The 56,639-nt window shown below is 64.4% G+C and carries 48 protein-coding genes, 3 tRNA genes and 1 pseudogene (1 of these 52 running past the window's edge); 33 read left to right on the top strand and 19 right to left on the bottom strand.

The window, feature by feature from the left end; translation table 11 throughout:
- From GVL61_RS00005 to GVL61_RS00015, 3 genes are all read left to right on the top strand, one after another.
- On the top strand, positions 1–1,061 hold a 1,061-nt coding region (locus tag GVL61_RS00005; RefSeq protein WP_159975587.1), incomplete at its 5' end, for a penicillin-binding protein activator.
- A 196-nt stretch (positions 1,062–1,257) separates the two neighbouring features.
- Positions 1,258–3,267 carry a DNA topoisomerase IV subunit B gene (parE, locus tag GVL61_RS00010; protein WP_159975589.1) on the top strand — a complete coding sequence of 670 codons (2,010 nt, stop codon included), beginning with the start codon at positions 1,258–1,260 and terminating at the stop codon, positions 3,265–3,267.
- A gap of 242 nt (positions 3,268–3,509) precedes the next feature.
- A complete protein-coding gene (locus tag GVL61_RS00015) occupies positions 3,510–4,781 on the top strand; it encodes a serine hydrolase (protein WP_159975591.1) in 1,272 nt (423 codons plus the stop codon).
- Positions 4,782–4,789: 8 nt separating this feature from the next.
- Here the strand turns inward: GVL61_RS00015 and GVL61_RS00020 are convergent, their stop codons facing one another.
- Positions 4,790–5,974 (bottom strand): glycosyltransferase family 87 protein, encoded by a 1,185-nt coding sequence (locus GVL61_RS00020; protein ID WP_159975593.1) that lies wholly within the window; start codon positions 5,972–5,974, stop codon positions 4,790–4,792.
- A 126-nt stretch (positions 5,975–6,100) separates the two neighbouring features.
- On the opposite strand from GVL61_RS00020, the gene GVL61_RS00025 reads away from it, so the two are divergent.
- From GVL61_RS00025 to GVL61_RS00045, 5 genes are all read left to right on the top strand, one after another.
- On the top strand, positions 6,101–6,946 hold the full coding sequence (locus GVL61_RS00025) for a MoxR family ATPase (RefSeq protein ID WP_159975595.1): 846 nt from the start codon (positions 6,101–6,103) through the stop codon (positions 6,944–6,946).
- A 1-nt stretch (position 6,947) separates the two neighbouring features.
- Positions 6,948–7,391: a GFA family protein gene (locus GVL61_RS00030; RefSeq protein WP_159975597.1), complete on the top strand. Its 444-nt coding sequence runs from the start codon at positions 6,948–6,950 to the stop codon at positions 7,389–7,391.
- A gap of 3 nt (positions 7,392–7,394) precedes the next feature.
- Positions 7,395–8,297, top strand: coding sequence for a DUF817 domain-containing protein (locus tag GVL61_RS00035; RefSeq protein ID WP_235037467.1), 903 nt, complete (start codon positions 7,395–7,397; stop codon positions 8,295–8,297).
- Positions 8,298–8,304: 7 nt separating this feature from the next.
- On the top strand, positions 8,305–9,486 hold the full coding sequence (locus GVL61_RS00040; protein ID WP_159975599.1) for a VWA domain-containing protein: 1,182 nt from the start codon (positions 8,305–8,307) through the stop codon (positions 9,484–9,486).
- Between the two features lie 122 nt (positions 9,487–9,608).
- A complete protein-coding gene (locus GVL61_RS00045; protein ID WP_159975601.1) occupies positions 9,609–9,893 on the top strand; it encodes a hypothetical protein in 285 nt (94 codons plus the stop codon).
- Here GVL61_RS00045 and GVL61_RS00050 read toward each other — a convergent pair.
- Together GVL61_RS00050 and GVL61_RS00055 are read right to left on the bottom strand one after the other, a co-directional pair.
- On the bottom strand, positions 9,887–11,086 hold the full coding sequence (locus GVL61_RS00050; RefSeq protein ID WP_159975603.1) for an exo-beta-N-acetylmuramidase NamZ domain-containing protein: 1,200 nt from the start codon (positions 11,084–11,086) through the stop codon (positions 9,887–9,889). The genes GVL61_RS00045 and GVL61_RS00050 overlap by 7 nt on opposite strands.
- Entirely contained in the window at positions 11,083–11,619 is a 537-nt protein-coding gene (locus GVL61_RS00055) for a DOMON-like domain-containing protein (RefSeq protein ID WP_159975605.1), read from the bottom strand. The genes GVL61_RS00050 and GVL61_RS00055 overlap by 4 nt, the downstream gene beginning before the upstream one ends.
- 139 nt (positions 11,620–11,758) lie before the next feature.
- Here GVL61_RS00055 and tyrS point away from each other — a divergent pair, with 139 nt between their 5' ends.
- From tyrS to cysK, 5 genes are all read left to right on the top strand, one after another.
- Positions 11,759–12,988 carry a tyrosine--tRNA ligase gene (gene tyrS, locus GVL61_RS00060; RefSeq protein WP_159975607.1) on the top strand — a complete coding sequence of 410 codons (1,230 nt, stop codon included), beginning with the start codon at positions 11,759–11,761 and terminating at the stop codon, positions 12,986–12,988.
- 107 nt (positions 12,989–13,095) lie between these two features.
- On the top strand, positions 13,096–13,434 hold the full coding sequence (locus GVL61_RS00065) for a PilZ domain-containing protein (protein ID WP_159975609.1): 339 nt from the start codon (positions 13,096–13,098) through the stop codon (positions 13,432–13,434).
- A gap of 118 nt (positions 13,435–13,552) precedes the next feature.
- Complete coding sequence (locus GVL61_RS00070) at positions 13,553–15,745, top strand: TonB-dependent receptor (protein WP_159975611.1); 2,193 nt, start codon at positions 13,553–13,555, stop codon at positions 15,743–15,745.
- 43 nt (positions 15,746–15,788) lie between these two features.
- Positions 15,789–17,099: an MFS transporter gene (locus tag GVL61_RS00075; protein WP_200844905.1), complete on the top strand. Its 1,311-nt coding sequence runs from the start codon at positions 15,789–15,791 to the stop codon at positions 17,097–17,099.
- On the top strand, positions 17,096–18,013 hold the full coding sequence (gene cysK / locus GVL61_RS00080; protein ID WP_159975615.1) for a cysteine synthase A: 918 nt from the start codon (positions 17,096–17,098) through the stop codon (positions 18,011–18,013). Before GVL61_RS00075 ends, cysK begins: the two co-directional genes overlap by 4 nt.
- A gap of 48 nt (positions 18,014–18,061) precedes the next feature.
- Here cysK and hisI read toward each other — a convergent pair whose 3' ends face one another.
- The 3 genes and pseudogenes from hisI to GVL61_RS25365 all read right to left on the bottom strand — a co-directional run.
- Entirely contained in the window at positions 18,062–18,439 is a 378-nt protein-coding gene (hisI, locus tag GVL61_RS00085; protein ID WP_159975617.1) for a phosphoribosyl-AMP cyclohydrolase, read from the bottom strand.
- Positions 18,440–18,777: 338 nt separating this feature from the next.
- Complete coding sequence (locus tag GVL61_RS00090) at positions 18,778–19,344, bottom strand: ComF family protein (protein WP_368667096.1); 567 nt, start codon at positions 19,342–19,344, stop codon at positions 18,778–18,780.
- Positions 19,345–19,371: 27 nt separating this feature from the next.
- Positions 19,372–19,518: pseudogene (locus GVL61_RS25365) on the bottom strand (double zinc ribbon domain-containing protein); the annotation flags it as partial.
- Between the two features lie 74 nt (positions 19,519–19,592).
- Between GVL61_RS25365 and GVL61_RS00095 the strand changes: the two are divergent.
- Positions 19,593–20,351 (top strand): methyltransferase domain-containing protein, encoded by a 759-nt coding sequence (locus tag GVL61_RS00095; protein ID WP_159975621.1) that lies wholly within the window; start codon positions 19,593–19,595, stop codon positions 20,349–20,351.
- A gap of 90 nt (positions 20,352–20,441) precedes the next feature.
- Here GVL61_RS00095 and ppdK read toward each other — a convergent pair whose 3' ends face one another.
- The 3 genes from ppdK to GVL61_RS00110 are packed head-to-tail and all read right to left on the bottom strand — an operon-like array spanning position 20,442 to position 26,359.
- Positions 20,442–23,105, bottom strand: coding sequence for a pyruvate, phosphate dikinase (gene ppdK, locus GVL61_RS00100; RefSeq protein WP_159975623.1), 2,664 nt, complete (start codon positions 23,103–23,105; stop codon positions 20,442–20,444).
- Between the two features lie 60 nt (positions 23,106–23,165).
- On the bottom strand, positions 23,166–25,460 hold the full coding sequence (glyS, locus tag GVL61_RS00105; RefSeq protein ID WP_159975625.1) for a glycine--tRNA ligase subunit beta: 2,295 nt from the start codon (positions 25,458–25,460) through the stop codon (positions 23,166–23,168).
- Positions 25,457–26,359: a glycine--tRNA ligase subunit alpha gene (locus GVL61_RS00110; protein ID WP_043973040.1), complete on the bottom strand. Its 903-nt coding sequence runs from the start codon at positions 26,357–26,359 to the stop codon at positions 25,457–25,459. The genes glyS and GVL61_RS00110 overlap by 4 nt, the downstream gene beginning before the upstream one ends.
- A gap of 210 nt (positions 26,360–26,569) precedes the next feature.
- On the opposite strand from GVL61_RS00110, the gene GVL61_RS00115 reads away from it, so the two are divergent.
- From GVL61_RS00115 to GVL61_RS00135, 5 genes are all read left to right on the top strand, one after another.
- Positions 26,570–27,472 carry a TraB/GumN family protein gene (locus tag GVL61_RS00115; protein ID WP_159975627.1) on the top strand — a complete coding sequence of 301 codons (903 nt, stop codon included), beginning with the start codon at positions 26,570–26,572 and terminating at the stop codon, positions 27,470–27,472.
- Positions 27,473–27,477: 5 nt separating this feature from the next.
- Positions 27,478–28,326 carry a TraB/GumN family protein gene (locus GVL61_RS00120; protein ID WP_200844906.1) on the top strand — a complete coding sequence of 283 codons (849 nt, stop codon included), beginning with the start codon at positions 27,478–27,480 and terminating at the stop codon, positions 28,324–28,326.
- A 232-nt stretch (positions 28,327–28,558) separates the two neighbouring features.
- Positions 28,559–29,170 (top strand): 50S ribosomal protein L25/general stress protein Ctc, encoded by a 612-nt coding sequence (locus GVL61_RS00125; RefSeq protein WP_159975631.1) that lies wholly within the window; start codon positions 28,559–28,561, stop codon positions 29,168–29,170.
- A 103-nt stretch (positions 29,171–29,273) separates the two neighbouring features.
- The gene (gene pth, locus GVL61_RS00130; RefSeq protein WP_159975633.1) at positions 29,274–29,849 is read left to right on the top strand and encodes an aminoacyl-tRNA hydrolase; all 576 of its coding nucleotides are present in this window, start codon (positions 29,274–29,276) and stop codon (positions 29,847–29,849) included.
- A gap of 143 nt (positions 29,850–29,992) precedes the next feature.
- Entirely contained in the window at positions 29,993–30,418 is a 426-nt protein-coding gene (locus tag GVL61_RS00135; protein WP_159975635.1) for a PEP-CTERM sorting domain-containing protein, read from the top strand.
- Between the two features lie 96 nt (positions 30,419–30,514).
- Here the strand turns inward: GVL61_RS00135 and GVL61_RS00140 are convergent, their stop codons facing one another.
- Positions 30,515–32,038 carry a tetratricopeptide repeat protein gene (locus GVL61_RS00140; RefSeq protein WP_159975637.1) on the bottom strand — a complete coding sequence of 508 codons (1,524 nt, stop codon included), beginning with the start codon at positions 32,036–32,038 and terminating at the stop codon, positions 30,515–30,517.
- A gap of 157 nt (positions 32,039–32,195) precedes the next feature.
- On the opposite strand from GVL61_RS00140, the gene ychF reads away from it, so the two are divergent.
- Together ychF and GVL61_RS00150 are read left to right on the top strand one after the other, a co-directional pair.
- The gene (gene ychF, locus GVL61_RS00145; protein ID WP_159975639.1) at positions 32,196–33,296 is read left to right on the top strand and encodes a redox-regulated ATPase YchF; all 1,101 of its coding nucleotides are present in this window, start codon (positions 32,196–32,198) and stop codon (positions 33,294–33,296) included.
- 853 nt (positions 33,297–34,149) lie between these two features.
- On the top strand, positions 34,150–34,686 hold the full coding sequence (locus GVL61_RS00150) for a hypothetical protein (RefSeq protein WP_159975641.1): 537 nt from the start codon (positions 34,150–34,152) through the stop codon (positions 34,684–34,686).
- Between the two features lie 230 nt (positions 34,687–34,916).
- On the opposite strand, the gene GVL61_RS00155 is transcribed toward GVL61_RS00150, so the two are convergent.
- Complete coding sequence (locus GVL61_RS00155; RefSeq protein WP_235037468.1) at positions 34,917–35,291, bottom strand: hypothetical protein; 375 nt, start codon at positions 35,289–35,291, stop codon at positions 34,917–34,919.
- Complete coding sequence (locus GVL61_RS00160; protein ID WP_159975643.1) at positions 35,291–35,698, bottom strand: MerR family transcriptional regulator; 408 nt, start codon at positions 35,696–35,698, stop codon at positions 35,291–35,293. The genes GVL61_RS00155 and GVL61_RS00160 overlap by 1 nt, the downstream gene beginning before the upstream one ends.
- Before the next feature lie 41 nt (positions 35,699–35,739).
- Between GVL61_RS00160 and GVL61_RS00165 the strand changes: the two genes are divergently transcribed.
- Positions 35,740–36,507, top strand: coding sequence for a MauE/DoxX family redox-associated membrane protein (locus tag GVL61_RS00165; protein ID WP_159975645.1), 768 nt, complete (start codon positions 35,740–35,742; stop codon positions 36,505–36,507).
- Here the strand turns inward: GVL61_RS00165 and GVL61_RS00170 are convergent.
- Both GVL61_RS00170 and mutL read right to left on the bottom strand, forming a co-directional pair.
- Positions 36,504–37,007: a hypothetical protein gene (locus GVL61_RS00170; RefSeq protein WP_159975647.1), complete on the bottom strand. Its 504-nt coding sequence runs from the start codon at positions 37,005–37,007 to the stop codon at positions 36,504–36,506. The two genes, GVL61_RS00165 and GVL61_RS00170, sit on opposite strands and share 4 nt — an antisense overlap.
- Positions 37,007–38,821: a DNA mismatch repair endonuclease MutL gene (gene mutL, locus GVL61_RS00175; protein WP_159975649.1), complete on the bottom strand. Its 1,815-nt coding sequence runs from the start codon at positions 38,819–38,821 to the stop codon at positions 37,007–37,009. The genes GVL61_RS00170 and mutL overlap by 1 nt, the downstream gene beginning before the upstream one ends.
- A 240-nt stretch (positions 38,822–39,061) precedes the next feature.
- On the opposite strand from mutL, the gene GVL61_RS00180 reads away from it, so the two are divergent.
- The 8 genes from GVL61_RS00180 (at position 39,062) to GVL61_RS00215 (ending at position 45,318) form a co-directional block, all read left to right on the top strand.
- On the top strand, positions 39,062–40,108 hold the full coding sequence (locus tag GVL61_RS00180) for a rod shape-determining protein (protein WP_159975651.1): 1,047 nt from the start codon (positions 39,062–39,064) through the stop codon (positions 40,106–40,108).
- 110 nt (positions 40,109–40,218) lie between these two features.
- Positions 40,219–41,100 (top strand): rod shape-determining protein MreC, encoded by an 882-nt coding sequence (gene mreC / locus GVL61_RS00185; protein ID WP_159975653.1) that lies wholly within the window; start codon positions 40,219–40,221, stop codon positions 41,098–41,100.
- A 98-nt stretch (positions 41,101–41,198) separates the two neighbouring features.
- Positions 41,199–41,651: a rod shape-determining protein MreD gene (mreD, locus tag GVL61_RS00190; RefSeq protein ID WP_235037469.1), complete on the top strand. Its 453-nt coding sequence runs from the start codon at positions 41,199–41,201 to the stop codon at positions 41,649–41,651.
- Positions 41,648–43,774: a penicillin-binding protein 2 gene (gene mrdA, locus GVL61_RS00195; protein ID WP_159975665.1), complete on the top strand. Its 2,127-nt coding sequence runs from the start codon at positions 41,648–41,650 to the stop codon at positions 43,772–43,774. Before mreD ends, mrdA begins: the two co-directional genes overlap by 4 nt.
- A complete protein-coding gene (rodA, locus tag GVL61_RS00200; RefSeq protein ID WP_159975666.1) occupies positions 43,771–44,883 on the top strand; it encodes a rod shape-determining protein RodA in 1,113 nt (370 codons plus the stop codon). Before mrdA ends, rodA begins: the two co-directional genes overlap by 4 nt.
- 101 nt (positions 44,884–44,984) lie before the next feature.
- Positions 44,985–45,060: transfer RNA gene (locus GVL61_RS00205), tRNA-Lys, on the top strand.
- A gap of 55 nt (positions 45,061–45,115) precedes the next feature.
- Positions 45,116–45,191: transfer RNA gene (locus tag GVL61_RS00210), tRNA-Lys, on the top strand.
- 51 nt (positions 45,192–45,242) lie between these two features.
- A tRNA-Lys gene (locus GVL61_RS00215) sits at positions 45,243–45,318 on the top strand.
- 59 nt (positions 45,319–45,377) lie between these two features.
- Here GVL61_RS00215 and GVL61_RS00220 read toward each other — a convergent pair.
- From GVL61_RS00220 to GVL61_RS00235, 4 genes are read right to left on the bottom strand one after another with little or no spacing between them, the layout of a single operon-like run.
- On the bottom strand, positions 45,378–45,713 hold the full coding sequence (locus tag GVL61_RS00220) for a PilZ domain-containing protein (RefSeq protein WP_159975667.1): 336 nt from the start codon (positions 45,711–45,713) through the stop codon (positions 45,378–45,380).
- A gap of 60 nt (positions 45,714–45,773) precedes the next feature.
- Positions 45,774–45,968 (bottom strand): hypothetical protein, encoded by a 195-nt coding sequence (locus tag GVL61_RS00225; RefSeq protein ID WP_159975668.1) that lies wholly within the window; start codon positions 45,966–45,968, stop codon positions 45,774–45,776.
- Positions 45,968–50,233, bottom strand: a complete 4,266-nt coding sequence (locus GVL61_RS00230; protein ID WP_159975669.1) for a translocation/assembly module TamB domain-containing protein — start codon at positions 50,231–50,233, stop codon at positions 45,968–45,970. Before GVL61_RS00230 ends, GVL61_RS00225 begins: the two co-directional genes overlap by 1 nt.
- Positions 50,233–52,506, bottom strand: a complete 2,274-nt coding sequence (locus tag GVL61_RS00235) for an autotransporter assembly complex family protein (protein ID WP_368667095.1) — start codon at positions 52,504–52,506, stop codon at positions 50,233–50,235. The genes GVL61_RS00230 and GVL61_RS00235 overlap by 1 nt, the downstream gene beginning before the upstream one ends.
- 278 nt (positions 52,507–52,784) lie before the next feature.
- On the opposite strand from GVL61_RS00235, the gene GVL61_RS00240 reads away from it, so the two are divergent.
- Positions 52,785–53,777, top strand: a complete 993-nt coding sequence (locus GVL61_RS00240; protein WP_235037470.1) for a YihY/virulence factor BrkB family protein — start codon at positions 52,785–52,787, stop codon at positions 53,775–53,777.
- Here the strand turns inward: GVL61_RS00240 and GVL61_RS00245 are convergent.
- Positions 53,761–54,549, bottom strand: a complete 789-nt coding sequence (locus GVL61_RS00245; protein WP_159976583.1) for a zeta toxin family protein — start codon at positions 54,547–54,549, stop codon at positions 53,761–53,763. The two genes, GVL61_RS00240 and GVL61_RS00245, sit on opposite strands and share 17 nt — an antisense overlap.
- A gap of 250 nt (positions 54,550–54,799) precedes the next feature.
- On the opposite strand from GVL61_RS00245, the gene GVL61_RS00250 reads away from it, so the two are divergent.
- Both GVL61_RS00250 and GVL61_RS00255 read left to right on the top strand, forming a co-directional pair.
- Positions 54,800–55,636: a coniferyl-alcohol dehydrogenase gene (locus GVL61_RS00250; RefSeq protein ID WP_159975672.1), complete on the top strand. Its 837-nt coding sequence runs from the start codon at positions 54,800–54,802 to the stop codon at positions 55,634–55,636.
- A 208-nt stretch (positions 55,637–55,844) separates the two neighbouring features.
- Positions 55,845–56,639: the 5' portion of a crotonase/enoyl-CoA hydratase family protein gene (locus GVL61_RS00255; RefSeq protein ID WP_159976586.1), read on the top strand. Its footprint extends 9 nt past the window's final position; the window shows 795 of its 804 coding nt (coding positions 1–795); its start codon is at positions 55,845–55,847; its stop codon lies beyond the right edge, outside the window.

Genomic DNA, 56,639 nt, shown 5'->3' on the forward strand with positions numbered 1-56,639 from the left:
CGCCCACGCAGAGCGACATCCCGGTAGACAGCGAACGCCACCGCGTCGCACTGCTGGTCCCCGTGACGGGCGCCAATGCCGGTGTCGGCCAGTCGATCGCGAATGCCGCCAACATGGCTTTGCTCGATACCTCTGCCAAAAACCTCCGGGTCACCACTTACGACACCTCGGTCAACGCCGCCGAGGCGGCGCGCAAGGCCATCGCCGACGGCAACCAGCTCATCCTCGGTCCGCTGCTGGCTGACAATATCCCGGCCGTTTCCGCCATCGCAAGGGCCGCGAAGGTGCCGGTGATCTCGTTCTCCAACGATGAAAAGGCGGCCAACAAGGACGTCTTCATCATGGGTAACCTCCCCGGCCAGTCGGTCACCCGCACGGTCGAATATGCCCGCGCCCAGGGTATCTCGACGTTCGCCGCGCTGGTTCCGCGCGGTGATTATGGCGACCGTACCAGCAGCGCGCTGCTCGGCGCGGTGCGCGCAGGAGGCGGCTCGGTGATCGCGCTCGAACCTTATGAGCGCAGCGCCGCCTCGATCGCTTCGGCTGCGCAGCGGGTTAAGGCCAAGGGCGGTTTCGACGCCCTGCTGATCGCCGACAGCGGCAGCCTTTCCGCCCGCGCCGCAACCGCGTTCAAGGGTCCGGTGAAAGCCGGCGGCTCCACCGTCCGCGTGCTCGGCACCGAACTGTGGAGCGGCGAGCGCGAGCTGACGACCACCCCGGCGCTGGCCGGCGCATGGTTCGCAACCGTTTCCGACCAGCGCTTCGGCCAGTTCTCCAAGAGCTACCGTGCCCGCTTCGGCGGCCAGCCCTTCCGCATCGCCACGCTGGGCTATGACGCGGTCCTGCTGACCTTGCGCGTCGCGCGCGACTGGAAGCCCGGCACGCGTTTCCCGGCCGAGGCCCTGCGTGACACCAAGGCTTTCCCCGGCGGTTTCCTAGGCGTGGACGGTGCCTTCCGCTTCACGCGCGGCGGCCTTGTCGAGCGGGCGCTGGAAGTGCGCGAAGTCCAAACCGGCGCCGTCAAGGTCATCAGCCCGGCCCCGGTCAAGTTCGGCGAGTGATTCGGCGCGGGCCCTGACTGCCCCCGCAAAGACCCCGCCACTTACCTCCGTTCGTGTCGATTGCCTCGGCACGAACGGATAAAACCGTTCTCGATTTGATCCATACCGCTTTCAGGCCCCGGAAACGGGTGAGCCTGCGGAAAAACCTCGCTTGCGCGCTTGCTTGCGGAATCGCGCTACCCCTATAGTCGCGCCTATGGCCGACGACCTGTTTGACAAGCTCCCCGCCGCAACCGGCGAATCCTACGATGGCTCCGCGATCGAGGTGCTGGAGGGGCTTGAACCCGTCCGACGCCGCCCCGGCATGTACATTGGCGGCACCGACGAGCGCGCGCTGCACCACCTCGCCGCAGAAGTGCTCGACAACGCGATGGACGAGGCCGTCGCCGGTCACGCCAACCGCATCGAGTTCACGCTGGAGGAGGAACCCGGCACCGCCGGACGCATCACCATCACCGATAACGGTCGCGGCATCCCGGTTGACGAGCATCCCAAATTTCCCGGCAAGTCGGCGCTGGAAGTGATCCTTTCCACGCTCCACTCGGGCGGCAAGTTCTCCGGCAAGGCCTATGCCACTTCGGGCGGCCTGCACGGCGTGGGTATCTCGGTGGTCAACGCGCTTTCGGTGAAGACCCGCGTGGAAGTAGCCCGCAACAAGGAACTCTACGCGCAGGAATTCTCGCGCGGGCAAACACTCGGGCCGATCCAGCGCGTCGGCGCAGCACCCAACCGGCGCGGCACTTCGGTGACTTTCACCCCCGATATCGAGATCTTCGGCGACCAGAAGTTCAAGCCCGCGCGCCTGTTCAAGCTCGTCCGCTCAAAGGCCTACCTTTTCGCAGGCGTCGAGATTCGCTGGAAATGCGCGCCCGCGCTGGCAGTCGACGGCGTTCCGGCCGAGGCGACCTTCCAGTTCCCCGGCGGCCTTGCCGACCATCTTGCCGAGCAGGTCGGCACCCGCGAATGCGTCACCACGCAATTCTTTTCCGGTAGCCAGGACTTTGCCAAGGGCGATGACGGCTCCGAACAGGGCCGCGTCGAATGGGCGATCGCCTGGCCGCTCTACTCCGACGGTGCCTATTCCTGGTACTGCAACACTATCCCGACGCCGGATGGCGGCACCCACGAACAGGGCCTGCGCGGCGCGCTGACCAAGGGCATCCGCGCCTTTGCAGACCTCGTCGGGCAGGCCAAGAAGGCCAAGGACATCATCCCGGACGACGTGGTGACGGGCAGCGAAGTCATGCTCTCGGTCTTCATCCGCGATCCCCAGTTCCAGAGCCAGACCAAGGACCGCCTGACCTCGCCCGAGGCCGCGCGCATGGTGGAAGCTGCGGTGCGCGACCATTTCGACCACTTCCTCACCGACAACCTCGATCGCGGCAAGGCCCTTCTGGGCAGCGTAATGGAGCGCATGGACGACCGCCTGCGCCGCAAGGCGGAGCGCGAGGTCAAGCGCAAGACCGCCACCAACGCCCGCAAGCTGCGCCTCCCCGGCAAGCTGACGGACTGTTCGGGCGAAGGCAGCGGCGAAACCGAACTGTTCATTGTCGAGGGCGATTCGGCAGGCGGCTCGGCCAAGCAGGCGCGTGACCGCAAGACCCAGGCGATCCTGCCGATCCGCGGCAAGATCCTCAACGTCGCCAGCGCCACCGCCGACAAGATTCGCGCGAATTCCGAAATCGCCGACCTCGGCCTCGCGCTCGGCTGCGGCACCCGCAAGGACTGTAACGCCGACAACCTGCGCTACGACCGCGTGATCATCATGACCGACGCAGACGTCGACGGCGCCCACATCGCCACGCTGCTGATGACCTTCTTCTTCCAGGAAATGCCGGATCTGGTGAAGCGCGGGCACCTCTATCTTGCCCAGCCGCCGCTATACCGCCTTACTTCCGGCTCGACCTCAGCCTACGCGCGGGACGATGCTCACCGCGCCGAACTGGAAGCCACGCAGTTCAAGAACAAGAAAGTCGAGGTCGGCCGCTTCAAGGGGCTTGGCGAGATGAACCCCCAGCAGCTGCGCGAAACGACGATGAGCCCGAAAAGTCGCTCGCTGATCCGCATCACCCTGCCGCCGGAATACGAAGACCGCGCGGCAGTGAAGGACCTCGTCGACCGCCTGATGGGGCGCAACCCCGAGCACCGCTTCCAGTTCATCCAGAACCGCGCGGGTGAAATCGACCCGGAACTTATCGATGCGTGACGCCGCCACTGCGGCCGTGCCACTCATGGCTCCTGTCTCTTAGCGAGTTGACCCGGGTGGGTGCCGGGCGCCGCCGAGAAGAGTCAGGCGCCCTCGTGAAGATCGACTGGCCGCATGACGGCGGTAATTGACGCCTCCCCTTGCACGGGCCAGCCTGCGTGCCGAGCCGAAAAGCCGGCAAGGGGCCCCTGCACGATGACCTGCCCGCAATGAACTGGAGCCGTAATCTCCTCCGATTGGCGATGATCGCCATTCTCGGCGCCGGCGCGGCTAGCGCGGCACGCGCTCAGGACGATCCCGCCAAGCTGCTGGAAACCCGAACCGTGGAAGTCATCGCCGTTTTGCAGGGCAAGCGCGATCCGGCCGAAGTGTTCGACGCCAGATTCCTCGCCGCCGTCCCCACCGAACAGCTGCGAGCGCTCACCGCAAAGCTTACCGCGCAGGGCGGCGAACTTCTGGGTTATACCGGGTTCCAGCGAGAACGGCAGGGATCGGCCACTTTCACGCTCCGTTTCGCCCATGCCACCGCCCCGGCACGGATCGAACTCAACCCGGCCGCGCCGGGCAAAGTCTCGGGTTTTCGTATTTTTGGCCTGACGCCCGGCGGTGACAGTTTCGGCAGGATCGACGCCGATTTCGCCAATCTCCGCGGCAAGGCAGGATACGCGGTTTTCCGGTTCGGGGAGGACGGCGGATCGGCCAAACTCACGCATGGCCGCGCTGCGGATACGCGGCTGGCGATCGGCTCGACCTTCAAACTTTACGTTCTGGCCGCCCTCACCCGGCAGGTGCAGGAGGGCAAGCGCCGCTGGAGCGACGTGGTTCCGGTTACGGGTAAGTCCTTTCCCGGAGGCACCATCCACAATCTTCCCGAAGGCGCGCCGGTGACGCTGCATACGCTCGCCAGCCTGATGATCTCGATCAGCGACAATTCCGCGACGGATATCCTCGTGCGGCTCATCGGTCCCGAAGCTCTGGAACGCGAAGTCAGGCTGTCCGGCCACGCCAAACCCGATGCCACCTTGCCGATCCTGACAACGGCCCAGATTTTCGCCTTGAAAAGGCAGGGCAAGGACGCCGCAGACCGCTACGCCCGCGCGGCGCCTGCCCAGCGCGCCGCGCAACTGGCCGTACTCGATGTTTCCGGGGTCTCCGGAGCAGACCCCGGCGAAGTCTTTGGCCACGGCCCTGTCGCGATTGAGCAGGTCGAATGGTTCGCCTCGCCCGCCGATCTCACCCAGATCATGGACGACCTGCTCAGGCTGGACAGCAAGGAAGCCTTCGACATCCTGGCAATCAATCCCGCTATGGACGAGGTCACCGCCAAGGACTGGTCCTACGTCGGTTATAAGGGCGGTTCCGAAGACGGCGTGATCAGCATGACATGGCTGCTGCGTGACAAGACCGGCGCATGGTCAGCAGTAAGCGGCAGTTGGAACGACCCCAAGGCTGCAGTCGACAACGATCACTTCCAGATGCTGATGCTGCGGCTTGCCAAGCTGGCAGGCGGGTAAGGCAGCGATCACGTAGACCCGATAGCCCGTCGCCATACTGCCGCGAACAGCCCGGCAAGCACCAGCGGCATTACGGGAACCCCGGCGTTCATCGCCAACGGCCGGGCGAAGGCGGGAGCGGCGACGGCGAGTGCGATCGCCAGCTTTTCCCAGGGCGCAAAGCCGGCGCGCAGGCCCTGCCCGGTCAGCCACAGCAGCGGGAAGGCGAGAATTACCGTATCATAGTCGAGTACGAACGGGGTCGCCAGCGGCGCCCCGGTGAGGGTCGCGGCGGCCAGGGCGGGCGACCAGCGGCAGCCCCACGCCGCCCATCCCAGCAGGCCTGCAACGGCGAGTGAAACGATCCCCTGCACCGTGTAGGCCAACGTGGTAGAGGCTCCCAGCAGCTTGAGGGCCGCGAAGGGGCTGGTCATCTTGGCATAGCCGACCGCTCCAGCCGCCATGGCATCCTCGGCCCGCGCACTGGCGGCGAGCCAATCGGGCCACGTCTGCCACCCGAAGGCGAGAGCGGCGACGGCGGCCAGCACCAGCGCGGTCAGCGCGGCAGCCGTGATTACTTTCCATTCGCGCGTCAGCAGCAGGACCAGCGGGAGCAACACGCCGAACTGCGGCTTGATCGTCGCCAGCCCGAACAGAATGCCCGCCAGCACCCGGCGCGAAGGCACCAGCCATGCACCCAGCCCCAACAGCCCAGCCACAAGGAACGCGGTCTGTCCGTGCGTCACCACGATCGGCACGGCGGGAAAGGCCAGGAAGAGCAGCCATAGCGGCATCTGTGTGCCCGCCTCGCGCCACCAGCCGCGCAGGGCGGCAAGGTAGAGTGTTGCCGTCACCGCCAGCCAGAGGCCGAGCGCTGGAAAATAGCCAAGCAGACCAAGCGGCCGGCAGAACGGCAGGAACGAGGGCGGGTAGAAGAACGCGGTATAGCCCGTTTCCGACGCGAAAAACATGCGCTGCTCTGCGATGTGCGCTGCGCTGTCATAGGGATTGGCATGCGAGCCGAGCATCTGGCCCACCGTCCAGAAACTGATGAAGTCGCTTCCGAGCAGGAACCCGTTGTGATCCACCCCGCCATGCGAGGTCGCTACCAAGGCGATCAGCATCACCACATTGAGCAGCGCAAGCAGGCGCAGGTATCCGCGTACGCGCACCGCGCCCAGCCAGTCCATCCTGCGCAGAAAATCAGCCCCCATAGCCCGTGCTGTGCAACGCCGTGGCGGGGTTGTCCATGACGCCTTGCGGCCTCATCGAACGATCTTGCCTTGCTGCGGCGCACAACTTAGAACTTAATCGGATAGTTAAAGCGGACAGGACGACCCATGCAGCGTTTCGAAGGCACCAGCAACTACGTCGCCACCGAGGATCTCAAGGTTGCGGTCAATGCCGCCGTGCTGCTGCGCCGCCCGCTGCTGGTGAAGGGTGAGCCAGGCACCGGCAAGACCGTGCTGGCCGAACAGATCGCCGCCGCCCTCAACGCGCCGCTCATCACCTGGAACGTCAAGTCCACAACCAAGGCACACCAGGGCCTCTACGAATACGACGCCGTCGCCCGCCTGCGCGACGGCCAGCTCGGCGACGAGCGGGTGCATGACATCGGCAACTACATCCGCAAGGGCAAGCTGTGGGAGGCTTTCACCGCCCCCGAACTGCCCGTCCTGCTGATCGACGAGATCGACAAGGCCGACATCGAGTTCCCCAACGATCTGCTGGCCGAACTCGATCGCATGGCCTTCGACGTCTACGAAACCGGCGAGCATATCGCCGCCGTGGAACGCCCGGTCGTCGTCATCACGTCGAACAATGAGAAGGACTTGCCCGACGCCTTCCTGCGCCGCTGCTTCTTCCACTACATCAAATTCCCAGACCGCGAGACGATGGAAGCCATTGTCGACGTGCACTTCCCCGGCATCCAGAAGACGCTGGTGCGCAAGGCGATGGAAATCTTCTACGAACTGCGCGACGTACCGGGTCTCAAGAAAAAGCCCTCGACCAGCGAACTGCTCGACTGGCTCAAGCTGCTGCTCAATGAGGACATGCCTCTGGACGTCCTGCAGAGCAAGGACCCCAGCAAGGCGATCCCCCCCCTCCACGGCGCGCTGCTGAAGAACGAGCAGGACGTCATGCTGTTCGAACGGCTGGCGTTCATGACTCGCCGGGGCAACTGACATGGTTGCCCCCTATACCGGACGCTGCAACTGCGGTGCCGTCTCCATCACAATCTCGGCAGAGCCGGTGGCGACGCGCCAGTGCTGGTGCCGCCAGTGCCAGCGCATCGCCGCAGGTGGGCCGACCAACAACGCGATGTTCCTTGCAAAGGCTGTGACGATCACCGGCCCGCGCGCCGACCACGCCTATGTCGCAGCAAGCGGCAATGTCCTGACGCATGAGTTCTGCGCGGCTTGCGGCACGCCTGTACTCGGGCGTTCCAACGCCCGGCCGCAGTTCCGCACGATCCGCCTGGGCCTGCTGGACGAAGGCCATGGCCTGAGCCCGGCAATGGCGATCTGGACCGATGAGGCGCCGGACTGGGCGGTGATCGATCCGGCGCTGGAACGCTTTACCGCGCAGCCTCCGGCCCCTGCACCAACGCCACCTTCATCGACGAGTTGATCCTTGCCCATACCTTCCGGCTCGCCGGAGCCGATCACCCATACGCGCTTTGCCGCGATTCGGGCGCACCTCGAAAGATTCGAGCCGCACCCGGGCTGGCGAGCATGGCTCTACGAATTCCTGCTGTTCGGGTTCAAACAGGGCTGGGCCTGCTTGTTTGGCGGGCTGCTGCTGGGCCTCTTGCTCGGAACGCACCTATTCTATCCGGCGGATGCGCCGCTGGCCCGCTACGATTTCCTGACACTCAGCGCGTTGGGCATCCAGATCGCGATGCTGGCGCTGCGGCTGGAGACGATGGAGGAGGCCAAGGTCATCCTTGCCTTCCACGTCGTAGGCACGATCATGGAACTGTTCAAGACCGCCTTCGGTTCGTGGCAATATCCCGAGCCGAGCCTGCTTCGCGTGGCCGGGGTGCCGCTGTTTTCCGGCTTCATGTACGCAGCGGTGGGCAGCTACATCGCGCGGGTATGGCGCATCTTCGACTTCCGGTTCTCGCGCTATCCCAGCCCCGCGCTGAGTGTCGCGCTGGCGGTGGCGATCTACGTCAACTTCTTCGCCCACCACTGGCTGCCCGACATGCGCCTTGCCCTGTTCGCGGCGCTGGCATTGTTCTTCGCCCGCACCCGCATCTGGTTCCGCGTCTGGCGCGAAGACCGCTGGATGCCGCTGCTGCTGGGCTGGTTGCTGGTGGCGCTGTTCATCTGGTTCGCCGAGAACATCTCCACCTTCTCCCGCGCCTGGATCTACCCGGACCAGCGAAACGGCTGGGCGCTGGTCCATCCGGCCAAGCTGGGCGCGTGGTATCTGCTGATGTATATCTCGTTCGTACTGGTCGCGGCGGTGCACCGGCCGAAGCCTAAGGAAGCGGCGCTCAGCGCCCCGTCCACCCCTGCAGAGGTGAGGTGATGATCCCATGTTCCTGAACTTCATCGACGAACTGCGCTCCGCTGGCATCCCGGCCTCGCTCAAGGAGCACCTCGTGCTGCTCGAGGCGCTCGATAAGGACGTGATCGACCAGACTCCCGAGGCCTTCTACTACCTTGCCCGCGCGACTTTCGTGAAGGACGAGGGCCTGCTCGACCGTTTCGACCAGGTGTTCCAGAGGGTCTTCAAGGGCATTCTCACCGATTACGGCCAGCAGCCGGTCGACATTCCCGAGGACTGGCTGAAGAAGCTCGCCGAACGCTATTTCTCGCCTGAGGAAATGGAGAAGGTGAAGGCGCTCGGCTCGTGGGACGAGATCATGGAGACGCTGAAAAAGCGACTTGAGGAGCAGCAGAAGCGTCACCAGGGCGGCAACAAATGGGTCGGCACCAATGGCACTTCACCGTTCGGACACTCGGGCTACAATCCCGAAGGCGTGCGTATCGGCGGTGAGGGCCAGCACGGGCGCGCGGTGAAGGTCTGGGAAAAGCGCGAATTCGCCAATCTCGACAACACGAAGGAACTGGGAACCCGTAACATCAAGGTGGCGCTGCGCCGCCTGCGCCGTTTCGCCCGCGAAGGCGCGGCCGAGGAACTCGATCTCGACGAAACGATTCGGGGAACCGCCAAGCAGGGCTGGCTCGACGTGGTCATGCGGCCCGAGCGGCACAATGCGGTCAAGGTGCTGCTGTTCCTTGATGTGGGCGGCTCGATGGACCCGTTCATCAGCCTCATAGAGGAGCTGTTCAGCGCCGCCACCGGCGAGTTCAAGAACATGGAGTTCTTCTACTTCCACAACTGCCTCTACGAAGGCGTGTGGAAGGATAATAAGCGCCGCTGGTCGCAGCGCACCTCGACCTGGGACCTGCTCCATAAATATGGGCACGACTACAAGGTGATCTTCGTGGGCGACGCGGCGATGAGCCCCTACGAGATCAGCCATCCCGGCGGCTCGGTGGAGCACATGAACGAGGAAGCCGGCGCAGTGTGGCTTAACCGTGTGGTGCAGACCTATCCGGCTACAGTATGGCTCAACCCGTCGCCTGAACGGCAGTGGGCCTATTCCGGTTCGACCAAGATGATCCGGGAACTGCTGGGCGGCTCCATGTTCCCACTGACGCTGGACGGACTGGATGCGGCGATGCGGGAACTGACGCGCAAGAAGGGTTAGAGCTACTCGCCGTGGGAAGATGGCCGTAGATCAGATGCCGGGTAACTGTGCTTCGACTGTCCCGCTACCTATTGGCGGCGTATTTGCAGTGGCGTAGACTGGTTTGTCAAAGGAGAACGGCTATGATTACGGCTCTGTTCCTGCTTGCTACCGGCACCACCGTGCTTGCCCCCGCGCCGGACGGCGACAAGTCACAGGACCGCCGGAAGTGCGAATACGTCATCGAGCGGGCGGTCGAAAAGTCCGGTCGTCAGCCGCAGGCGATATCGCCCTCCCGGCCCATGCTACTCAGCGCCGTCGAGAAGCGCGTTCAGGGCTGTCCGGTACTGGTCGAGGCCGGCACCGGCAGGATGATCGAGCCGCCCGCCTTCAACGACGGGCCGGCCCGCAAGTCCCCCGCTCAGTAAAGCAACAGGTCGGCGATTTCTGCCCGCCAGGCCGCCTCGTCACGCGCAGCGATGGCGTCGAGGTCGCCCGGCAGCGAGGCCGGGTTGTCCACCCATTCACGCAAGGCCGGGCCGCCGTTGATAACGTCGATGGCAAGGCGGTCGAATTCGTACTCATAAGGGAAGTCGCGCCAGAGAGGGTAATCCGGCTGAAGGCGGCGGATCGCCTTGAACGCAAGCGCCTGCAGCCGCCAGGGACGGAATGCGGCGTGATCGTAGAAGCTGCCTTCGGCGTGGATCATGAGGCCGTTGCACAGGGCCTTGGCGTGCTTGTGAAAGGTCGGCTCGAACCAGCATTCACGCAGGGCGCAGCCTGCCAGCCACTCCGGCGCGAAAGCCTGCATTTCGGCGAGGACAGCCTTGGCATCGATATCGGGCGCGCCGAACAGGACTTCCAGCGGGCGGGTGGTACCGCGTCCCTCGGACAGGGTCGCGCCTTCCAGCATCACGGTGCCGGCATAGGCGCGGGCCATGTTGAGATTGGCGGCATTGGGGCTGGGGTTGATCCATATCCGGTCCTCGGGCCAGCCGAAGCCCGGCGCGGCTTCCGGCTGCCAGCCTTCCATCGCGATCACGCGGTAGTCGACGTTCAGGTTAAAGCGGCGGATGAACCAGTGGCCCATCTCGCCCAGCGTCAGCCCATGGCGCATCGGCATCGGGCCGGCGCCGACGAAGCTCTCCTGCCCGGCGATCAGCGTAGTGCCTTCGACCGGACGGCCTGCGGGGTTCGGGCGGTCCAGCACCCAGACGCTCTTGCCCTCGCACGCGGCCTCTTCCAGCAGGTAGAGCAGCGTGGTGACGAAAGTATAGATGCGGCAGCCGAGGTCCTGCAGGTCGAACAGGAACACGTCGGCGGTGTCCATCATCGCCTGCGTAGGACGGCGCACTTCACCGTAAAGGCTGAACACCGGGATGCCGTAGGCCGGGTCGATCTCGTCCATGGTCTCAACCATGTTGTCTTGCTTGTCGCCTTTCAGCCCATGCTGCGGGCCGAAGGCACTGGTCACGTTCACCCCGGCCGCGATCAGCGCGTCTAGCGAATGAATCAGCCCCTCGGTAACCGAGGCGGGATGGGCGACGAGCGAGACGCGGCTACCTTCGAGAGGGGCACGCAGGCTGGGGTCCGCCAGCAGGCGGTCGATACCGAATTTCATGGCGCGCTCGGTGCCGCAACCTCTGCGATGAAGCAAGCCGGATCGTGGAAGTCCGGTGCATCACCAGTGTGGGCCAGCGACCAGTAGCTCTTGTGACCGCCCGCTTCCTCGATAACAGCGGTGAAGCCGCAGCGCCAAGGCGCGCCCGGCAAGCCAGCAGCGGGAATAGCGGCGTCGAAGATCGCCATGTCGGTGCCGAGGCGCAAGGTGCAGTCAGGCTCGCGCGGCATGGGACGTTCGGTCATGCCTTCGCGCCGGCCAGTGAAGTCGTAGACATTCCAGCGCTCGGACGGGGAGAGGTTGAGTTCAGTGTAGTCCGGCCCCTCCCCCCGCTTCAGGAAAAGCTCGAAGCAGGTGGTCTGCCACAACTCGTCCGCGCGGCCCTTGCCCGCGAAGGAGGGCACCACCAGCTTGCCCGCACCCAGGATTTTCCAGCGGGCGCGCAGCCATGTCGCATCGAAACCGATGATGCGCGCCTCGATGCTGCGCACCGACAGGGGAGGATGCGCGGGGTGAAAGGTAAGTTCAGCCATGCCGCCAAGCCTAGGTGGCCCGGGCGCAAGCTGGCAATGCGCAATTCGCCGAGCGGACGTTTCCGCGCGCCGCAGGTATCGTCATCCGGTGGATCACATGCTACGCGCGCCGCTCCTGCACAACACAAGAAGCACGACGATGACCCACACCTCCTCCCTGCTCCGCCTCCTCGACGAGCGCGGCTACATCCACCAGCTGACCGATGCCGAAGGCCTCGACACGCTTGCGGCCAAGCAGGTTGTGCCGGGGTATATCGGCTTCGACCCGACTGCGCCTTCGCTGCACGTCGGGCATCTGGTTTCGATCATGATGCTGCGCCAGCTCCAGCGCGCCGGCCACAAGCCTATCGTGGTGATGGGCGGCGGCACCGGCAAGATCGGCGACCCCAGCTTCAAGGACGAAGCACGCAAGCTGCTGACCGAGGACGTCATCGCGCAAAACGTCGCCTCGATCCGCCGCGTCTTCGAACGTTTCCTCACCTTCGGCGACGGCCCGACCGACGCGATCATGGTCGACAACGCCGATTGGCTCGACAAGCTGGAATACATCCCGTTCCTGCGCGACATCGGCCAGCACTTCTCGATCAACCGCATGCTCAGCTTCGATTCGGTGAAGACCCGCCTCGACCGCGAGCAGTCGCTCAGCTTCCTCGAATTCAACTACATGATCCTGCAGGCTTACGACTTCCTGGAACTGTCGCGCCGCGCCGGGTGCCGGTTGCAGATGGGCGGCTCCGACCAGTGGGGCAACATCGTCAACGGCATCGAACTGTCGCGCCGGGTCGATGGCACCCAGGTCTTCGGCCTGACCACGCCGCTCCTCACCAATGCCGACGGCTCGAAGATGGGCAAGACGGTCGGCGGCGCGGTCTGGCTGAATGAGGACCAGCTCTCGCACTTCGACTACTGGCAGTTCTGGCGCAACACCGACGACCGCGACGTCGGCAAGCGACTGCGCCTGTTCACCGACCTGCCGCTGGACGAGATCGAGCGCCTCGAAGCGCTTCAGGGCAGCGAGATCAACGCCGCCAAGATCATCCTCGCCAATGAAGCGACCAAGCTGTGCCGCGGTGAAGATGCCTCCAGGACGGCCGAAGCCACCGCGCAGACGACCTTCGCCGGCGGCGGCCTTGGAGAAGACCTGCCGACGATCGAAGTTGGAGCCGAAGGCATTCGCGCCGGCGCCGCCTGCACGGCTCTGGGCTTCGTAGCTTCGAACGGTGAGGCCAAGCGCAAGATCGCAGAGAACGCAGTCCGGCTTGACGATCAGCTCGTCGAAGATGTTGCACTGCTTATCTCAGTTCCTGCCGGAGAGAGCCGCAAGCTCAGCCTCGGCAAGAAAAAGCACGGCGTTATCAAGGGCATCTAACATAGCAACCGCCGGTCCCCGCCCTGCCGGGACCGGCGGAATTTACTGATTGTTTGCCATTTGCGCGTAATCTCCTCGTCACGGCAAAGAACAAAGGCAAACAACTCATGAGCTCAGGAGCGCAGCTCACTGTAACCGACAAAAGGCGCGCCGCGCGCCACCCGGTCGACTACACCGTGATCGCCGAGCATCGCCAGATCGGCGATCTGCCGTTGCACATCATTAACATCTCCGCGCAAGGCTTCATGGCCCAGGGCGAAATCGATATCGAGCGCGGCGAACGCCTGGTCATGCGCCTGCCGGTGATCGGCCGCATCGAGGCTCACATGATCTGGGCGCACGAAGGTCGTTCCGGCTTTCAGTTCGAGCGCATCATCCGCATCGACGACTTCCTGAAGCTGGTCGACACGATCCAGCCCAACCCGCGCCTTCGCCCACGTCGCTGAATACTTTTGGCGGGCTTCGGCCCGCCTAACCTTTCGATTAAATTGCCCATTTACAACATTTTGTTGCCGTGGCGATGGGTGTATTGTGATAGTATAACATCACAATTACCAGAAGCGCATGGACACGCAGACTTCCCGAATCGCCCTGAACGCTTGCGCCAGCTTCCTTTCCACCTGCATCGCGCTGGCCCTGTCGGGAACCGCCCATGCGCAGAACACCGAGCCGTCGACTTCGGCCGCACGGACCGCCCATAATCCCGCGCACCCCGAAGGCGACGACGCTGGCAAAGACATCCTCGTCGTCGGCCATCCGCCGACCGACTACGGCCTGCTCGCCGCCACGGCCAGCCTGGCAGGCGACGCGCTCGTCGCTGAAACGCGCGGCCAGATCGGTGAAATCCTGAAGTCTCTGCCCGGCGTTTCTTCCACCAGCTTTTCGCCGGGCGCGTCGCGCCCCGTGCTGCGCGGTTTCAGCGGTGACCGCGTCAGCGTGCTGACCGACGGCATCGGCTCGCTCGATGCCTCCAACGTCTCGGTCGACCATGCCGTCGTCTTCGATGCATTGACGGTCGACCACATCGACGTCTTCCACGGCCCCTCGGTACTTCTGTTTGGCGGCAATGCCATCGGCGGCGCGGTCAACGCCATCGACAAGCGCATCCCCCGCCAGGTGCCGGAACGGATCACCGCCACCGGCATCGGCAGCTACGCCACCGCCGCCAGCGAGCGCGCGGTCAGCGGCGCCATCGACGCCCCGCTGGGTGAGCGTTTCGTCGCCCACATCGACGCCTCATGGCGCAAAAGCGCCGACCTGCGCATAGGCGGAAAGGTCTACTCCAGGGCTCTGCGCCATGACATGCTCCACGCCGCCGAGCACCTTGCAGAGGACGGCGAGGCCGCGGAAGCCGCAGAACTCACGGCCGAAGCCGGCCGCAAGAACCGCGTGCCGAACTCGGCCGCCCGGTCCTCCACCATCGGCGCGGGCCTTGCCTTCATCGATGCAGGCGGCAGCCTCGGCATTTCCTACCAACGCTACGACAGCCGCTACGGCGTGCCGGATCGCCCGGCGACAGGCCATGGTCACGAAGAAGAGGGCCACGACGACCACAGCCATGAGGAGGAAGGCCACGTCCACGGCGAAGGCCCGGTCACCATCGACCTGCTCCAGAACCGCTTCGACCTGCGCGGCGAACTGAAGCTGGGCGGCTTCCTGGAAAGCGTGCAGGTGCGCGGCGCCCATGCCGACTACAAGCACACCGAATTCGAGGGCGACGAAGTCGGCACCGTCTTCAAGGGCGAAGGCATCGAGACCCGCGCCGACCTCGTCCAGGCCAATCACGGCGGCTGGCGCGGCCGCAGCGGAGTCCAGTATCTGTGGCGCAGCCTCACCGTAAACGGCGCCGAAGCGCTGATCCCCGACTATGAGGTGGAGCGCATCGGCGTGTTCACATTGCAGTCTTATGAGTTGGGCGGCGGCTTCTCGCTCGACGGATCGGGCCGCTACGACAGTTCGCGCATCCAGTCGCAGGGCGCCGCGTTCCGCAAGTCATTTGACTTGTGGTCGGGCGCGGCAGGGGCAAGCTGGAAGTCGGGCGCCGGCCTCGGCCTCGGCGTCAATTTCGTCCACGGCGAACGCGCGCCCTCTCCTGAGGAACTGCTGAGCGACGGCATCCACATCGCAACCCAGTCCTACGAAGTGGGCGACCGCACTCTGGGCATCGAACGCAGCAACGGCTTCGAGGCGTACTTGCGCTACAACACGCCCAAATTCGACTTCTCGCTGACCGGCTACCTGACGGACTTCGACAACTACATCGCCCCGCTCGCGGCGGGCACCGAGCAGGAAGGCCAGCCCGTCTACCAGTACACGGGCGTCGAGGCGCGCTTCAAGGGCTTCGAGGCGGCGGGCAGCTTCCAGGCAGTGGCATGGTCAGGCGGCGAACTCCGCTTTGACGGCGCGACGGACTACACCCACGCCCAAATCAAGGGCTACGGCGCCGTCCCGCGCATCCCGCCCTTGCGCATTCGCGGCGGCAGCGCAGTGACGCTGGGCGAGGTGCGTATGCGCGGCGAAGTCGAATGGAACGCCAGGCAGGACCGCGTCGGCGACTATGAGAACCCGACTGCCGCCTTCACCCTCGTGAACCTCAGCGCCGATTGGCACCCGATGGGCGAAGACGGCCCGGTCACGCTGATGCTTTCGGCCGACAACCTGTTCGACGTGATCGGCCGCCGCTCTGCGTCGTTCACGCGGGATTTCGTACCTATCGCTGGCCGGGACGTGCGGATCACCGCGAAGTTCACCTATTGATCGAAAAATGCGCGGTGTCTTGGCAACGAGACACCGCGCTGCCATGCAGCATGGCGTGAGTCTTCCTCCTTCCTCGCCCGCAACTGAGCCTGCCTCTCAGCCCTCTTCACCGCTGGCTATCGCCGACTATCGCAGGTTCTGGCTGGCCCGGTTCTTCGCCGTCCTGGCAACGACCGGCACCGTCGTTATCATCGGCTATCAGGTCTATGATGTCGCCCGCAGCGAATACGCCATGTCGATGTCTGAAGCCGCGTTCCAGCTCGGCCTTCTCGGTTTCGCGCAGTTTGTGCCGGTATTCCTGCTGACCCCGGTAGCCGGCGTCCTCGCCGACCGGTTCGACCGCCGCAAGGTGGCCGGCATCGCCTCATTGCTCGACATGTGTGTGGCTCTGGGTCTGGGCGTGACTACAGCATTGGAAATGCGCAGCCTGCCGGTGCTCTACCTGTTCGCCGTGCTGCACGGCACCGTGCGCGTATTCATCAGCCCCTCGATGGCTGCGATTGCGCCCAACATCGTGCCGCCCCGGCTGATCCCACGTGCGATCGGCTTCAACTCGATCGCCATGCAGGCGGGCACCATCATCGGCCCGGCCGCCTACGGCTTCATGTTCGCCGCGAACCACGCCCTGCCCTACTGGGCATCGGCGGTGTTCACGCTGGGCGCATCGATCGCCATCCAGTCGATCCGCAACCTGCCCCCTCCGCGTCCCGATGCTCGTAAGGCCCATCCGGTCCGCCAGATCGTCGAAGGCTTCCACTTCATCCTGCGCGAGCGCTTCCTGCTCGGCTGCCTCTCGCTGGACCTTTTCGCCGTGCTGCTGGGCGGAGCGACCGCGCTGATGCCGGTCTTCGCGCGCGACATCCTGCACGTCGGTCCCGAGGGCCTCGGCCAGATGCGCGCAGCCACCGCAGCTGGTGCGGCGGTGGTCGCCCTGTGGCTCTCATTCCGGCCGCTGCGCTCCGACGTCGGGGTCAAGATGCTGGTCTCGGTCGCGGGCTACGGCCTGATGACGGTAGCCTTCGGGCTTTCGACCCATTTCCTGCTGTCGCTGGGCTGCCTCGCGCTGCTGGGCGCGGCGGACATGATCTCGGTATTCATCCGCAGTTCGCTGGTCCAGCTACGCACGCCCGACGACGTGCGCGGCCGCGTCTCGGCAATCTCGGGCCTCGCCGTCTCCGCCTCGAACGAACTGGGCGAGTTCCAGTCAGGCTTCGCCGCAGCGCTGCTCGGCGCGACCGGAGCGGTTGTTTTCGGCGGCAGCGCTGCCATAGTCATCACCTTGGCGTGGGCCTGGCTCTTTCCCGAGATCCGCCGCGCACGAACCTTCGAAACCCGTTGGGAGCAAAAGCCATGAAGGCTGACAGCATTCTCGCCACGATCGGCAACACTCCGCACATCCGCCTCTCGCGCCTGTTCCCCGACCATGAAGTCTGGGTGAAGGCTGAACGCGCCAACCCGGGCGGCTCGATCAAGGACCGTATCGGCCTCGCCATGATCGAGGCTGCGGAAGCAGACGGCAGCCTTTTGCCCGGCGGCACGATCATCGAGCCGACCTCGGGCAACACCGGCATCGGCCTTGCCATGGCGGCGGCGGTGAAGGGCTACAAGCTGGTCCTCGTCATGCCCGAATCGATGTCGATCGAGCGCCGCCGGCTGATGCTGGCCTACGGCGCCCAGTTCGACCTCACGCCCCGCGAAAAGGGCATGAAGGGCGCGATCGAGCGGGCCAAGGAACTGATCGAGGCCACCCCCGGTTCGTGGATGCCGCAGCAGTTCGACAATCCCGCGAACATCTCCGTCCACGTAGCGACGACCGCGCAGGAAATTCTGGCAGACTTCGCCGAGACCCCGATCGACGCGCTGATCACCGGCGTGGGGACCGGCGGCCACCTCACCGGCTGCGCCGAGGCACTCAAGGCCGTGTGGCCGGCCATGAAGGCCTATGCGGTGGAGCCGACCCTGTCGCCGGTCATCTCCGGCGGCCAGCCCGGTCCGCACCCGATCCAGGGCATCGGCGCCGGCTTCATCCCCGGCAACCTGCACACCCAGGCCATCGACGGCGCCATCCAGGTCGACCCCGCCGACGCCAAGGACTGGGCGCGCCGCTGCGCCACCGTTGAAGGGATGCTGGTGGGTATCAGTTCCGGCGCGACGCTGGCTGCCATCGCCCAGAAGCTCAAGGACCTGCCCGCAGGCAGCCGCGTCCTTGGCTTTAACTATGACACCGGCGAGCGTTACCTTTCCGTGCCCGACTTTCTCCCTGAATAGACAGAACCAGCCTCCGTCCCGGATCAACTCCGGGACGGAGGCGGAATATCAGTCTTCGATCCGAGCCAGGCCTTCGCCTTCGATCCTGCGGTAGAAGCAGCTGCGTGCGCCCGTGTGGCAGGCCGGGCCTTCAGGCCGCACCCGCAGTTCAAGCGCATCCTGGTCGCAATCCACGCGAATTTCCTCGACCCGCAGGAAATGTCCCGAAGTCTCGCCCTTGAGCCACAGCCTGCCGCGCGAGCGCGAATGGAAGTGGGCCAGCCCGGTCTCCCGTGTCTTCTCCAGCGCCTCGGCGTCCATATAGGCGACCATGAGGATTTCGCGGGTCAACGAATCGACTGCAATCGCGATCAGCAGGCCCTGCGCATCGAAGCGCGGCAGGAACGCCGTTCCCAGTTCGCGCTCTGCTGCGGTCACGTCTGACATCTTGAAGGTTTCCCTGTTTCGACATTCTGTGGAAGAATTGTTGCACGATAACCACAGCAGACGACCAAAATCCACGTTACCCGCCGAATCCTCTTTCAAAAAAAGGCGATTCGATGAATTTTAAAGCTGCAGCTGGGGGGCTGCTACTGACCTAGAGGTCGCTCTCAGGCAAGTGTCTGAAAAGTCACGAACCTGATTACAAAGGCGCCACGGTTCAGGGAATGCGATCAATGAGGGATCGGATCATGCGTGCGGCCAGGGGCAAACGCAGCATGATCCAAGAGTTTCGTCACGAGGACGCCCGGGATTTCTGATCCCGGGCGTTTTCGTATTCAGGTTCAGGTGGCATCCAGCGCTTCGTCCAGTACGCGCGCGAAACAGGCGACCACCACCCTCTCTGCTCCTGCTCGCCGCAGCGCAGAGACGCAGGCATTGCTGGTCGCCCCGCTAGTCAGCACATCGTCGACAAGCACCACCTTCCTGCCTTTCAACAGGTCGGTCCGACTACTGCGAACAGTGATCACCCCCGAAAGCACCCGCTTGCGCGCCAACTTACCGAGACCGCCTAGCGACGGGGTGCGTTTGCGCCGTTCCAGCACGTCGACGCCAAGGCGGGCGCCCGTCCGCCGGGTGATCTGCCGGGCCAGTTCCGCCGCCTGGTTGTAGCCGCGCCTCCACAGCCGCCAGCGGTGCAGCGGCACCGGAACAACCAGCCACTCCGTATCGACGAAGGAGAGCTTGGGCACTATCAGCCCGGCCATCATCGGCGCCAGCGCCAGCCTGCTGCCGTGCTTGAAACCCAGCACCAGCTTGCGCGAAGTGTCATTGTAGAGTGTGCCTGCAGCGATCCCTGCATGCCGAGGCGGATCGGCCAGACACGGCGCGCAGGTCCCGCCCTCCGGCATCGCATCGCCAAACGGGCGGTTGCAGGATCTGCAGGCAGGATCACCGGGTATCGCCAGCGTCCCCCAGCACGTTATGCAAAGCCCCGTCTGCGCCCCGATTCCCGCTCCACATAATGGGCAGCGCGGCGGAAAAACGAGATCAACGAGCGGCAAAAACGCCTGAGACAAGGTCATGGTACAATCGTATCCAGCCCCTGAGGCGCCACAAGCTGTTGCAAGGATTTCATCGACGCGGCAGGGGAGCAGGCATGGAAAGCAAGGCTCCCCCCCGCATCTTCTCCGCCCACCGCCGCATCGCCGCCCGCCGGCGCATGCTGGCGCTGCAACAGCAGCCCGACGCGGCGCGCTACCTTATCGACGACATGGTCGAGGACGTTCTCGAACGCCTCTCGTTCCTGCGCTTCGAGCCGGCCAGCGCGCTGGTCATCGGCGACTACAGCGGCGCCCTCGCCCGCACGCTGACGGCAGCCGGCGTGGCTGTCACCGAAGCCGAGCCGGGCACGGGCTTCGAGGAAGAGAAGCCCTACCCCTTCGAAGGCTTCGACCTGATCGCCAGCCTCGGCACGCTGGACACCGTCAATGACCTGCCCGGCGCGCTGGTCCATATCCGCAAGGCTTTGAACACCGGCGGCATGATGATCTGCAGCTTCCTGTCCTCGGGCAGCCTGCCCATCATGCGCGACGTGATGCTGGCGGCTGACGGTGAACGCCCGGCGCCGCGCATCCACCCCACGGTCGACGTGCGTTCGGGCGGGCAACTGCTCCAGCGCACGCTGTTCGCAGACCCGGTGATTGACCACCGCCATGTGGATGTCGGTTTTCGCAGCATGGAGCGGCTTGTCGGCGATCTTCGCGGGCAGGCGCTGACCAACGTGCTTGCCGATCCCGGCCCGGCGCTTGGCAAGGCCGCGCTGGCGCAGGCCCGCGAAACGTTTGCGGCCGCCGGTGAAGGCGGCCGCACGGTAGAGCGGTTCGAGATATTGACACTATCCGGTTGGAAACGCTGACGCTTTCCGGCGCCAAGCCTCCAATCTACGCACTCCGCTCAGGCTGAGCCTGTCGAAGCCCCCTCCTCACGGAAGGGGCTTCTTTCAGTTTCAGCCCAGTGCAGCCTGCGCCGCCGCAAGGCGGGCGATCGGCACGCGGTAAGGCGAGGCGCTGACGTAATCGAGGCCGACCTTCTCGCAGAACGCGATCGAGGCCGGATCGCCGCCATGCTCGCCGCAGATGCCCAGCTTGATATCGGCATAAGTAGCGCGGCCACGTTCCGCCGCCAGTTGCACCAGCTGGCCCACACCCTCGATGTCGAGCGTGACGAACGGATCGCGCGGGTAGATACCCTTTTCGACGTAAGGGCTGAGGAATCGCGCCGCATCGTCGCGGCTGACGCCCAGCGTGGTCTGCGTCAGGTCGTTGGTGCCGAACGAGAAGAACTTCGCTTCTTCCGCGATCTCGCCCGCCATCAGCGCCGCGCGCGGCAGCTCGATCATGGTGCCGACCAGATAGTCGAGCGTCATGCCCTTGTCGGCGAAGACCTTGGCAGCGGCCTCGTCGACCACCTTCTTGAGGATTTCCAGCTCGCGCTTGGTGGCGACGAGCGGGATCATCACTTCCGGCACGATCGCTTCACCCGAAGCTTTGGCTACGTCGCAGGCTGCCTCGAAGATGGCGCGGGCCTGCATTTCGTAGATTTCGGGGAAGGTGATGCCAAGGCGGCAGCCACGGTGACCGAGCATCGGGTTGAATTCATGCAGTTCGTCCGCGCGGCGCTTGAGGGTGTCGACGCCGATGCCGATGGTGTCCGAAAGATCGGCGAATTCGGCATCGCTGTGCGGCAGGAATTCGTGCAGCGGCGGGTCGAGCAGGCGGATGGTGACGGGCAGTCCGGCCATCACCTCGAAGATCGCCTGGAAGTCTGCGCGCTGTTCCGGCAGCAGCTTGGCGAGCGCCTCGCGGCGGCCCTTTTCGTCTTCGGCCAGGATCATCTGGCGCACGGCCGAGATGCGGCCTGCGTCGAAGAACATGTGCTCGGTGCGGCACAGGCCGATGCCTTCGGCGCCGAACTGGCGGGCCATCTTGCAGTCAGCCGGGGTCTCGGCGTTGGTGCGCACCTTCATGCGGCGGTGCTTGTCGGCCCATACCATGAGCGTGCCGAAATCGCCGGCCAGTTCAGGCTCGATCGTCGCCACTTCGCCGGCCATGATTTCGCCGGTCGAACCGTCGAGGGTGATGATGTCGCCCTCCTTCAGTTCGCGGTTGCCGATGCGCAGGGTGCGCGTCTTCATGTCGATCGACAGGCCCGATGCGCCCGAAACGCAAGGACGGCCCATACCGCGCGCCACGACGGCGGCGTGGCTGGTCATGCCGCCGCGCGCGGTCAGGATGCCCTTGGCCGCGTGCATGCCGTGGATGTCCTCGGGCGAGGTTTCCACGCGCACCAGAACCACGGCGTCGCCGCGTTCCGCGCGCTTTTCAGCAGTATCGGCATCAAGCACGATCGCGCCGGAAGCTGCGCCCGGCGAGGCGGGCAGGCCCTTGCCCAGCACGTCGCGCTTGGCCTTGGGGTCGAGCGTGGGGTGCAGCAGCTGGTCGAGCGCCATCGGATCGATGCGGCGGATGGCGGTAGCCTCGTCGATGAGGCCCTCTTCCACCATGTCGACTGCCATCTTGAGCGCGGCCTTGGCGGTGCGCTTGCCCGAACGGGTCTGCAGCATCCACAGCTTGTTACGCTCAACCGTGAACTCGATGTCCTGCATGTCGCGGTAGTGCTTTTCGAGCAGCTCGAACACCGCGGCCAGCTCGCCGTAAGCGGCGGGCATCGCCTCTTCCATCGACAGCGGCTTGGCGCCGGCGCGTTCCCGCGCGGCCTTGGTCAGGTACTGCGGGGTGCGGATGCCGGCGACGACGTCCTCACCCTGGGCATTGACCAGCCATTCGCCGTAATAGGCCTTCTCGCCGGTCGCCGGATCGCGGGTAAAGGCGACGCCGGTGGCGGAAGTATCGCCCATATTGCCGAAGACCATGGCCTGCACGTTGACGGCAGTGCCCCAGCCGGCAGGAATGTCGTTCAGGCGGCGATAGACCTTGGCGCGGTCGGAATCCCAGCTGTCGAACACGGCTTCGATGGCGCCCCAGAGCTGTTCCTGCACATCCTGCGGGAACGAGCGGCCCAGTGCGCCTTCGACGATGGCCTTGTACTGCTTGACGATCTTCTGCCAGTCGGCGGCCGTCAGCTCGACGTCGTTGTCGTAGCCGTTGTCTTCCTTGGCGATCTCGAGCGCTTCCTCGAACAGATGGTGTTCCACGCCCAGAACGACGTCGGAATACATCTGGATGAAGCGGCGGTAGGAATCCCACGCGAAGCGGTCATCGCCCGAAGTCTTGACCAGGCCTTCGACGGTCTCGTCGTTGAGGCCCAGGTTCAGGACGGTGTCCATCATGCCCGGCATCGAGACGCGTGCGCCCGAACGGACCGAGACCAGCAGCGGGTCTGCTGCATCGCCGAAGCTCTTGCCGACGGTCTTTTCGATGTGGGTCAGCGCCTGCGCCACGTCGGCGCGCAGTTCGTCCGAGAAGTTGGCGCCTTCCGCGAGGTACTTGACGCATTCCTCGGTGGTGATGGTGAAGCCCGGAGGCACCGGCAGGCCGATCCCGGCCATTTCCGCAAGGTTGGAACCCTTGCCGCCCGTGATGACCTTGTCGCGCGAGCGGGGGTCTTCATGCTTTACGCCGCCGCCGAACGTGTAGACCTGCTGAACCATCTATCCCTAACTTTCCTGTACCGGATTTGCGCAAGTTAAACGAACCGAGGGGGAATCCTCCTACCCCTCGATCCGCGAGAAATCTGCAACATTGTGCACTGCAGCACGAAAACGATCAAGCAGTGCAAGTCGTGAATATCGTTTGTTGGCGTCAGTATCGTTTACTGTCACCTGATCAAAGAAACCGTCGATCGGCGCGCGCAGCGAGGCCAGAGCACTCATTGCGCCCGCGAAATCTTCCGCCGCAACTGCAGCAGTAGCCTGCGGCTGCGCAGCATCGAGCGCGTCAATGAGCGCCTTCTCGGCTGGCTCCGGCTCGTAGGAGAGCGCGGTGCGGGCGGCGTAGACTTCCTTCATGTCGGGATCGTCGACGTTCTCGAGCGGGTCTTCGTCGCCAGTCAGAGGATGGCCGGTCGCCTCGACTTGGTCGGCCTTCCAGTCCTCCTTGCGCAGGATGTTGGCGGCGCGCTTGTAGCCGGCGAGGAGGTTGGTGCCGTCCTCGCTGCCGACGAACGCCTGAAGCGCATGGACGCGGGCAAGCAGGCGGACCAGATCGTCCTCACCGCCGAGCGCGAACACCGCGTCGATCAGGTCGTGGCGAACGCCCGCTTCCTTCTGCTGGACCTTGAGGCGGTCGGCGAGAAAACGATCGAGATGCCCGGCTGTTTCTAAGGCTCCTACGATCAATTGCTCTTGCTTAATATCTTTTTGAGCAAGAGCCTGTTCATAGAAAAGCGATTTTAGCGATGTGGCAAAATCTCTAGAGACGATTTTCTCAAAATCAGTATTGACCTTAATCGCTTCACGCCAAGCAATATTTTGAATTTGAATAATCATCGCCATCTGGAAGATTTGCGAGATACTAAGTCGCAAGCGATTGTCCAAAATCGTGCCCAAAAGCCCGAGCATCGCCCGGCGCAGCGCAAAGGGATCTTTGGAACCTGTAGGCCGCTCATCGATGAGGAAGAAGCCGACCAAAGTATCCAGCTTGTCCGCCAGCGAAACCGCAACCGTCACCGGGGCGGTCGGCACATCATCGCCCTGCCCGACCGGCTTGTAGTGGTCGCGGATGGCGTCGGCTACGGCGTCGGGCAGGCCCTCGGCGCGGGCGTAGTAGCCGCCCATGAGGCCCTGCAGCTCGGGGAATTCGCCGACCATTTCGGTGACGAGGTCCGCCTTGCACAGCTCGGCTGCCTGGCGCGCCAGTGCGGGGTCGCAGTTCGGGACGATGCCTTCGCTTGCCAGCCATTCGGCCAGCTTGGCCACGCGCTCGACCTTGTCGGCGACGGTGCCCAGCTTTTCGTGGAAGGTGATGCGGGCCAACTTCTTTGCGTGGTCCGAGAGCGCGGTCTTCTTGTCCTGCTCCCAGAAGAAGCGGGCGTCGGAGAGGCGGGCGGCGAGGACCTTGCGGTTGCCTGCGACGATCCCCTCGCCGTCGTCGACCGCGTCGATGTTGGCGGTGCAGACGAAGGCGTTGGCAAGCTTGCCTGAAGCGTCCTCGCACACGAAATACTTCTGGTTCACGCGCGCGGTGAGCTGGATGACTTCGGGCGGCACGTCGAGGAACGCCTCGTCGAAGCGGCCCAGCAGCGGCACGGGCCATTCGGTGAGGCCGGCGTTCTCGATCACCAGACCTTCGTCCTCGACCAGCGTGAGCCCGGCGGCGGCGGCAGCATTGCGGGCCTCGTCGCGGATCAGGTCCTGGCGTTCGGCATGGTCGACGATTACGTGGCAGGCCGACAGCTTGCGCGCATAATCATGCGCGCCGCCGATGGTGATGTCGCCGGGCGCATGGAAACGGTGACCCTTGGTGGCGTAGCCGGAGGCGATGCCGCCGATCTCGCACTCGACAAGGTCTTCGCCCAGGATCGCGACGATGCCGGACAGCGGGCGCACCCAGCGCAGCGACTCGGTGCTGATCGAGGCTTTGCCCCAGCGCTGCGACTTGGGCCAGGGGAAGGCGCGGACGATCGCCGGGATCGCCTCGGCCAGCACGTCCTTTACGGCGCGGCCCGGCTTTTCAATCACGGCAAAGTATGTGTCCTTGCCCTTTAGATCGCGGACCTGAAGCTGGTCCTTCGTCAGGCCGGTCTTGCGCAGGAAGCCTTCGAGCGCCTGATCGGGCGCGCTGGTGGCGGGGCCCTTGGTTTCTTCGCTCACGGCCTCGGTCACGTCTGGCAGCGTATTCGCGATCAGCGCGAGGCGGCGCGGGGTGGACCACACGGTGATCTGGCCCAGCGTGACGCCGGCAGCGCCCATTTCCTTGCGGAACAGCTTTTCAAGGTCGGCGCGCGCACCCGCCTGCATCCGGGCAGGGATTTCTTCGCAGCGCAGTTCGAGAAGGAAGTCGGTCATATGGTCCACCCCGGGAACTTGGCTTCCCAGCGATCCTTGTTGGTGTCGATCCACGACTGGCACGATCCCTTGGCGAGATCGCGCACGCGGGCCATGTAGCTGGCGCGTTCCTGCACCGAGATCACGCCGCGCGCCTGAAGTAGGTTGAACAGGTGCGAGGCCTCGATCGCCTGGTCGTAGGCGGCGAGGGGAATTTCCGCCTCGATGCAGCGCATGCATTCAGCTTCTGCTGCCTTGAAGCCGGCGAAGAGGGCGTCGGTGTCGGCGATCTCGAAGTTGTACTTCGACTGCTGCTGTTCGTTGGCGAGGAAGACATCGCCGTAGCTGACGCCTTCGTTGTTGAACCTGAGGTCGTAGACCGAGTCCACGTTCTGGATGTACATCGCCAGCCGTTCGAGGCCGTAGGTCAACTCGCCTGCGACGGGCTTGCAATCGAAGCCGCCCATCTGCTGGAAGTAGGTGAACTGCGTCACTTCCATGCCGTCGCACCAGACTTCCCATCCCAGGCCCCAGGCGCCCAGCGTGGGGCTTTCCCAGTCATCCTCGACGAAGCGGATGTCGTGCGCCAGCGGATCGACGCCGATCGCAGCGAGGCTCTGGAGGTACAGTTCCTGCAGGTTCTCGGGGTTCGGCTTCAGGATCACCTGATACTGGTAATAGTGCTGAAGGCGGTTCGGGTTTTCACCATAACGCCCATCGGTCGGGCGGCGCGAGGGCTGCACGTAGGCGGCCTTCCACGGTTCCGGGCCGAGCGCGCGCAGTGTGGTGGCGGGGTGAAACGTGCCCGCGCCCATGCGCATGTCGTAGGGCTGCAGGATGAGGCAGCCCTGCGCACTCCAGAAATTGTGGAGCGTCAGGATCATGTCCTGGAAGCTGAGCGGCTCTTTAGCGGCGGTCATGCAGTTTCCGTCGATTTATGGGCTTGGCGTATTGTTGCGCGGCCTTTGGCGGATCGGGCCTGCCAAATCAACCGCGCAAAGGCGTAATCGGCGCCAAGTTGCACGGCAAATACAGCCGAGCGTGTCGATTCCGGGACGGCAGGGTATCTGGACGATGCTGCTGGATGGCACTGCTGGAAGACAGGGCTGCTATCGTGCATAGGGCGCGCCATGTCCCGCTTACGCTTCTGGCTTGTCGTCCCGGCACTGGCCTTCTCCGCACTTCCGCCTGTCGCCGCCTTTGCCAAAGAGGAGGCGCCCGCTGCCGCTCCGCCGGTGCGCCCCGCGCTCTGGAAGGTGTCGGACGAGGATACCACGATCTGGCTGTTCGGCACGATCCACGTCCTGCCCGAGCAGGTGAACTGGTACGCCGGTCCGGTCGCCAAGGCGCTCGACAGCGCGCAGCAGCTGGTGACCGAAATTCCCATCGACGAGGCCGAGCAATCGCAAGGCGTGGTCATGAAGATGAGCCAGCGCGAGGACGGCAAGGCCCTCCGCGCTTCCCTGCCCGTAAAGGAGCGCGCGGATTACGAAGCGGCGATGGCCTCGCTTGGCATCCCGGCGGCGGCTTTCGACAGCAACGATACCTGGTTCGCCGCGCTGATGCTCACGCTGCTGCCGCTCAAGACCGCAGGCTACAGCACCGAAAGCGGCATCGACGCCCAGGTCGCCGCCAAGGCACGGGCGCGCCATCTGGCCAACTATGCCTTCGAAACCGCCGAGTACCAGATCGGCCTGTTCGATCATCTGCCCGAAGCGACGCAGCGCACCTACCTCGGCGAAGTCATCGAGGCACTGCCGACCGTCAAGGCCGACATCGACGACATGGTCGCGGCATGGAAAGCGGGAGACGCCGAACACCTCGCCCAGCTTCTCAACGAAGACGAAAGCGATCCCGAGATGCGCAAGGTGCTGATTACCGACCGCAACGTGGCCTGGGCCAAGTGGCTGAAAGCAAGGCTGGATCAGCCGGGCACCGTCTTCGTGGCGGTAGGCGCGGGGCATCTGGCCGGGCCGGGCAGCGTGCAGGACCAGCTTGCCGCCGCCGGTGTCACCTCGACGCGGGTGCAATAGCTTTGATGCGCGCGCTGGCGCTCCTGTTGCCGCTGGCCCTGCTGGCGTGCTCGCCCGAGCCGAGGGCGGCGCATCCGGCGCTGTGGCGCATCACGGATGCGCAGGGCCATGCGGGCTGGCTGTTCGGGACGATCCACTCCTCCGATCGGCCACTGAAATGGCGCACGGCGGGGGTGGACGCAGCCCTGAAGCAATCGGGTACGATCATGGTGGAGGTGGGCAACCTTGCCGACGAATCGGAAGTCGCCGCCACGTTCGCCCGGCTGGCTCGCAGCGAAGGCGAGCCGCCGCTGTCGAGCCGCGTGCCTGCCAAGGACCGCCCTGCCCTTGCCGCCCTGCTCAAGAAAAGCGGCCATAGCGATGACGATTTCGCCGCGATGGATACATGGGCCGCCGCCCTCACCCTTGCCCGCACCGGGGCCGACGATGACGATGCCCGCAACGGCGTGGACCGCGCGCTGATCGCGCAGGCGGGCCGGCTGCCGGTGGTGGAGCTGGAAGGCGCCGCTGCCCAGCTCGGCCTGTTCGATGCCCTGCCCGAACGCGAACAGCGCGGCCTGCTCGCCGCCGTCGTGACCGAAGCGGCGATACCCGACCGCGATCTGGCGAAAAGCTGGCGCACCGGCGACATGAAGGCGATCGAAGCGGAAACCCGTTCGGGCCTGCTCGCCGACCCGCAGCTGCGCGAAGTGCTGTTCACCGGCCGCAACCGCCGCTGGAGCGCCCGTATCGGCCAATCCGTGCGCGCGGGGGAGAAGCCGTTCGTCGCGGTGGGCGCGGCGCACATGGCCGGGCCGCAGGGGCTTCCGGCGATGCTGACGGCGCAGGGCTTCACTGTTACGCGGGTGGAGTAGGGCGCTGGGGGCTTCGACAAGCTCAGCCTGAGCGGATTTGAGAGCTTAGACTGACATCCGCTCACCCTGAGCTTGTCGAAGGGTTAGCCGCCGATCCCGGCTTGCATTTTGCCCCCCATGCGGATAAGGGCCGCGCCTTCCCGTCGTGGTCATCCCTGGAGGCGTGACGGGCGGTGCAGGGCCGATGAGCGGTCTCGTACCGAGATTTATCCAGTTTTGAAAGGCACGTCCCATGAGCGATACGCTTAACCTGCCGGCCGAGACGCGTGAACGGAATGGCAAGGGAGCCTCCCGTGATCTGCGTCGTAATGGCCGCGTCCCCGCAGTTGTCTACGGCGGCAAGGAAGAACCCCTGTCGATCCACCTCGAAGAGAAGGAACTGACCCGTCAGCTGATGACCGGCCACTTCTTCAACTCGATCATCGAGGTCGAAGTCGGCGGCAAGAAGTATCGCACGCAGCCCAAGGACGTTGCCTTCCACCCGGTGTCGAGCCGTCCGCTCCACGTCGACTTCCTGCGCGTCGCCAAGGGCGCAACCGTGCACGTCAACGTGCCGGTAGTGTTCGAGAACGAAGAAGCCTCGCCGGGCCTGAAGCGTGGCGGCGTGCTCAACGTTGTTCGTCACGATCTGGAACTGGTCTGCGACGCCGAGAAGATCCCGCATGAGATCGCCATCGACCTCACCGGCTTCGACCTGGGCGAATCGATCCACTTCACCCACGTGAAGCTGCCCAAGGGCGTCGAGAGCGCGATCACCGACCGCGATTTCACCATCGCGACGATCGCCACGCCGTCTGCCCTGCGCAGCGCCGAAGGCGGAGAGGCCGAAGCCGAAGCCGAATAAGCTTCGCCGGACTCGAAACGGCCCTTCCCGCCCCGGAAATCCGGTGCGCGGGAAGGGCCTTTTCTTTGGTTACGCCCACTCGTCACATCGAGGAAAGACGCGAATGGCCACGCAGCTCTGGGTCGGTCTGGGCAATCCCGGACCGCAATATGCCTTCAACCGGCATAACGTCGGCTTTATGGTCGCCGATGCACTGGCCGACATCCACGGCTTCGGCCCGGTACAGAAGAAGTTCCAGGGCTGGCTTCAGGAAGGGCGCATCGGCAGCGACAAGATCCTGCTGCTCAAGCCCGCAACCTTCATGAACGAAAGTGGCCGCGCCGTGGGCGAGGCGATGCGCTTTTACAAGCTCGACATGTCCGCCCTCACCGTCTTCCACGACGAACTCGACCTTGCTCCGTTCAAGGTCAAGATCAAGCAGGGCGGCGGCCACGCCGGCCACAACGGCCTGCGCTCGATCGACCAGCACCTTGGCGCTGAATTCCGCCGTGTGCGCCTCGGCATCGGCCACCCCGGCCACAAAGACCGCGTCAGCGGCTACGTTCTGGGTAACTATGCCAAGGATGAGATAGACCCGCTGTCCGGCATGTTGGGCGCCATCGCAGCAGAGGCGGACCGCCTTGCAGCCGGCGACGACACCCGTTTCATGAACGACGTTGCGCTGCGCCAGCAGGACTGAGGCGCGGGATGGAATGTCGAGTTAGTTTACAGATCGCATGTTGAACTAACTTCGTTAACCAACAAAACCCATGAAAATCCACAATTGGCACGGTGATTGCGTAGTCACCATCAATCAATAGGGTAACCAAGGGGTAGACTACGATGTTCCGCAAGACACTACTCGCTCTTTCACTCACCACGGCCGCTACCATCGGCCTGAGCGCGCCGGCTCACGCGACCTGGAGCTCGGGACACAAGCATGCATGTGGCTGCGGCCACAGCTCGGGCAAGAAGCTCTGCAACTCCACCTCGACCAGCAGCAGCACCTCGGGTGGCACCACGACCACGTCGACCTCCGGCGGTACGACCACGACCTCGACCTCGGGCGGCACCACGACGTCGACTTCGGGCGGCACTTCGACTTCCGGCGGCACCACCACCTCAGGCGGCACGACGACTTCGACTTCGGGTGGCAGCAGCGGCGGTTCGTCCGGCGGCACTGCCGTTCCCGAGCCCGGCATGCTGGGCATGCTTGGTGCCGGCCTCCTCGGCCTGGCCTATGCGCGCCGGCGCAAGCCTCGCATCTGAGCCTTTGTCATCCCGCATGCGACCGCACTTGGCACAAGTGCGGCCTGCAGCAATCAGGGATGACCGTGTCAATGAACGGCAAAGCCGCTACCGGATTCACCTGGCAGCGGCTTTCGCCTTTTTGAGTTCACGCGCGATGTCGCGGCTGCGCGGATCGACCAGTGCCGCCGCCTCCAGCAGCCGCCGCGCCTCGCCAAGATCCTTGCCAGCCGCCACGCGCACGCTCCCCGCCATGTAGAGATAATCCGCATTGTCCCGGTCAAGCGCGAGCGCCCGGTCGGCATGGGCGATGGCCGTAGCAGAGTCCCCCATCCGGCTATTCGCCAAAGCGAGCCGCCTCAACACTTCAGGGTCCCCACCCCGCTGCAACAAGCGGGTGTAGACGGACACGGCCGTGTTCCAATCCTGCCCGGCCATCGCACCCTCACCCTGATCGATCAGCGCCATGGTCGCCTTGAGCCGGGCCGGATCGAGCCGCACCTGAAGCTCTGCCGCCTCCGGCGCACCGACCATTCGCGCAGCCTTTTCCGCCCGTTCCAGTACTTCCGGCCGGGCCAGAGTGGTGGCGGCAAGCGGCCCCAGCGTCGACCAGGCGCGCCTTGCATCTCCGGTCGCCAGTTGCGCCTCGCCCAGCATGAGCCGCGCGTAAGGATTACCCGGAAGCAGCAGGACCGCGCGGCGGAAGATCACGCGGGCCTGTTCAGGGTGGTTCAGACGCAGCAGCGCCTCACCATAGGTCATACTTAGTGCCGATCCGGGCGGGAGACTGGATTCACGCGCCTGCAGCGCGTCCCTGATCTGTTCCCACTCGCCCTTTTCGGACAATAGCTGGAAGCGCAGTTCGTCCACTTCCGGGTCGTCCGGCGCGATCTTCCCGGCCTGTTCAACCAGCGCCGATGCCTCGTCTACGCGGCCAGCCGTATCCTGCAGATTGGCCAGCGCAAGAAACGGCGGAACCCTGCCGGGAAAAGCCTCGGTCACCTTGCGATAAGCAGCAATCGCCGCATCGTCCCGCCCTTGCGCAGCGGCCAGGTCGCCCGCCAGAACCAGCGCCTCATATGACCGGGGCGCCAACACCTGCATCCGCCTGAGCACATAGGCGGCGCGGGTCAGGTCGCCGTTAAGCAGCAGATAACGCGCGTAAGACGAGGCGAGGCGAATGTCGCCGCCGCCCGCCATACCCTTCTCGAATGCATCGCGCGCCGCCATGTCCTCACCCAACGCCAGCTGCGATTCGGCACGTATGCGCCAGCCGTCGACGCTGCTATCCGCGCCAATAAGGGCCAGTGCCTGTTGCGGCGCCTGCCGCAGCAGTGCCAGCTGCGCCTTCATCCGCGCCACTGCGGGGCCTTCTCCGCCAGCCCGTTCGAGCCGCCGCAGCGCCCCTTCCGCGCCATCAGGGTCACCCAGACGCAAATGAGTTTCGACCAGCAGCGCCAGCATCTCGCTGTTTCCGGGCCGCTCGCCCAGCGCCGAACCGAGCGCGATGCGCGCCTCCTGATAGTTCTCTGCAGCGAAATCCTCGCGCGCCTTGGCGAACAGAACCTCGGGGCTTTCCCCGCAGGCCGTCACCGCAAGCAGGACTGCAAGCGGCAGGGCGAGATGGATGGAGGGTTTCATCCTGCCGAACTAGGGGCAATGCCTGAAATTTCCGTCAACCGGCCCCTCATTGCAGGCGATCTTTCGCGGCGAACTGGTCAAGTCAGGGCAGCAGCGCTATGGGCGCGGCAACATAGCATCGCTAACGGTGCGCCATAGTTTGTATTCGGAGTTATCGATGGGTTTTCGTTGCGGGATCGTGGGCCTTCCCAATGTCGGCAAGTCGACGTTGTTCAATGCGCTGACCGAGACGCAGGCGGCGCAGGCGGCCAATTATCCGTTCTGCACGATCGAGCCGAACGTCGGCCAGGTGGGCGTGCCCGACCCGCGCCTCGACAAACTGGCGGCGATCGCCGGTTCGGCCAAGATCATCCCCACCCAGCTGTCGTTTGTCGACATCGCAGGGCTGGTGCGCGGCGCCTCTAAGGGTGAAGGCCTGGGCAACCAGTTCCTCGGCAACATCCGCGAAGTCGATGCGATCATCCACGTCCTGCGCTGCTTCGAGAACGACGACATCCAGCACGTCGACAACAAGATCGACCCCATCGCCGACGCCGAAACGGTCGAGACCGAGCTGCTGCTCTCCGACCTCGAAAGCCTCGAGAAGCGCGTCCCCGCGGCCCAGAAAAAGGCCACCCAGGGCGACAAGGAAGCCAAGATTGCCGCTTCCGTGCTGGGCCAGGCGCTGGACCTGTTGCGCGAAGGCAAGCCCGCCCGCCTGACCAAGCCCAAGGACGAGGACGAGGAGCGCGTCTTCAACCAGGCCCAGCTAATCACCGCCAAGCCGGTGCTCTACGTCTGCAACGTCGAGGAAGAAGCCGCGTCGGAAGGCAATGCCTTCTCCGCGCGCGTGTTCGAGAAGGCTGCGGCAGAGGGCGCCAGCGCCGTCATCGTCTCGGCTGCGATCGAATCCGAGCTGACCGGCATGGAGATGGACGACCGGCTGGTCTTCCTTGAGGAAATGGGCCTGCAGGAAGCAGGGCTCGCCCGCATCATCCGCGCTGGCTACGAACTGCTCGAACTGCTGACGTTCTTCACCGTCGGCCCCAAGGAAGCGCGCGCCTGGACCGTGCACAAGGGCGCCAAGGCACCTGAAGCCGCCGGCACGATCCACTCCGACATGCAGCGAGGTTTCATCCGCGCCGAAACCATCGCCTTCGACGACTTCGTTTCGCTGAACGGCGAGGCCGCCGCCAAGGAAGCCGGCAAGCTGCGTCAGGAAGGCAAGGAATACGTCATCCACGACGGCGACGTGCTGCACTTCAAGTTCAACGTCTGACGATAAGCGCGGGCCGCCCTCTTCGCAGGAGGTCAGTCCGCGCAATTACCTTGCACATGACGATGGACCGGATCGACATGAACGGGCCGGTAATGCGGCGCCGGCATTGAGGGGTAATTCCCGAGATCCATCACTCGAGGCGCCGGGCGCTCCGTTTCTTGCTGCCTCCATGACACCCAGGCGAAAAGCTGCTGGATCGTCAACGCAGTGCGCAACGCTCGTTATGTTTTTGCGGCCTTGCTTAATCGACCGCCTCAGGTCGAAGATGACGTTCGGCCAAGCGGCGAGTGCCATGTTCTGAATGTCCACAGCTGGGCGTGTACCGACAGCCCGCGTTCGTCCAAGGATGGTGGGAAGCGGACGCTATTGCACGCAGGCGTGCTCATCGATTTCGAGAGCAACACCACGCGTGATGCCGTGAACTGTGTCGCCAATGCGACACTTGAGGCGAGCCCGCAAAACGGGCTTGCTGCCCATCGCTCCATCCCGACTTCTAGCAGTGACAACTACTTGATCTGCATTCCACTTCGGATTCGCGTGCTCAGCGATGCTCACCACAACCACAGAAACCTGTTTTTCAGGCTGTTGGGAGCAGGCAGTTAGGACCGCGGCCATTATTAATGTGAGATGCGCTCGCTTCATATCCTAAGGTGGCCGCTCGGTTTAATGTCCGCAAGGGGGCGCGTGCCGACGAGCAGCTTGCGTCTAACAAGGGTGGTCAGCAGACGGGCAGCTATTTGCCCACCCTAGCCGGAAAGCCGGCGTTCCAAAATCGGTCGCGAACAGCATTTAACCGACATTCCTTGCTTCGTTGCTCCCCCGTTCTAATAGAAGCGGAAATTAGGGGAATTTGATGTTCGAGAAGCTATGTTGTGCCGTCGCGGTTCTGCTCGCCGCGTCGTCTGCGGCACATTCTGCGGAGCCGGGCTCCACGCCAGTTCCGGCGCCGGTCATCGCCCTCAAGGGTTGCTGGGAAGGTAGCGGCGAGGTGATGAACAAACCTGTCACCATCGCTATCCTCGCAAAGCCAATCGTTCAAGAAGCAATGTTGGCTCTCGATGTTGAAAGCAGCGCCGTAGCCGATGTCAAAGATCACTACTCGGCTCACCTGATATTTGGCGGAGCTAGCAGGCAGCCGGGGAAAACGGCAGATCAGATCGTTGGATATTGGGCAGACAGCTTCGGAGGTGGCTTCGCCGCTTCGGGGCAGGGCGAAATCAGCTTCGATGGGTTCAACGTCACCTACCAGTATCCCGACGACGCGTTCGTGAACCGTTGGCACCTCTCGGGAAACCACCTCATGTGGCAGATCGTAGCGCGGGACGGAAACAACGTTGAGAAGCCATTCGCAAGTTATTCGCTTCATAGGGTGGCGTGTCGACTGCGGTAGCTCCCCGCTGCGTCAGGCACGTCTACTTACGGGCTTAGCGCTGGGGGGCACTTATGGCGCAAAGGGGGCGGAACCGGAAAGTCCGGTATCAGTCGGACAATCCAGTTACCGGACATAACTGCTTTCGGACTGGCAGCCCGCATGGCCTAAAATGAGGCGCCTACGGCGGTAGCTTATATTCAACTATCCGTTGCTTCACTAACAATGGCGCAGTGCCTCGTTTCAAGCCGCTACGCTTGCGGATCGTTCGCTTCAGAGCCGACGGCTGCAGCTATGTGTCCTTCCGCTTGCGTCGCTTCGACGATAAGCAGGCGCAGTGCTTTCGCGGTGTCTTCCAGAAGACGGGGGCTCAATGGCAGATCACCATTGATGAAGCGCCGGATGGCCCGCTCGTCTATGCCGAGCCGCCGCGAGGAAGCGGTAGTGCCGCCAAAAACCTGGATGCAATGGGCAAAGTGGTCACGCCAATCCTGGCTTGTGAATGACGCGGTCATATTTCTTCTTCCATCCCTGTGGGCGATGATACGATATATTGCGCCTGCGACGATAGGGACGCGCTCGTCAATCCCCGAATTAACGCTGAGAACGAGGTACATGCTGCCCATCAGGCCTGCTTTTCCTCGAAAGCCTCGATGATCGGGCAAGGTCCGGCCTTGCCGCCCGCACATTCACGCGCCAGCCGCCGCAGCGACTGACGGGCGCGCTCCAACGCTGCGATCTCGCTGTCGAGGTGAGCAAGCCGCGCCTGCGCCATCTCACGCGCCCGAACACGGTCGTCGCTGGCATCCAGACCAAGCAGTTCGGCGATCTCGTCGAGAATGAACCCCGCCGCCTTGGCCGCGCGGATGAAGCCGAGCCTGCGCACATCGTCGTCTGCGTAATGGCGCTGCCCCTTGGCCGCGCCGATTCCCCCGGGCCGGGGATCGCGCAGCAATCCCTTGCGCTGGTAGAACCGCACTGTCTCCACGCCGACGCCGCCGCTGCGGGCCAGTTCCGAAATTGTCAGGGCCATGCTTGACTCCGTACCATGGTACGGGAGCTATAAGCTCATCCATGACAAACGACCACTCCTCGAAACCGATCGCCGTTCTCCACCGGATGGTCTTCGAAAAGCACGTCTGCCCCTGGGGCGTGAAGTCGAAATACCTGCTCGAAAAACGCGGCTACAAGGTCGAGGATCACTGGCTGACCAATCGCGAGGAAACCGACGCCTTCAAGGCCGGCCACGGCGTTGCCACCACGCCGCAGACCTTCATCGGCGGCAAGCGGATCGGCGGCTACACCGAACTGCAGACTCATTTCGGGCTCAAGGTCCCCGATCCGAAAGCGAAGACCTATCGCCCGGTACTAGCCGTCTTTGCCACCGGCGCCGGGCTGGCGATGGCGGTTAGCTGGGCGGCCTACGGCACACCCTTCACGCTGCGCGCACTGGAATGGTTCGTGTCGATGACGATGATGCTGCTGGCCATGCTGAAGCTGCAGGACATCGAGCAGTTCTCGACTATGTTCCTCGGTTACGATCTGCTGGCCAGGCGCATGGTCCCTTACGCCTATGCCTATCCAATCCTCGAATGGACGACCGGGGCGCTGATGACCGCGCATGTCCTGCCTTGGATATCGATCCCCGTGGGCCTGTTCATCGGCATTATCGGCGCGGTCTCGGTATTCTACGCCGTATATGTCCAGAAGCGCGAGCTGAAGTGCGCCTGCGTCGGCGGATCGGGCAACGTGCCGCTGGGCTTCGTTTCTCTAACCGAGAACCTGTTCATGGTCGGCATGGCGCTATGGATGACAACGCAGATGCCTGCGGGGATGGCCTAACTGCGGCAGGTCATCGTGCCATCGGCCCGGAAAGCCACCCGCTCCTGTGCGTCGTGTATGATCAGGCGGGCCGGCCAGTTGAGGTCGTTCCCGCCGGTTCCCGCGTCGGGCAGGCGCACGAGGTCAATCCAGCTAGACAGCCCGACGTAAGTGGAGCGCGCGCCGCCCGGCAGGTCCGCGCTGACGTCCTTGGCGGAGAACCGCTTGAGGTCAGCGCCCACCCGCATGAACCCCTCGTCCTTGCCGGCGATGAACAGAGGGTCTGCGGCTTTGTTGGCGCCCTGCCCCTTGCGGAAGGAGCAACCCGGCTTGTCGAGGCCGTAGCGTTCGATATCCTCGCCGGTAATGGCGATGGGGAGGATCGGCTTGAACGGCGCCTTGCTCATCTTCTCGACCATCGCCACGTCGCGGGCGTCCTCGGACGCCTCCTGCGCCGGATTTTCTTTCCCGCAACCCGCCAGAAACGCGAGTGCCGCCAATACCACCACCGTCTTTTGCATCACTTTCGCCCGAACAGTTTTTCTATATCCTCATGGGCAAGCTTAACCCACGTCGGGCGGCCATGGTTGCATTGGCCCGAACGCGGCGTGCGCTCCATTTCGCGCAGCAGCGCATTCATCTCGGCGACCGAGAGGACACGCCCGGCGCGAACCGACCCATGACAGGCCATCGTCGCCAGCACGAGGTCGAGCTTTTCTCCCAGCAGCAAGGCATCCCCGTTGCGGGCCAGATCGTCTGCGACATCGCGGACCAATGCGGTCACGTCGCTTTTCGACAGAACCGAAGGCACCGCACGCACCAGCATCGCGCAAGGCCCGAAACGTTCGAGTACAAGGCCATGACGGGCGAGATCGCCGATCTTGTCCTCCAGCGCATCGCAGGCCGGTTCCTCCAGTTCTACGACTTCGGGCAGGAGCAGCGCCTGTGAGCGGTTCATCGCCTCTTCCGCGCCCGCTGCCTTGAGGCGCTCAAGGACGAGCCGCTCATGCGCGGCGTGCTGGTCGACGATGACGAGGCCGTCTTCCGCCTCCGCGACAATATAGGTATTGGACACCTGCCCGCGCGCAACGCCTAGCGGATAACGCAAGTCTTCCTCGCTCGTCTCCGCAGCGGGTTCGGCGCGCGAGGAAGGTTGGGCCATGACTTCGGCCTCGTAGGACCGCCACGCCGTCCCCGCTTCCGATACCCGCGAGCTTTCGTACCGCTGCGGCGCGCCCCCATATTCACGCGCAAACAGCGACCCCAGCGAGGGTGCCGGTGTCGGCTTTGTCGGCTCGACCTGCCACATATTCATCGCCGCCGTGGCAGCAGGCTGCGCGCTCTTCTGCCCTGCACCTTCCAGCGCATGGCGCAGCGCCCCGACAAGGAAGCCGCGGACGAAAGCCGGATCACGGAAACGCACTTCGGTCTTGGCAGGATGGACGTTGACGTCGACGTCCTCGGGCGGAATTTCCAGGAACAGCGCCAGCACCGCATGACGGTCCCGTGCGAGCATATCGGAATAAGCCCCGCGCACCGCGCCGACCAGCAGGCGGTCCTTGACCGGCCGCCCGTTGACGAAAAGGTATTGGTGATCGGCCACGCCGCGGTTGTATGTAGGCAGGCCTGCTACGCCGGTCAGGCGGGCACTGCCGCGCTCCGCCTCGATGAGAACGCCGTCCTCCGCTAGTTCACGGGCGATGAGGCGAGCGACCCGCGCCGCCAGTTCCTCACGCGGTTGCACTGCCAGCACGCGGCGTCCGTCGTGTTCCATCGTAAAGCCGACATCGGGCCGCGCCATGGCAAGGCGCCGCACAACATCGAGGCAAGCGGCATATTCCGAACGCGGCGAGCGCAGGAATTTGCGCCGCGCGGGCACCTTCCCGAACAGGTCCTCGACCCGGATGCGGGTCCCCGGCGGCAGCGCCGAAGGAGCATCGGACGTGACCACGCCGTGATCGACCACCCGCTTCCAGCCTTCCACCGCATCATGGGGCCGGCTTTCGATGGTCAGCCGCGCGACCGAGCCGATCGATGGCAGCGCTTCGCCCCGAAATCCGAGCGTCGCGACCAGTTCAATCTGCTCGTCGGGCAGTTTCGAAGTCGCATGGCGTTCCAGCGCCAGGGCGATTTCGTCGGCCCGCATGCCGCAGCCGTCGTCGGTAACCTCGATCATGTCGAGCCCGCCCGAGGCGAGTCGCACGGTGATTTCGGTGGAGGCCGCATCGATAGCGTTCTCAACAAGTTCCTTGAGCGCAGCAGCCGGCCGTTCGACCACTTCGCCCGCGGCGATTCGGTTGACCAGGTGTTCAGGCAGGCGGCGGATCGTAGGCATATGATTCTCGACTGATGAAGGAGCGCAGGCTGTCAATGGTGCAATGCGGCGACGAGAGAGCGAATCTAGCGACGAAGCGCAGCAAATTCGAGATGGGCTTGCTGCATTTCCCCCCGGAAAAGGACACAAAATTTTGGCCTTTCCCGAATCGATGGGCTAAGGGGTGCCCTCCCACCCAAAAACCCCTGTCGCAGGTTCCGAGGCCCATTCGGGAAGCGATTGGAAAGAAACGGATTTTAGATGGCCGGCGTCTTCTCGCGATTCTTCAAACTCGGCTCCCAGAACATGGCGATCGACCTCGGGACAGCTAACACGCTGGTCTACGTGCAGGATCGCGGAATCGTCCTGAACGAACCTTCCGTCGTGGCGATCGAAACGCTGAACGGCATCAAGAAGGTCAAGGCCGTCGGCGACGACGCCAAGATGATGATGGGGAAGACCCCGGACAACATCGAGGCGATTCGTCCCCTTCGTGACGGCGTCATTGCCGACATCGAAATCGCGGAAGAAATGATCAAACATTTCATCCGCAAGGTGCACGGCAAGAAGAACCTCTTCCGCTATCCCGAGATCGTGATCTGCGTGCCGTCGGGCTCCACTTCGGTGGAACGCCGCGCGATCCGCGACGCGGCCAGCAATGCCGGCGCCAGCCAGGTTTACCTGATCCTGGAGCCTATGGCAGCAGCGATCGGCGCCGACATGCCCGTCACCGAGCCGGTCGGTTCGATGGTCGTCGACATCGGCGGCGGCACCACCGAAGTCGCGGTGCTTTCGCTGCGTGGCCTTGCCTACACCACTTCAGTGCGCATCGGCGGCGACAAGATGGACGAAGCCATCGTTTCGTACGTCCGCCGCCACCACAACCTCCTGATCGGCGACGCTACGGCGGAACGCATCAAGAAGGACTACGGTATCGCCATCATGCCGGCCGACGGCGTGGGTGAAACGATCCACATCAAGGGCCGCGACCTCGTCAACGGCGTGCCGAAGGAAATCACGATTTCCCAGGCCAATATTGCCGAAGCGCTGGCCGAGCCGATCGGGCAGATCATCGAAGGCGTGCGCATCGCGCTCGAGAACACCGCGCCCGAACTGGCTGCCGACATCGTCGACCAGGGCATCGTGCTCACCGGCGGCGGCGCGCTTATCCAGGGCCTCGACGCCTACCTGCGCGAGGAAACCGGCCTTCCCGTCTGCGTCGCCGAGGACCCGCTGTCCTGTGTGGCGCTGGGCACCGGCCGCGCGATGGAAGACCCGATCTATCGCGGCGTCCTGATGTCCGCCTGATTAATGCGAGGTGCGGCGGCCGGTCTTACGGACGGCCGCCTCCCTCATGATGTGCGCGGCGAGCCTTTCCTGCACGGATACGCCGCGAAGATGACAGGAGTGCATGGCGCATGGCACCGCCAGCAAATCGGCGCTCCGGTTTTTCCCGCAGGGCGCAGTACTCGACGTTCTTCAGCTATGCCGCCGGCGTCATCGGCGCGGTGGTGGGCCTTGTCCTGCTGGTTGTCGCGATCGTAAACCCCAACGCTTTTGCGTTGCTGCGCGGAGCTGCCGCCGACGTGACCGAACCCGCCGCACAGGCGAGTGCCGGCGGCCGTAGCGCGACGAGGGAATTCTTCGCCGAGGTTTCCGGCTTCTTCACGACCGGCAGCGAACATGCCCGACTGGAACGCGAACTGGCCGAAGCCAAGGTTCGCCTTGCCGAAGCGCAGGCGACCAAGGACGAGAACCGCCGCCTGAAGCAGTTGCTGGACCTGCGTGACGATAACATGCAGCCAGTCACTTACGCACGCCTTGTAGGCTCCACCGGCGGCAGCACGCGGCGTTTCGCCACCTTGGGCGCAGGTGCGGACCGCGGCGTGGCCAAGGGGATGCCGATACGCTCGCCGCTGGGCCTCGTCGGCCGCGTACTTGAAGTGGGCGCGTCCAGTTCGCGGGTCCTGCTCATCACCGACACCGAAAGCCTGGTCCCGGTGCGCCGTGCGCGCGACGGCGTTGCAGCCTTCGCGCAAGGTCAGGGCGACGGCACGATCCGCATTCGCCTCATCAACCTGGGCCTCAACCCGCTGCGTCCGGACGACGTGCTGGTGACCACTGGATCGGGCGGCCTCTACCGCCCCGGCACTCCGATGGCCGTCGTCACCAAGTTGCTGCGCGACGGCGCCATCGCCCGGGTACTGAGCAATCCATCCGACACCGACTACGTCACCGTCGAAAGGGCTTGGGCACCTGCCCCGCCGCCCCCGGCCGAAGCCAAGCCCGGGAGCGAATAGGCGTGCCGTTGCTGTCCCGCACGGAAAGCATGGTCAGGCAGAGGATCAACCGCAGGCCGTCGCGCTTGCTCGCCGGGAGCCTTCCGTGGCTCACGATCATGCTGGGCTCGGTCGCGCCCGGCTGGGTGCTGATCGCTTCAGCCCCGGTCCTGCCGCCGCTCGGCTTCCTGATGTTCCTCGCCTGGCGCCAACTGCGCCCAGGCCTGATGCCGATCTGGGCGGGTCTTCCACTCGGCCTGTTCGACGACCTGTTCTCCGGCCAGCCTTTCGGCACGGCGGTCCTGCTGTGGTCGATCTGCGCGATCGTCCTCGAAGTTATCGAGGCGCGTCTGCCCTGGCGTAACTTCCTGACCGAGTGGCTGGTGGCGATCGGCCTGATTATCGCCTATATCATACTGTGTCTTGGCATCTCGAATATTGCCGGCGCTGCAGCCCCCCTTCGTGTCATCGTTCCGCAGGTCGTGATCTCCGTGCTATCCTATCCCCTCGTCGGCCGTTTCGTGGCTCTGATAGACCGTCTCCGCCTGACCCCGTTTATGGTCCTGCGATGAAATTCAGCTTCCGGCGCCTGCTGCGCCAGCCCCACGTCACCACGGGCACGCTGCGCAACAGCTTCGACAGGCGCTCGGTGGTGATGACCGGGATCCAGGGCGGCATCGGCCTGCTGCTGGCCTCGCGCATGACCTACCTCGCCGTGTTCGAGAACGAGAAGTACAAGCTCGAGGCCGAGAGCAACCGCGTCAACCTCTCGCTGATTCCGCCGCGCCGGGGTTGGTTGCTCGACCGCAATGGCACGCCGCTCGCTTCCAATCGCGCCGATTTCCGCGTCGACGTCGTGCCCGAACAGATGCAGGACGCTGAGCGCACCATCGCCCAACTCGGCCGCCTGCTCTCGCTCACCCCGATCGCGATGCAGGACCTTCAGGACAAGCTCGACAAGTCGCACGGCTTCGCGCCTGTGGAGGTCGCCACCGGCCTCGATCTTGAACGTTTTTCCGCCGTCAGCGTGCGCCTGCCCGATATGCCGGGCGTGGTCACCCAGCGCGGGTTTTCGCGTTTCTATCCGACAGGCCCCTCGGTAGGACACCTCATCGGCTATGTCGGCGCCGCCTCGGCAGAGGAATACGAGAAGGACCACGATCCGGTCCTGATCACGCCGGGCTACAAGGTCGGCAAGGACGCGCTCGAAAAAATATTCGAGAAAGACCTGCGCGGCAAGCCCGGCGCAAGGCGTGTCGAAGTGACCGCATCGGGCCGCATCGTGCGCAACCTCGACACCCGCGAGGACGTGCCCGGCAAAACCATCAAGCTGACTATCGACGCCGGCATCCAGGACTATGCCGCGCGGCGCATCGGCCCCGAATCGGCCGCCGTCGTCGTCATGGATTGCCAGACCGGCGACGTTCTCGCGATGGCGTCGATGCCCAGCTACGACCCCAACAGCTTTTCAGACGGCATCGGCCGTCTGGAATGGAAGATGCTGTCGGACGACGACCATGTTCCCTTGCGCAACAAGGTCTTACGCGGACTTTATCCGCCGGGATCGACGGTAAAGCCGATGGTGGCGCTGTCCTTCATGGAAGCCGGCCTCGACCCCAACGAATCGGTCTTCTGCGGCGGCGGCCTGCGCGTGGGCAACCGCGTGTTCCACTGCTGGAACCGGCGGGGCCACGGCCAGGTCAACATGGCCAAGGGCATCTACCAGAGCTGCGACGTCTACTTCTACCACTTCGCCCAGCGCATCGGCATGGACCCGATCGCCCTCATGGCGCGGCGGCTTGGCCTCGGGCAGGAATTCGAACTTCCCGTCGTCGGGCAATCTTATGGCACCGTGCCCGATCCGGCGTGGAAGCTGCGGAAATATCACAAGGAATGGCAGACCTTCGACACGGTCAATGCCACCATCGGACAGGGCTACTTCCTGGTGAACCCGCTACAGCAGGCCGTGCAGGCCTCGCGCCTTGCCAGCGGGAAGATCATCATGCCGCGCCTGATCCACGATCAGGAGCATAAGGAAACGCCTTCGCTCGGCATTCCGCCCGAACACCTCGCCTACATTCATCAGGCAATGTCGGACGTTGCCAACGGTCCCGGCTCGGCCCCCCATGCGAGACTGCCGTTCCCCGACATCAAGCTGGCCGGCAAGACCGGCACCGCGCAGGTCGTCGGCCTCAACATCGGTAACGGCAAGGGCGGCCAGTGGAAGCACCGCGACCACGGCCACTTCATCAGCTTCGCCCCGGCCGAAAATCCGCGCTATGCCTGCGCGGTTGTGTGCGAGCATGGCGGTGGCTCCGGATCTGCCTATCCCATTGCGCGCGACGTCCTGACCTATATCTTCGATAAGCAGAAGGGCATGGACATCCTGACCGACCTTGAGAAGAAATGGGGCGGCACCGCCAAGGAGCGGCTCGACGCCCGTTACCGCGCCTATTCCGCCCAGTACGGTGTCGGAGCCCCCGCAGTCTCGTCGGAAGAGGAAAGCCGCAAGGTTCAAGAGGCCGAGGCCGCGCAGGAACCGCGCCAGCCCATCGTCAGCGGCGCCCAGTCGCCCGCGCCCGAACCGGAAGCAGCCACCATCCCCGCTCCCCCGGCACCCGTCGCTCCGCAAAGCGCACCGCAAGGGCCGACGCCGGGCGCGGCCCGCCCCGGCAACACCGGAGGCACCCAGTGAGCCGCTCGATCGTACCCGAAGCGATTTCCCGCCAGCCATGGCTTATGCTGATCCCCCTTTGCGCCCTCGTTTCTCTGGGGGCGGCAGTGCTTTATTCGGCAGCCGGCGGCGGCCTGCAGCCTTATGCGCTGAGCCATGTGATACGTTTCTGCATCTTCCTCGTCATGGCCATCGTCATCTCGCACATGAGCCGGAACCTGTTCCGCATGGCCGCCTATCCGGTCTTCGGCGCGATCCTCGGCCTGCTCGTCCTAGTGGAGTTGATCGGCGCGGTCGGCGGCGGCAGCCAGCGCTGGCTGAACCTCGGATTCATGTCACTACAGCCATCGGAGCTGATGAAACCGGCGATCGTCCTGGTTCTCGCACGCTTTTACGAGACCCTTCCCCACGCCATGACCGCCAGTTGGCGCGGTCTCGTTCCGGCGGGCGTGCTGATTGCGCTGCCTGCGCTGTTCGTCCTGATCCAGCCCGACCTCGGCACGGCAACTGCGGTCTGCTTCGGCGGCGTAGTAACGATGTTCCTGGCCGGACTGCCGCTGTGGTGGTTCGTCAGCGCCGGCGGGGCGCTTCTGGTGATCGCCCCTATCGCCTTCTTCACCCTTCTCCACGATTACCAGCGCAACCGCGTGCTGGTCTTCCTGGACCCAGAAGCCGACCCGCTCGGCACAGGTTACCACATCACCCAGTCGAAGATCGCCATCGGTTCCGGCGGCATCTTCGGCAAGGGCTTCGGCAACGGCACGCAAAGCCACCTGCAATACCTGCCCGAACCCCATACCGACTTCGTCTTCGCAACGATGTCTGAGGAATGGGGTCTCGTCGGCGGGTTCTTCGTGCTGCTGGTCTTCGCCATCGTGCTGGGCTGGGGCATGAGCGTGGCCCGCCGTGCGCCGGACCGCTTCTCCAGCCTCCTTGCCGCTGGCATGACAGCGACGATGTTCTTCTACGTCATGATCAACCTGATGATGGTCATGGGCCTGGCGCCGGTCGTAGGCATCCCCCTGCCTTTCATGAGCCACGGCGGAACGTCGATGCTGACCAACATGATATGCCTTGGCACCATCATGGCCGTAAACCGCTGGAATCAGGGACGAGGCTCGCTTGCCTGAAAGTTTTTCAAGTTACCTCTTCCCATCTCGAAATAGCCCGTTATAGGGACGTCTCCGCCGCCGAATCAGCGGGGCCGCAAGGCTTCAGAGGCAGGTAGCGTGGACGCATAGCTCAGTTGGTAGAGCAGCTGACTCTTAATCAGCGGGTCCTTGGTTCGAGCCCAAGTGCGTCCACCATACCTACTTCGTCCGGGCCTTCATCGGCTCGATTTGGACGGAAAACCCCTCATGGGGACGCATAGCTCAGTTGGTAGAGCAGCTGACTCTTAATCAGCGGGTCCTTGGTTCGAGCCCAAGTGCGTCCACCATACCTTACCAATCCGGTGCCATCGGATCGATCGGCCCGGCCCCCCTCGTGGGGACGCATAGCTCAGTTGGTAGAGCAGCTGACTCTTAATCAGCGGGTCCTTGGTTCGAGCCCAAGTGCGTCCACCACCCCCCTTGCATCGCCAGATACATTCCTCGCCGCAAGGCGACCGGCAGGCCTTTCGCGGTCAACCTGAGGCTTGCGATGCTGGCCCGACGGCGATGCTGTAGGTTTCGCCCAGTTCCTCGATCACGCTGGCTTTGAGAGCGGTGCGAAACTCGACACCGACCTTGTCCGGCAGCAGCCACCGGACCTCGGCCTCGATCGGCTTGAGATGGGCCACCCGCAGCTGCACATGCTCGCCGCACGCGAAGCTTTCAGAGCTGCCGACGATGCTGCAGCCGCCTTGCGAGATATCGCCCAGTTCGACCGGAAAGACGTGCCACCGGGTCTTGCGGCAGCGTGCCTGAAGCAGGACCGTACGCCGTGCGTTCAAACGGTCGCCGTTGTCATTATCCTGCACCTGAATGCCCCTGTTGCCGCCTTGGCAATCGCCCTAGCAGCCAGAAGTAAACCCGGAGTTTCAACGCTCGCCGTTATCGTCCTGTTCGGCCTCGGCGGGAGGAACGCCGGTGCCGGCGATTTGCGCATCGATCGCCTTGGCCTTGTCCACGATGGTTTTGTTCGCCGCGTCGTAGCGTTCCTCGAAATCCGGCTCGCGCTTACACCCCCCAAGCAGGGCAGCAAGCGCGAGAACCGAGATCAGGACCTTGCGCATCAGTAATCCTTCTTGATGCGCACGTTGACGCTGTTGACGCCCGAACCGCCTGCCTGACTTAGGACCGAGAGCCACTTGGTGACACTCACTTCCAGCTGCGTGGCGGTAAAGCCGCGGGCGTCGGTGATCAGTTCGACGTAGATGTCATCCGTCAGGTACTGCCCGGCTGCCACCGCCGTACCGCGCCCGCTGGCCTCATCGGGGCCAAGGATGCGCAAACGGTCGATTCCCGCCGCAGAGCGCAGCTTGCCGAGCGGGTTGAGGCCGCCACCAGTGCTGTTGAGCGAATTGAGCGAGGATGCCAGCTGCACGGCCTGGAGCGCCGAAAGGTTGGCGATCGAACTGCCGAACAGGATGCGCGAGAGCACTTCGTCATCCGGCAGGCTGGGATCGGACGAGAAGTCGATCTGAGGGTTCTGCGCACGGCCCGACACATTCACGTTGACGGTTACGTCCTCGACATCGTCGGTAGCGGTGATCGCCACCGTCGGATTGAACATTTCACTGTCGTTGAACGAGATCAGGCCATCGGTCAGTTCGAACGAGCGGCCGGCGAAGCCCAGCGTGCCACGCACCAGATTGACCTGGCCAGCGACATTGGGAGCCGCGCTGGTGCCGGTGATCTTGAAACGGGCGCTCCATTCCGATTCGAGACCCATGCCCGAGACATAGAGCTTTTCCGGCGCCCGCAAGGTGAGGTCCAGCCGCACCAGCGCGAAAGCGCTCGCGGCCTTGGGTGCGGTTTCATCGCCGGTGATACGCTGCGGTCCAACGGGTGGCTTGAAGCGGACCCCGGTCAGGCGGGGAACCTGCGCGGCGCCTTCTCGCACGATCTGGTAGCGGGTTTCCGGAAGCCTGATCTCGCCTGAGAGCAGCGCCGCCTCTCCGGCTACCTTGGTAAAGCGCAGCGAACCCGTTGCAGTGGCGGAAAGCGCATCACTGCGGGCGAGGCGGGCACGGTCCAGCTTGACGCTAAGGTCCATCGGATAGCCGGCATCCGCTGCAAGGCTGACCTTGCCGCTCGCGGTAACGGTGCCATCGCCGGCCTTGGCGGTCAGCGAGGTTAGTTCCAGCGTGTTACCAGTGAACTTGCCCGCCAGCGCCATCGAGCTGAGCCGGGTGCCATAAGCCTGGTTCTCGTAGACCATGTCGCGGCCCTGGACGACGCCGTTGATACATGGATCGGAGACGCGGCACGAGAAGTCTGCGGCAAGCCCGATCGGGCCTGAGAGCGTCTGCCCTGGCAGGCCGGCGAAGGAGAACAGCGTGTCAGCAGGACCGTTGTAGCGGATACCGCCGCCCAGCGTGGCCTGCATCAGGCGCGTCATCCAGGGGCCATCACCCGGCGGTAGCGGCTTCAGGCTGGCGACCATGCGGCCAATCACCGTGCCCCGGCGGCGGAATACCGTGCGGGCTTCTGCACCGTCCGGGAGAAGCTTGCCGACGAAGTTGATGTCGACCGGCTGGCTGACCGTGCTGGAGCTGGTACGGGTGAAGTTGCTGAGCGTCAGACGGGCATCTGCGCGCGGGAAGGCGGCGGCGCTGGCTTGCTCGAAGTCCAGACTGCCGGTCGCCTTGCCGCCGATACCGTATCCCGGCACGAAGGCGTTCACGAACGCCATGTCCACGCCCTCCAGCCGGCTCTGCACCTTCATGCCCTCGCCGTATGAGCCGGCCAGTTGGATGCTGCCGCCGCCGAAGGCGATGCTGGTGGGGAGCAGTTCGTAGCCATCGCCCTTGGGAACGATACGGGCGGGCGAGGAGGTCTTGACGTCGAGGCCGCGTACCCGGCCCTGCAGCGCCACGCGCCACAGTTCGGGCTGAAGGTCGGCATTGAGACCAAGGCGGAACGGCACGCCGCTGACGCCTTCGATCAGGCCCTTGGCCTTGCCGCGCCCGTCGCGGTAATCGACGATGAGACGCGCAGCCGCAAGGTCGAGAGCGCCCACGCTGGTGCCGGCGATCTGTGCGTCGGCAACGATATAGGGCTTGTCGTAAAGCACCGCGCGCCCATCGACGATGGCGGACCCGATCGTGAGCTTTGCGGGGCCCTGGAACGTCGCATCCTTCACCCGCAGGTTGAAGTCGGCCGCCTGGTATTTGCCCTCAGCATCGAGGCGGACGAGACCGCCCACCCCGTTGCCGTTAGCGGTCAACTGGCCCGCGAACGGCCCGGCCGGTGTCTGCACCAGCCGTCCGGCGAAATCGACACCTGACAGGTTCGCCTTGTTGATCTGTACCGAAACGGCCTTGCCGAGGCCGAGGTTCACATCTGCGGTAAGCGGACCGTAGTCGGTATCCGCTTTCGCATCGAGGCGGTAGCCACCTGGCGCGCCGGTGATGCGCGCGTCGAGATTGGCGAGGCCGATGCCGAGTCCCGGACGTTCGGCCGTGACATGGGCATCGGGGTTCTGGATGGTGCCTGTCACCCGCACACCAAGCGCGCCATACTGGCTGGACGTTCCATTCGCGGCGAGCGAGATACGCCCGTCGGGGGACCAGCTGCCCTGCCCGCCGGTTACCCGCAGCAGCGGCGCGGTCAGGCGTACGGCGGAGAACCGCGCAACGCCGTCGGAACCGTAGCGGACGTTCGAAGAGGCCGAGAAATTGCCGCCCAGGTAAGTCTGCAGGCTGTCGTTCAGCAGCTTCGTCGAGCGCGCCCGCACCGTGCCCTGCAATGCAAAGCCCTGTGCCTCTGTCTTGAGGTCCATGTTGGTGCTGATGTTGAAGATACCGACGCTGTCGACACGGTAGTTGTCGATCTTGCCGTCGATCGCGCCTGTATAGAGACCCTTGCTCATGTCTGCCGCAAGCAGCAGCTTCGCATCGATGCGATCGGAGCGGATGCGCATATTGTCCGAAAGGACGCGCGTACCGTCGATCGCGAGGTCACCGTTGAGCGTTACGTTGGCAAGAGTGCCCCCCGCCACGGTATCGAGACCGGTGATGCGGCGCACACGTGCGGCGACCGGGATCTTGATGTGGGCTCCGTCGACCTTCGCCGCCCCGTTCGCGGTCAGGTTTTCCAGCCCCATGTCATTCATGACGATGCGCGTGGCGGCGATCTGGTAATCTACGTTGGGCGCGGTGAAAGCCCCGTCGAGCGCAAGGTTGGCGCTGACCCCGGCACCGCTCAGGTTCTCGGCGATGGCCGAAGGCTTGAGCAGGACGAATGCGAGCTTGAGGTCTTCGAACCTGTTGGATGACAGGTCGACAAGTCCGTTCGGAGTCAGGTTGAAAGCATCGCTGGAAATCATGCCCGAGAGCTTCGCGCGGCGCTTGTCGAATGCTGCTGTCAGGTCGACGCTCATGACCGGGCCGAGCAGGTTCGCGGTCGGGCCGGTGAACATGCGCGCGATGTGGGTCGGGCCCTTGATCGTGAAAGTGCCGTTGCGCGCGCTCAGGGCCAGCCGCGCAAGGTCGCCGTCGCCCAGATTCGCGGCAAGGTTGCCGTTCCATGCCGTCCAGTCGCCCTTGCCGGTCAGCTTGAGGGTCGTAGGCTGGGTAAGGCCGGCCAAAGTAGCGATAAGGCCGCCCTTAGGCGCCTCCATGTCGACCGCGAGGTTGAGGCGGTTACGCTCGGGGATCGCGTCGAGGACTGCCGTGAAGCGGTCGCCGCCGCCCTTGCCTTCGACGGCGATAGTGCCGCCTTTGGCGTCGATCTGCGCGCGGCCGTCGGCGATGTGGGCGCGGCCCGACACCGTCATGATGCGGCGCTGGCCGGACACTGGAGGCTCGGCGATGAAGCGGTCGATGCGCAGGGTGCCGACGTCGATGTCGAGATCGGGCAGCAGCGGAGCATCGCTCGGCGGGGTGTCGCGGAACTGCGGCGAACGGCGCAGGACGACGCGCTGCGCGGTGGCGCTGCGCACGTCGACGTGGTTTTCGAGGTAGGCGAAGGGGCTCCAGTCGACACGGATCTCGGGCGAGTACAGGAATTCACCGCGCGGATCGCGGACCGACAGGCCTCGCAGGATCATCTTCCCGTAAAGCGAACCGTCGATGCGGGCCACGGTGATCCGCATTCCATTCTCGAATTCGAGCCCGGCGATCTGGTCGGCAACGAAGCGGCGGCCGGGTCCGGTGTTGATGCCCAGCACCACGGCGATCACGAAGGCCATGACACCCAGCACGATGAAGGCGACGGTCTTGAGCGCCCTCACCCGAACCTTGCGCCAGCGAGAAGGGCCGGCGGGTGCGATTTCGGCTTCGGTCGAGACGGTATCCACCTGCGATTCTGCGTCCTGGTTCTTGTCGTCGGCCATCAGAACGCCTGCCCGATCGATACGTAGAGGTTGAAGCGCGATTCGCCCGGCTTTCGGGCGATGGGGGTAGCGATGTCGAGGCGCATCGGCCCGAAATTCGTGTAGAAACGCCCGCCGATACCGACGCCGTAGCGCAGATTGTTGAACTGCGGTGTCGTTTCGCGGTAGGCTTGGCCAGCGTCCACGAAGGCAACCACGCCATAGTTGCCGAAGCGGTAGCGCGCCTCGAACGATCCTTCGTTCAGGCTGCGCCCGCCGACCGGATTACCGTCCGGTGCCTGCTCGCCCAACGCCTGGTAGGCGTAGCCGCGTACCGAACCGCCGCCGCCGGCATAGAGCCGCCGCGAAGGAGCGATGTCGAACAGGCCCGCCCCCTGGATCGTCCCGAAACGTAACCGGCCCGCCAGCACCAGGCTGTCGTTGATCGGGTAATAGGTCGAGGCGTCGATACGTGCTCGCACGTAAGGATCGAAGCCCCCGCGCACGGTCGCTTCCGGCTGCACAAGTGCGGTCGCGCGGAACCCCTTGGTCGGGTTGAGCAGATCATCGGATGTATCGAAGCCGACCTGACCGTTCACGCCCGCAACGTAATAGGTATTGCGCTTGCGACCGCCGGTGGCTGAGTCGTAATCCGTTTCGGCCGTACCCAGGAACTCGACGCCGAAGGCATAAGTATAGCGCTTCTGCCAGATCGGCGTGGAGTCCCGCGCGATACGCGCCGCAAGACGGCCGGTGTAGGCGCTGTAAGCATCGTAATCGTTGTGGAACGCCTCTGCGACGATCTCCAGTGTACGATCGCGCTTGCCGTCGTTGGAGCGGCGGAAGGTAACACCTGCGCCCTGCTGCCGGGTGCCGGCAATGGCATGGGCGATCAGCGCACCCTCAGGCGGGAACATATTGCGGTGGGTCCAGGTCGCCTGCGCCGTTATGCCTTCACCGGCAGCATAGCCCAGCGAGCCGGCGATGGTACGCGGCGGTCCGGCGTCCTGCTTGACGTGTAGGGTGACGTATTCGGTGCCGTCGCCCGCATCCTCGCCGGTCTTCTGCGGCTCGACCGCCACGGTCGAGAACAGGTTCGTGGCGACAAGCGCCTTGCGCAGATCGTCTACCTTGCGGCTGTCGTAGATTTCGCCACGCTTGAAGCGGGACAGCACCTGAACGTGCTTGGCGTCGAAAGCGAGATCGCCATCGGTGACGAAACCACCGAAGCGGCCACGCGGGCCAACCGTGACCGGCAACGTATAGACGCCTTCGCCGGTAGCCTGATCGAGCAGGATATCGCGCTCACCCACGGCGGCGAAAGGATAGCCGTTCTCCGGCAGCGCCACTGCGATCTGAGCTTCGGCGCCCTGCACCCGCTCGGCAACGATCGGCTCGCCGACCTTGATCGCGAAGTTATCGGCCACAAGATTGGCCGGCTCGGTCGGATCGGACTTGAGGATGATATCGGAGAACACGTAACGCTTGCCGGGGGTCACCGCGATCACCGCGCCCAGCGCGGGATTTGCCTGATCGGTAGGCGGCTCCAGCCGGGTCCGCACAACCGGGCTGTACCAGCCTTGCGAGGCCAGTACCGTTTCCATGAGCTGGCTGTCCTCGGTCAGGCGTGCGGATACCATCGCGGTATTGGCAGCCTTGCCGTGTCCCTTTTCAAGCGCGGACAGTGCCTTGAATTCGCCCTTGAGGTCGGTATCGCTTTCCTTGTCAGCAAGGTCGAGCCCCTGCAGATCGAGGTGATACCGGACTTCGACGTCTTTTTCGTCCTTCGGCGCATCTTCCGCGAACTGGACAGGCGCAACCTCGAACTGGTCGAGGGGGGGAAGCGGCGCGGCCAGTTCCGTGTCGCGAACCGGAGCGTCGCCGACTTCCTCGATCGCATCACCGTCACCAAGCGCGGCAACACCAAGCGGGGCGGCCTCGCCCGTTTCAGGCTTCGCGCCGGACTGCTCACCTGCGAGCCGCCGCTCGAAAGCGTCGATCGATTCGAGCGGTTTGTTCAGTTCGGCGTCGTCGGCCGCGTCGAGCGGCGGCACGGCAGCGTTGAACTCATCATTCGGAATGATGGGGTCGACCTGCGGCTGAAGCGGCGGCTCGGTCGGCGGCGGCGGCACCGGCACCTTGCCGGCTTCCAGCTCGACAGGGGGAGCGTCGGCAGCGCGATCCGGCATTGCGGCGTCCTGCTTTGCCTGAGCGGCGGTCTTGTCCGGCGCATCCTGCGCCGCGACGGGAACAGCGACCGACGTTGCTGCAACGGCGAGAGTGAAGGCCAGCACCCCACTTGCGCAACCATCACGCAAACGCAGGGAACAAGCCGTCCGGTGGTCAATTAGCCTAAACATGAGCAACGCGACGAATCACCCCTTTACCCGACCGAGATGCCCGGCCTCTCCTGAAAATGCCTATCGCACTGCAACAGCGAAAGTTCCCTCGTTCACACAGGCCGATGATGAATAACGCAAATTCGACCGAAGATGAACCTCGCTCGGCCCCTTCCGAGCCTCCGGTCAAAGCAACGCCTGGCGCGGATGCGAACAGCCCCTGGACCATGCCTATGGCAGCCTGGGTACGGGTCATCAAACGGGTCTGGGTCATGGTCGGCTTTCATGAGCTGGGGCTGCTATCCGCCGGACTGGCGTTCTACACCTTCCTCGCGCTCACTCCGCTGATTGCCGCGACCGTCATGGTCTATGGTCTCGTCGCAGATGTGGGCATGGTGCGCAAGCAGATGGCCAGCATCGTCGAGGTTGTCCCCGCCGACGTTGCCCACCTGCTGGAAGAGCAGCTGATGCGGATCATCTCGACCAATTCCGGCGTGACCGGCATCGCGCTCGTCATCGCGTTGTTCTTCGCGGTTTACGGCGGCATGCGCGCCGCCGGCGGAATGATGAGCGCGCTCAACATCATCAACGAAGAACGCGAGACGCGCGGCTTCTTCGTAAAGACCTTTCGAACCGGCGGCCTTACCCTCGCGGCGGTCCTGCTGGCACTCACGGGCGTACTGTCAGGCGGCGTCTTCGCGTGGCTCCAGATACAGACCAGCGTCTACCTTGGCGACGTCACGCAGTTGCTCTTCAAGATACTCACCTGGGTCTTTGCCATCGCGCTGGGCAGTTCAGGTTTCGCGCTGATAATGCGCTACGGCCCCGACCGCCGCCCTGCCAAGTGGCGCTGGTTGGCACCCGGTTCGCTACTGGCGACTTTGCTGTGGCTCGCGGTGTCGTTCGGCTTCTCGCTCTACGTCGCCTATATATCGGACTATAACGCCACTTACGGCTCGCTCTCGGCTATCGTGGTGTTCCTGATGTGGCTCTTCCTCTCGGCCTACGGTGTGCTTCTGGGCGCATTGCTCAATGCCGAGATCGAGCGCCAGACCTTCTGCGATTCCACCATCGGCCCGGCCCGCCCGCCCGGCGAGCGCGGGGCGGTGCTGGCGGACGTGGTTGACGACGGCCTGCCTTCCGCAGAACAGCTGGAAAAGCGCAAGCGCCGCCGCGCCGAGGCGGAACGGCACCGGGCGGACAGAATATTCAGCGCAAAGCCGTGATCTCGATCGGCCTGCGCGCGGCATCGAGCCTCACGATGAGATTGGCGCGGTCCGGCATCTCCGCCAGAATATGGCGGGTGAGCCGCTCATAGTGGCTGACAAACCGAGCGATCTCAGGCGCACTCATCACCTGTGCCCCTGCCCCCAGCCGCGCCGCCAGTTCCTCTTCCTGTTGCAACCGCCAGCCTCGCACGACAGCAAAGTCAGGCGCGGCCAGAAGCACCAGCCGGTCGATCCGCGCGAATAGCTCTGCATAGCCCCCCGCCAACGCCGCATTAGCGAAGCTGCGCCAGATCGCATCGGGGTCCTCCTCGCTTTCCAACGCGTTGACAGGCCGGACCAGTGTAACGGGCGGCTGGGCGCTGGCTCCGACGCACCAGCCTTCCAGCAACAGCACTTCGCAGTCTGCCGGAGCCGCTGGCCAATTTTCTGTCGGCTCCCGGTCGTCGCAGGACTTGTCGAAACGCGGCAATGGGCTTGCCTCGCCCCGTTCGAGGGCCGCAATCACCGCCAGGCCCAGCGCAACGTCATGGGTGCCGGGAACCCCGCGCGTCGCGAACAGGGGATGCACCCTGTCGGCAAGATCCTCCCGCTCGGCGCGGGTCAGGTAGATATCGTCGATGGACAATACCGCGCAGCGCAGGTCCTGCGCCCGGCATGCCTCCAGCACTGCTGCGGCAAGGGTAGTCTTGCCCGACCCCTGCGAGCCGCACAGGCCGATGACCACTGGCCGGTGCGCCTTCTCCGCAAGCGCCTGCCGGACCTGCGTCATTACCCCATCGACGACGCGCGGATCAGCACTTCCTCCATGAGCCATCGACATCACTCCCGGTCCTTCCCGCCGACCTGTTCGCCCCGCTCCGCCTAGCAAGAAGGGCAGGACCTGGCGAGCATTGCGCCCACATCGTGCCCGCGATGACCCGGCAAGGCAGTTGATGCCAATGCCCCGGAGCGCCTAGCTACAGCGCAACGAAATGGGGGCTGCATCGAACCCGCGCCCGTGTGAGAGGAAGGTCAACAAGATGAGTGATATTCTCGGCTACAGCGGCAAGCGCGTGATCGTGAGCGGTTGCTTCTCGGGCATGGGCGAAGCGACCGCGAAACTGCTGGTTTCGCTTGGCGCCGAAGTCCACGGCTTCGACTTCAAGGAAAGCAGCGTGCCGATGGCCTCGTTCACGCAAATCGACCTGCGCGATCCGGCCACCATCGAAGCTGCGGTCGCCGGCGTAGGCGGCAAGGTGGATGCGCTGTTCAACTGCGCCGGCCTTCCCGGCGGCGGCGGTTTCCCGCCTATGGACACGATGAAGGTCAACTTCCTGGGCACCCGCCACCTCACCGAGCAGGTCGTCCCGCTGATGGGAGCAAAGGGCGCCATCGTCTCCATCGCCTCCACCGGGGGCCTGGGCTGGAGCCGCCGCATTCCCGTGCACATGCAGCTGCTGGCGACCCAGGGTTTCCAGGCCGGTCTCGAATGGTGCGAAGCCAACCTTGATCAGGTGGCCGAGGGCTATGCCTTCTCGAAAGAAGCGGTGATCGTCTGGACCCAGTTCATGGGCGCGCAGCTCATCAAGAAGGGCATCCGCATCAACTGCTCGCTGCCCTCGCCCACCCAGACGCCGATGATGGCGACCTTCCATGCGACGTCGGGCAAGGAAGTCGTCGACGCCGCCGCCGAACCGCTCGGCCGTTACACTACCGCAGAAGAGCAGGCCGGCCCGCTGGTGCTGATTAACTCCGACCTCGCAGGCGTCGTCAACGGCGTGGTCCTGCCGGTTGATGGCGGTTTCATGGGCGGCCTCGCGACAGGCCAGGTCGATATCACCAAGATGATGAGCGCGGCAAAGAAGCAGGACGCCTGACGCCGCCACTTCATACAGCAGCCCACGTCGCAGGGTGACACCGGGTTTATACGGTCACGAAACAGATGACCGGAAACTGTCACCTTGCACGCGGAGCAAGACGGCGACCTGTCGCAGTAAACGGTATGACCGAAAATGGATTGTGCGGCCGGCCTGACGGGCTATCGCCTTTTGATCCGGCGTGAACGACAGGGCAGAAGGCGAAGCGATGGACGAGGCGGTACTCTACGAAATCGACGATGAAGGCATCGTCCTCCTCACCCTCAACCGGCCTGCCTTACGAAATCCCATCTCCGACCCGAAGGTGATCGAAGCCTTGCTCGCCGCCCTCGCCCGCCTCGAAGCCGACCCTGCGGCACGCGTCGCGATCCTGACCGGGGCCGGCAAGGGCTTCTCCTCGGGCGGAGACATCAACCAGATGAAGCCGGGCGGCAATCTCAACGCCGGCTCTCCGGCAGCAACCCGCCTGAACTACAAGCGCGGCATCCAGCGTCTGCCGCTGGCATTCGCAGCGCTTGAAGTGCCGGTAATCGCGGCTGTCAACGGCGCTGCCATGGGTGCAGGCTGCGACCTCACCTGCATGTGCGACCTGCGTATCGCGGGCGAAAGCGCAAAGTTTGCAGAAAGCTTCGTCAAGCTCGGCCTGATCGCCGGCGACGGCGGTTCCTGGCTCCTGCCGCGTGTCATCGGCTGGTCTAAGGCGGCCGAAATGGCGCTGACAGGCGATCCGATCGACGCGGCCGAGGCGCTCGCCTGCGGCCTCGTCAGCCGCGTTGTCCCGGACGGCGACCTGCTGACGGCTGCCCATACCCTCGCCCGCCGCATCGCCGCCAATCCTCCACACGCAGTGCGCATGACCAAGCGCCTTTTGTGGGAAGGTCGCCGCGCCGATCTGGCGTCGCTGCTGGAAATGGCCTCCGCGATGCAGGCCGCCGCCCACGCCACAGCAGACCACGAGGAAGCCGTGACTGCTTTTCTCGAAAAACGACCGCCTCAATTCAAG

Origin of the sequence: Novosphingobium sp. 18050 (assembly GCF_902706195.1) — a bacterium.
Classification (GTDB): Bacteria; Pseudomonadota; Alphaproteobacteria; order Sphingomonadales; family Sphingomonadaceae; genus Novosphingobium.

Excerpts from the sequence above, each read along its gene's own strand:
- parE (WP_159975589.1), top strand. The coding sequence starts at position 1,258 with ATGGCCGACGACCTGTTTGACAAGCTCCCCGCCGCAACCGGCGAATCC.
- GVL61_RS00015 (WP_159975591.1), top strand. The coding sequence starts at position 3,510 with ATGATCGCCATTCTCGGCGCCGGCGCGGCTAGCGCGGCACGCGCTCAG.
- GVL61_RS00020 (WP_159975593.1), bottom strand. The coding sequence starts at position 5,974 with ATGGGGGCTGATTTTCTGCGCAGGATGGACTGGCTGGGCGCGGTGCGC.
- GVL61_RS00025 (WP_159975595.1), top strand. The coding sequence starts at position 6,101 with ATGCAGCGTTTCGAAGGCACCAGCAACTACGTCGCCACCGAGGATCTC.
- GVL61_RS00030 (WP_159975597.1), top strand. The coding sequence starts at position 6,948 with ATGGTTGCCCCCTATACCGGACGCTGCAACTGCGGTGCCGTCTCCATC.
- GVL61_RS00040 (WP_159975599.1), top strand. The coding sequence starts at position 8,305 with ATGTTCCTGAACTTCATCGACGAACTGCGCTCCGCTGGCATCCCGGCC.
- GVL61_RS00045 (WP_159975601.1), top strand. The coding sequence starts at position 9,609 with ATGATTACGGCTCTGTTCCTGCTTGCTACCGGCACCACCGTGCTTGCC.
- GVL61_RS00050 (WP_159975603.1), bottom strand. The coding sequence starts at position 11,086 with ATGAAATTCGGTATCGACCGCCTGCTGGCGGACCCCAGCCTGCGTGCC.
- GVL61_RS00055 (WP_159975605.1), bottom strand. The coding sequence starts at position 11,619 with ATGGCTGAACTTACCTTTCACCCCGCGCATCCTCCCCTGTCGGTGCGC.
- tyrS (WP_159975607.1), top strand. The coding sequence starts at position 11,759 with ATGACCCACACCTCCTCCCTGCTCCGCCTCCTCGACGAGCGCGGCTAC.
- GVL61_RS00065 (WP_159975609.1), top strand. The coding sequence starts at position 13,096 with ATGAGCTCAGGAGCGCAGCTCACTGTAACCGACAAAAGGCGCGCCGCG.
- GVL61_RS00070 (WP_159975611.1), top strand. The coding sequence starts at position 13,553 with ATGGACACGCAGACTTCCCGAATCGCCCTGAACGCTTGCGCCAGCTTC.
- GVL61_RS00075 (WP_200844905.1), top strand. The coding sequence starts at position 15,789 with ATGCAGCATGGCGTGAGTCTTCCTCCTTCCTCGCCCGCAACTGAGCCT.
- cysK (WP_159975615.1), top strand. The coding sequence starts at position 17,096 with ATGAAGGCTGACAGCATTCTCGCCACGATCGGCAACACTCCGCACATC.
- hisI (WP_159975617.1), bottom strand. The coding sequence starts at position 18,439 with ATGTCAGACGTGACCGCAGCAGAGCGCGAACTGGGAACGGCGTTCCTG.
- GVL61_RS00090 (WP_368667096.1), bottom strand. The coding sequence starts at position 19,344 with ATGCCGGAGGGCGGGACCTGCGCGCCGTGTCTGGCCGATCCGCCTCGG.
- GVL61_RS00095 (WP_159975621.1), top strand. The coding sequence starts at position 19,593 with ATGGAAAGCAAGGCTCCCCCCCGCATCTTCTCCGCCCACCGCCGCATC.
- ppdK (WP_159975623.1), bottom strand. The coding sequence starts at position 23,105 with ATGGTTCAGCAGGTCTACACGTTCGGCGGCGGCGTAAAGCATGAAGAC.
- glyS (WP_159975625.1), bottom strand. The coding sequence starts at position 25,460 with ATGACCGACTTCCTTCTCGAACTGCGCTGCGAAGAAATCCCTGCCCGG.
- GVL61_RS00110 (WP_043973040.1), bottom strand. The coding sequence starts at position 26,359 with ATGACCGCCGCTAAAGAGCCGCTCAGCTTCCAGGACATGATCCTGACG.
- GVL61_RS00115 (WP_159975627.1), top strand. The coding sequence starts at position 26,570 with ATGTCCCGCTTACGCTTCTGGCTTGTCGTCCCGGCACTGGCCTTCTCC.
- GVL61_RS00120 (WP_200844906.1), top strand. The coding sequence starts at position 27,478 with ATGCGCGCGCTGGCGCTCCTGTTGCCGCTGGCCCTGCTGGCGTGCTCG.
- GVL61_RS00125 (WP_159975631.1), top strand. The coding sequence starts at position 28,559 with ATGAGCGATACGCTTAACCTGCCGGCCGAGACGCGTGAACGGAATGGC.
- pth (WP_159975633.1), top strand. The coding sequence starts at position 29,274 with ATGGCCACGCAGCTCTGGGTCGGTCTGGGCAATCCCGGACCGCAATAT.
- GVL61_RS00135 (WP_159975635.1), top strand. The coding sequence starts at position 29,993 with ATGTTCCGCAAGACACTACTCGCTCTTTCACTCACCACGGCCGCTACC.
- GVL61_RS00140 (WP_159975637.1), bottom strand. The coding sequence starts at position 32,038 with ATGAAACCCTCCATCCATCTCGCCCTGCCGCTTGCAGTCCTGCTTGCG.
- ychF (WP_159975639.1), top strand. The coding sequence starts at position 32,196 with ATGGGTTTTCGTTGCGGGATCGTGGGCCTTCCCAATGTCGGCAAGTCG.
- GVL61_RS00150 (WP_159975641.1), top strand. The coding sequence starts at position 34,150 with ATGTTCGAGAAGCTATGTTGTGCCGTCGCGGTTCTGCTCGCCGCGTCG.
- GVL61_RS00155 (WP_235037468.1), bottom strand. The coding sequence starts at position 35,291 with ATGGGCAGCATGTACCTCGTTCTCAGCGTTAATTCGGGGATTGACGAG.
- GVL61_RS00160 (WP_159975643.1), bottom strand. The coding sequence starts at position 35,698 with ATGGCCCTGACAATTTCGGAACTGGCCCGCAGCGGCGGCGTCGGCGTG.
- GVL61_RS00165 (WP_159975645.1), top strand. The coding sequence starts at position 35,740 with ATGACAAACGACCACTCCTCGAAACCGATCGCCGTTCTCCACCGGATG.
- GVL61_RS00170 (WP_159975647.1), bottom strand. The coding sequence starts at position 37,007 with ATGCAAAAGACGGTGGTGGTATTGGCGGCACTCGCGTTTCTGGCGGGT.
- mutL (WP_159975649.1), bottom strand. The coding sequence starts at position 38,821 with ATGCCTACGATCCGCCGCCTGCCTGAACACCTGGTCAACCGAATCGCC.
- GVL61_RS00180 (WP_159975651.1), top strand. The coding sequence starts at position 39,062 with ATGGCCGGCGTCTTCTCGCGATTCTTCAAACTCGGCTCCCAGAACATG.
- mreC (WP_159975653.1), top strand. The coding sequence starts at position 40,219 with ATGGCACCGCCAGCAAATCGGCGCTCCGGTTTTTCCCGCAGGGCGCAG.
- mreD (WP_235037469.1), top strand. The coding sequence starts at position 41,199 with ATGCTGGGCTCGGTCGCGCCCGGCTGGGTGCTGATCGCTTCAGCCCCG.
- mrdA (WP_159975665.1), top strand. The coding sequence starts at position 41,648 with ATGAAATTCAGCTTCCGGCGCCTGCTGCGCCAGCCCCACGTCACCACG.
- GVL61_RS00225 (WP_159975668.1), bottom strand. The coding sequence starts at position 45,968 with ATGCGCAAGGTCCTGATCTCGGTTCTCGCGCTTGCTGCCCTGCTTGGG.
- GVL61_RS00230 (WP_159975669.1), bottom strand. The coding sequence starts at position 50,233 with ATGGCCGACGACAAGAACCAGGACGCAGAATCGCAGGTGGATACCGTC.
- GVL61_RS00240 (WP_235037470.1), top strand. The coding sequence starts at position 52,785 with ATGGCAGCCTGGGTACGGGTCATCAAACGGGTCTGGGTCATGGTCGGC.
- GVL61_RS00245 (WP_159976583.1), bottom strand. The coding sequence starts at position 54,549 with ATGACGCAGGTCCGGCAGGCGCTTGCGGAGAAGGCGCACCGGCCAGTG.
- GVL61_RS00250 (WP_159975672.1), top strand. The coding sequence starts at position 54,800 with ATGAGTGATATTCTCGGCTACAGCGGCAAGCGCGTGATCGTGAGCGGT.